This window comes from Sphingomonas kaistensis, assembly GCF_036884275.1.
Classification (GTDB): domain Bacteria; phylum Pseudomonadota; class Alphaproteobacteria; order Sphingomonadales; family Sphingomonadaceae; genus Sphingomicrobium; species Sphingomicrobium kaistense_A.
The window spans coordinates 2,103,105-2,156,459 of the sequence record NZ_CP145607.1 but is presented as its reverse complement, the minus strand read 5'-3'; the positions used below and the strand labels follow the sequence as shown (position 1 = coordinate 2,156,459).

Sequence of the window (53,355 nt, the reverse complement as noted above, 5' to 3'; positions counted from 1 at the left end):
CCGGAAACTCCGATCAGCGCCATTCAATTCGATCCCTTCGCCTCGCCCTGGTCGCTAGGCGCCGCGCCGGGCAGTCCCACGCCGGCCGCTGCCGCTTTACCGGCCGCCGAGACGACTGAAACGAGCGACGCACCGGCACCGGCCGCGGCACCAACGCACGAAACGAACGACTTCCGCGCGGCGGTGCATGCTTACGAGCGCTCGATCCTCGAGGGCGCGCTCAGGGCCAATCGTTTCAATCAGCGCGCCACCGCCGCCGCGCTCAACCTCAGCTACGATCAGCTTCGCCACGCGCTGAAACGCCATAAGCTGATGGACAGCGAACCCGCCTAGGCTCCCCTGCGTTGACACTCCACTGGCCGCTGACCACATGGCCGGTATTGTCTTACCATCCCTAGGAGCTTGATCATGGCCTTTTCCGTCGCCCCCCTGCCGTACGATTATGCGGCGCTCGAGCCGACCATCGACGCGGCCACGATGAAGCTTCACCACGACAAGCATCACCAGACCTATGTCGACAATCTGAACAAGGCGATCGAAGGCGATTCGTCGCTCGGGGGCAAGAGCTTGGAAGAGCTGGTCGCCAATGCCGGCGCCGGTTCGAAGGTCGTCCGCAACAATGGCGGCGGTCACTGGAACCACAGCTTTTTCTGGGAAATCATGGCCCCGGCCAGCGGCAAGGGCCCTGAAGGCGAATTGGCCCAGGCGATCGACAGCGCCTTCGGATCGCTCGATGGCCTCAAGGAAAAGTTCAACGCCGCCGGCGCCGGCCAGTTCGGTTCGGGCTGGGCCTGGCTGGTCGCGGTGCCGGGGCAGGGGCTGGTCGTCACCTCGACCCCCAACCAAGACAATCCGCTGATGGACGTCGCTGAGGTCAAGGGCACGCCGATCCTCGGCAACGACGTGTGGGAGCACGCCTACTACCTCACCTACAACAACCGCCGCGCCGATTATCTCAAGGCGTGGTGGGACGTGGTGAACTGGGACAAGGCGGCCGAGCATTTCTCTTCGGCCAAGTAAGCTACTCTCTCAGAGGGCCTCGGCGATGAGCCGGGGCCCTCAAGCCTTCAGCCGGTAGCCAGTCCGGAAGATCCAGAAGATGCCGGCAAGGCAGATGCCCGCGAACGCCAGCGTCGCCCCAAGCGCCAGGCCGAAGCTCACGTCCGCGGTGCCGAAGAAGCACCAGCGGAAGCCGTTGATCAGATAGACGACCGGATTGAATAGCGTGATCGTGCGCCACGGCTCGGGCAGCATGTCGATCGAATAGAACGCGCCGCCGAGGAAGGTCAGCGGCGTGACAACCAGCAGCGGGATGACCTGTAGCTGCTCGAACCCCTTGGCCCACACGCCGATGATGAAGCCGAACAGGCAAAACGTCACCGCGACCAAAACCAGGAAGGCCAGCGCCGCGATCGGATGTTCGACCCGCACCGGCACGAATAAGTGGGCGGTGGCGAAGATCACCAGCGCAACCAACGACGCCTTGGTCGCCGCCGCGCCGACATAGCCGATTACCGTCTCCACCGCCGACAGCGGCGCCGACAGGATCTCGTAGATCGTGCCCGTAAATCTCGGCATATGGATGCCGAAGCTCGCATTGAAGATGCTCTCGGTGAACAGGCTCAGCATCATCAGCCCGGGCACGATGAAGGCGCCATAGGGGATGCCGTTGATCTCGGTCATCCGACTTCCGATCGCCGATCCGAACACGACGAAATACAGGCAGGTCGTGATCACCGGCACCGCCATTCCCGTCCACAGGGTGCGGCGGAAGCGGTGCATCTCGAACTTGTAGATGGCGAGGACGCCGCGAACGTTCATTTGGCGTCTCCGTGGATCAGCCCGACAAAGATGTCCTCGAGGCTCGATTGCTTGGTATCGAGGTCCTTGAAGGCGATGCCTTCGTCGCGCATAGCTGCCAGCAGCGAAGGGATTCCGGTCCGCTCGGCATGACGGTCGAAGTCGTAGGTCAGCGTCAGGCCACCATCGGACAGTTGCGGTTTCCAATCGGCAAGCGCCGCGGGCACTTGCGCCAGCGGCTCGGCAAGCTGCAGGTGCAACGTCTTGCGGCCGAGCTTCTTCATCAGCTCGGCTTTGTCCTCGACCAGGATCAATTCGCCCTTGTTGATGACCCCGACCCGGTCGGCCATCTCCTCGGCTTCCTCGATGTAATGGGTCGTCAGGATGATGGTGACGCCGCGCTCGCGCAGCTGCCGGACCATCGCCCACATCTCCTTGCGCAACTCGACATCGACGCCGGCGGTCGGCTCGTCGAGGAACAGGATGTCGGGCTCGTGGGCCAGCGCCTTGGCGATCATCACCCGGCGCTTCATGCCGCCCGACAGATCCTTGAGGATATTCTTGCGCTTGTCCCACAAAGTAAGATCGCGCAGCACTTGCTCGATATGCGCGTCGTTGCGCGGCAGGCCGAACAGTTCGCGGCTGAAGGCGACAGTGTTCCAGACCGGCTCGAACACATCGATGTTCATTTCCTGCGGGACCAACCCGATCCGCCGCCGCGCTGACTTATAGTCGCGGCGCCAGTGCGCGCCTTCGACCAGCACCTCGCCGTCGGTCGCGCGGACGAGGCCGCAGACGATCGAGATCAGCGTCGTCTTGCCGGCGCCGTTGGGGCCGAGGAGCGCAAAAATCTCGCCCGACATGATGTCGAGATCGACGCTCTTCAGTGCTTCGGTGCCGCTGGCATAGGCCTTGCGCAGGCCGCGGATGGAAAGGGCGGGGGTGCTCATTCGACGGGTCCGGGCTCCTGGGGCTTGGCTTCCTCGGCGGCGAGGCCGTGCTTGAGGAGCATAGGCACGTTGGCGGCGGCGAACAGGAAGGTCAGGGGAATAGCGCCCCACAGCTTGAACCCGACCCAGAAATCGGTGCTGCTGTTGCGCCACACCGCTTCGTTGACAGCGGCCATGACCACGAAAAACAGCGCCCAATTGCGGGTCAGCTTGCGCCACCCCTCCTCGTCGAGCCCGGGATAGGCGCTGCCCAGAACCATCTTCAGCAGCGGCTTGTCCTTCCACAGGCCGAAGCCGAGCAGGGCGGCGACGAACAGATAATAGATGGTGGGCTTCAGCTTGATGAAGGTCTCGTCGTGCAGCCACAAGGTCAGCCCGCCGAGGAGCACCACCATCACGCCGCTGAACCACAGGAGGGGTGACACGCTGCGATAGCGGATGGCGGAATAAATGACCGCCGCCACCATCGCGATCATGAAGGCGCCGGTGGCGACGAAGATCTTGGCCAGCGCCGGGACCGGCGCCAGCGCGTTGACCGCGAAGAAGACGAGCAACGGCCCGAAATCGATCAGCAGCTTGGAAGCGCCTGCAGGCTCCTGCACGCGGGTGGTCATGGCGTCAGCCCGGCGATGGCGCGGGCGACGGCGCGCGGGTCGAACGGGCGCAGGTCGTTGACGCCTTCGCCGACGCCGATGGCATGGATCGGCAGCTTGAACCGTTCCGCCGCCGCAACCAGCACGCCGCCGCGCGCCGTGCCGTCGAGCTTGGTCATGACGAGACCCGTGACGCCGGCGAGATCGCGGAACACCTCGATCTGGTTGAGGGCATTCTGGCCCGTCGTCGCGTCGAGCACGAGGATGACGTCATGCGGGCTTTCGGGATTCAATCGCCCGAGCACCCGACGTACCTTGGACAATTCTTCCATCAGATGCGTCTTGTTCTGAAGCCGCCCGGCGGTGTCGACGATCAGGCAGTCGATGCCTGTCTCGGTCGCCCGGCGGACGCCGTCGAACACGATGCCCGCTGCGTCGCCGCCTTCCTTGCCGCTGATCACCGGCGCGTCGATGCGATCACCCCAGATGCGCAACTGCTCGATCGCCGCCGCCCGGAAAGTGTCGCCGGCCGCCAGCATGACGCCATAATCCTGCTCCTTCAGCCAGGAGCCGAGCTTGCCGATGGTGGTGGTCTTGCCCGAGCCGTTGACGCCAATCACCAGGATGACGTGCGGGCGGGGGAAGCCCCAGATGTCGAGCGGCTTGGCGACCGGGGCTAGGATCGCTTCCATCTCTTCGGCGAGAATGGTGCGCAGGCCGCGCTCGTCCAATTGCTCGAACCGTTTGGCGGCAATGGCATTGCGAATGCGCTTGGAGGCTTCCGGACCGATGTCCGAGGCGATCAGCGCTTCCTCGATGTCGTCCAGCGTTGCGGTGTCGAGCGCGGCCTTCGCGCCGGTTCCGAGCCCGCCGATATTATCGCCGAGACGGTCCGCGGTTTTGCGGAAGCCGCCGGTAAGTTTGTCGAGCCAACTCATTGGAGGTCGATCGTACCCTTGAAAACGTGGGTGGCGGAGCCGCGCATGCGCACCGGCTCGCCGGGGGCCCAGGCGATGGTGAGGTCGCCGCCCGCCATGTGGACTGTGACCGGCGAGGTGACAAGGCGGGCGCGGATCGCGGCAACGGCGGTGGCGCACGCCCCGGTGCCGCAGGCGCGGGTCAGGCCGGCGCCGCGCTCGAAGGTGCGAAGGCGGATTGCGCCTCCCTCCACGCTCGCGACATTGACGTTGACCCGCTCGGGGAACACCGGGTCAGATTCGATCCCAGGCCCGATCCCCTCGAGGTCGGCATCCTCGAGGTCGTCGACGAAGAACACCACATGCGGATTGCCGACGTTGATCGCCTGGGGCCGGTCGAAATTTTCCCAACCCATCGGCATCGGATCGGTCGGCATCGGATAGGCGAGGGGGATGGCGTCCCACTCGAAGCGCGGCTCGACCAGCGTGACCTCGACCTCGGCGCCTTCGGCCGACCCGGTGAGGAGGCCACCAGCGGTCTCGACCGTCGCCGCCCCGGTCAGCTTGACCACGCAGCGGGTGGCGTTGCCGCAGCTTTCGACTTCGCTGCCGTCGGCGTTGAAGATCCGCATCTTGAGGTCGGCGCTGGCGCTCGGTTCGAGCAGGATAAGCTGGTCGCAGCCGACACCCTCGCGCCGGTCGGCGATGTGCCGGGCAAGCGCTTCGGTCATCGCCAGCGGCTCATCGCGCGCGTCGAGAATGACGAAGTCGTTTCCGAGCCCATGCATCTTGTGGAATTGCCGAAGCATCACGGGCGACTTAAGCGGGCGCGGAACCATAGTCCACTTCTCCGGAGTTTCCCGGCCATGCCGCGCGCCGCCCAAGACGTCATGCAATCGCTGATTTTCTCAGCCGTCCTCGATGCGATCGCCGCGCTGAAAAACGCGAGCGGCAATCTGCCCAACAATCTGCTTCGGCAGGTGCAGGCGATCCATGGCAATGTGACGATGGCCGACCTTCCCAAGGAATTGCAGGACGCGATCGCGGCCAGCACCCGCGCGGCCTTCGCCGAACTGCTCAAGGAAGGCTATGCGGTCGCGCCGCGCGACGCAGGCCCGGCGCGACCGACGCCGCGTCAGGGCGAAGTGGTCGGCCGCGGGGTCGATCGGCCGTCCCGCCCGCCAGCCCGCGGACCGCGCGGCGATGGCCCGCGTGGCCCGCGCGGCGACGGTCCCCGGGGGCCGCGCGGCGACCGTCCCTCGGGCGGCCCCGCGCGCGGTCCTCGCGGTCCGCGCTCACCCCGGTAAGGCCGAGTGGACAACCTTCCCGCCGAGCGGCGCCCGAAGGCTCTCACCTTTCTGCCGCGCGCCCTGTTCGAACCGCATCGCCCGATCCGTTATGTGGCGATCGCATGGGCCTGCGCCTTCTTTCCGTCGCTGCTGCTGTCGGCACTTGCCAGTCATCTCGTTCCCGACTCGGGTCCTTCCTTTCCCGAAGTGGACCCGACCCTGCTGCTGTTCCTGCTGGTGGTCTTCGCGCCCGTTCTCGAGACCCTTATTATGGGCACGGTGCTACAGGTGCTGGAACGCTTCTTCGGTTTTCTGCCCGCGGTGCTGTTAAGCTCAGCGGGTTGGGGCATCGCCCACTCGCTCGAAGCACCGGCATGGGGCCTGGTGATCTGGTGGCCGTTCCTGATCTTCTCGATCGTCTTCCTGACCTGGCGCAAGCGCAGCCTCGGCGCGGCCTTCGCCCTGCCGATGCTGATTCACGGCCTGCAAAATCTGGGGCCAGCTCTCTTGATGGTAAGCGGCCTCAACCTGTGAGACCCGCGCCCTCAGCTGGGTACGGGCGCTCCCAGCTTTTCGGCGATCCGGCGAACTTCCTCGTCGCTCGGTGCTTCGGGCATCTCCCGTCCAGCCGTCACGGCCTCATCCGGGATCCCCGGTCCGGTGCCCGCGATGGTCTCGTTCTTGGGCGATTCGTTGGGTCCGGTGCTGATCTTCTGGCTGTCGTGCATAGTCTGCGCCTTTCCTTGCCCTCAGGTGAGTGCGCAAAGGCCGGGATGGCCGCAGGGTTCCAGCTTTGATTGATTAGCCCGGCAGCCCGTCCCATATGTGCGGGGAAGCGAGCCGCGATCGTTCGGCGGCCGCAAGGAGCTTTTCGACGTTGACCCTTTCCCTTCCCATCCTCCCTCTTCGTGACATTGTCGTCTTTCCGAAGCGGATCGTGCCCTTGTTCGTCGGGCGCGAAAAATCGGTTGCCGCGCTCGAAGCGGCAATGGGGCAGGACAAGCAGATTTTTCTCGTCGCGCAGCTCGATCCGTCGGAAGACGATCCCAATCGCGACGCGCTCTACGATCTCGGGGTCATCGCCACCGCGATGCAGTTGCTGAAGCTGCCCGACGGCACGGTCCGCGTGCTGGTCGAGGGCGTCAAGCGCGCCCGGCTGATCGGCCTGTCGAACGAAGATGGCCATCTCACTGCCGAAATCGAGGAAGTGGACGAGGAGGCCGCCGAAGGGCCCGAAGCGCAGGCGCTGATGCGCTCTGTGCTCGAGCAGTTCGAGAATTACGCCAAATTGAACAAGCGCCTGCCCGCCGAGACGGGCGTGCAGCTGGCCGAAATCGAGGAGCCGTCGGTCCTGGCCGACGCGGTCGCGTCCAACCTGTCGGTAAAGGTCGCCGACAAGCAGGCGCTGCTGGGTGAACTCAACCCCGCGCGCCGGCTGGAGATGGTGTTCGCCTTCATGGAGGGCGAACTCGGCGTGCTTCAGGTCGAGAAAAAGATCCGCAGCCGCGTAAAGCGGCAGATGGAAAAGACCCAGCGCGAATATTATTTGAACGAGCAGTTGAAGGCGATCCAGCGCGAGCTTGGCAACGAGAGCGAAGATGGCGGCGATGAGCTGGCCGAACTGGCCGCCAAGATCCGCAAGACGCGCCTCAGCAAGGAGGCCCGTAACAAAGCGACCGCCGAGCTGAAGAAGCTGAAAGCAATGGCGCCGATGAGCGCCGAGGCGACCGTTGCGCGCAATTATCTCGACGTCCTGCTCGGCCTGCCGTGGGGCAAGAAATCGAAGCTCAACAAGGACATCGTGGTCGCTGAAAAGGTGCTCGACGACGACCATTATGGGCTGGAAAAGGTCAAGGACCGGATCGTCGAATATCTCGCGGTCCAGGCCCGCACCAACAAGCTTAAAGGCCCGATCCTCTGCCTCGTCGGCCCGCCCGGCGTCGGCAAGACCTCGCTCGGACGCTCGATCGCCAAGGCCTGCGGGCGCGAGTTCGTTCGCCAGAGTCTCGGCGGTGTGCGTGACGAGGCCGAGATCCGTGGCCACCGCCGGACCTACATCGGCTCGCTGCCCGGCAAGATCGTGTCCAATCTCAAGAAGGCCGGGACTAGCAATCCGCTGTTCCTGCTCGACGAGATCGACAAGCTCGGCCAGGATTTCCGTGGCGACCCCGCTTCAGCGCTGCTGGAGGTGCTCGACCCCGAGCAGAACAGCAAGTTCCAGGATCATTATCTGGAGCTCGACTACGACCTTTCCGACATCATGTTCGTCACCACCGCGAACAGTCTCGACATGCCGCAGCCTTTGCTCGACCGGATGGAGATCATCCGGCTCGAGGGCTACACCGAGGACGAAAAGGTCGAGATCGCCAATCGCCATCTCATTCCCAAGCAGCTCGAAGCGCATGGGCTTAAGGACGGCGAGCTCACCATCGCCGACGACGGCCTGCGCGACGTGCTGCGTTTCTACACCCGCGAAGCCGGCGTCCGTACGCTCGAACGCGAGCTGGCGAAGATCGCCCGCAAGGCGCTCCGCCGCATTCTCGAGGGCAAGGACCAGCAGGTCGTTGTCACCGCCGACAACCTCAACGATTTCCTCGGTGTGAAGCGGTACCGTTTCGGCGTCAGCGAAGAAGAAGATCAGATCGGCGCGGTAACCGGGCTCGCCTGGACCGAGGTCGGCGGCGAACTGCTGACCATCGAAGCCGTCACCGTGCCCGGCAAGGGCCAGATCAAGACCACCGGCAAAGTCGGCGAAGTGATGAGCGAAAGCGTTCAGGCCGCCTGGAGCTTCGTCAAGGCGCGCAGCCCGGCCTATGGCGTCAAGCCGAGCGTGTTCGCGAAGAAGGACGTCCATGTCCACTTGCCCGAAGGCGCGGTGCCTAAGGACGGTCCGTCGGCGGGAATCGGCATGGTGACGGCACTGATCTCGACCCTCACCGGGGTTCCGGTCCGCCGTGACGTCGCGATGACCGGCGAGGTCACCTTGCGCGGCCGCGTACTGCCGATCGGTGGCCTCAAGGAGAAGCTGCTTGCGGCCCTGCGCGGCGGGATCACCACCGTGCTCATTCCGCAGGAGAATGAAAAGGACTTGGCCGAGCTTCCGGCGAACCTGCGCGAAGGACTGACCATCGTGCCGGTCGCGCATGTCGACGAAGTGCTGGCGCGCGCGCTCAGCGCCAAGCTCGAACCGATCGAGTGGACCGAGGCGGACGAACATGCCGCCGAACCGGTCGCGCCAACGCAGGGACAGCCCTCTTCGCCGCTTCGGCACTAGAGAAATCGTCGCAATACCGGCACTGAGCCGGGCTTAAGTCGTTGTTCCCGCAAGCCCTGTGTGTGCGGGCGAGGGGAAGGATTGAATGAACAAGCAGGATCTTATCGGGCAGATCGCCGACCGCGCCGGGTTGAACCGGATGGACGCGGCGCGGGCGGTAGAAACCATGCTCGAGGTGATCACCGACGCGCTGCGCCGCGGTGATGAGGTGCGGCTGGTCGGCTTCGGCAATTTCGTGGTGACCCGGCGCAAGGCGTCGGTCGGGCGCAATCCGCGGACCGGCGAACCGCTTCAGATCGACAGCACCGCGCAGCCCAAGTTTCGCGCCGGCAAGCTTCTCAAGGAAGCGGTGCAGTAATCGCGCTGGACAGGGGTGGGGCGGTTCGCTAACCGCCCCTCACCCAAGGCGTGGGCGCGTAGCTCAGTGGTAGAGCACACCCTTCACACGGGTGGGGTCGCAGGTTCAATCCCTGCCGCGCCCACCACGCCTTTTTCTCAGTTTCGGTACGTTGCGCGGCCTAACCCAGGTAAGCCGCGCTGAAGCTCGCCACCCGGCGAAGCTCGTCCCAGTCCTCGAACAGAATGTCGCGGCCTTCGCGCTTGATGAGGCCCTGCCGCTCGAGATCCGCGAACACGCGGTTCACGTTGACGCTTGTCTGACCGGTGATGTCGGCGATCTGCTGCTGCGTAAATGGATTCATCATCCGGCGCTTGTCGGGATCGAGCCCGCTGCGCTCCGCCAGTTCACATAGCAGATGCACGACGCGCGCGGTCGAATCGCGGCGACCGCAGTTGAGCAGCCACTCGTAACCAATGTCCGCATGACGCTGTGTCAGCTTCCAGAAGAAGCGGGCAAGCTCGGGATGAGCGTCGACGATGGGGTCGAAATCGCGCTGTTGCCCGACGAGAACCCGGCTGCGGACGATCGCGTGGATGCCGTAATCGGCGACCCCCTCACCCGGCAGAATGCCATCGCCGGCAAAGCGCAAGGCGATGATCTGACGCCGACCGGCCCCGTCGCCCTTGTACTTGGCGAGGATCCCGCTTTCGACAAAGAACACTTCGTTTCGTTCGACCCCAGCCTCGCGGAACGGGCGACGCGGATCGACCTCGACCGACTTTCTCGGCATGTCGTCCAGAAGGGTCGCAAGACGAGGTTCGAGCCCGGCTCTCACCAAAGCATCGTATAATCCGATCCGGTCGCCGGCGGCCGCCTTGGAGCGTTTGCTCATCGTCGTCACCTCTCGCTCCCTGTCGCAGGGAATATCTGCCCGCCAGCGAGCTTGTGCAAGTCAATTAACACAGATTATAAACTTTCTATTTCAGTGCTGGACGAAAGCCAGATAGCGCGGAGCGCTTCAACGAGCGCGTCCGTTGCAGGTTGCGCGGAGGACAAATCGGGCAGGGCAGGCCACCCCTTATCCTCGTAACTAATTGCCTCCAAACGCCTTTCCCCGGCATAGCGAGGGATGATGTGAAAGTGGACGTGGGGATCCACCATCATCAGCATAAGGTGATTGATCCGCTCGTATCGGCTGAAGCGGCGAAGCGTGCGCTCGATGCGGGCAACCATCGCGCCCTGCTCGGCGAAGGCGGCGGGGGAGAGGTCGCCGTAGCTCGTCTCCTCGCCAAGCGTGCAGAGCACCAGCGAGCCGAGTGTCGGTTGCGCGGGTCGTACCAGGACCGCCCAGTGACGGCCTTCCTCCACCAGCGTTTGAGGATAACCGAACTTCACTAACGTCGCGTTCGGTGATTGGTTACGCATCAAACTCGCTGGACTTGGCTTGCATCGGGGCTGCACCCCCCTTAAGGGGCTGACGCGCTGTGCCAAGCCGTTTTCGACACGGTCTGTGCAGTTGTGGCGATCGTAGCTCAGTTGGTTAGAGCATCGGTTTGTGGTACCGAGGGTCGCGGGTTCAAGTCCCGTCGATCGCCCCATTCTTCTTTCTTTCAGCGATCCGGATTGAACCCCCGCACATGACCGATTTGTGGAGCTTGCCCGATTTCGACGGGCATGAGGCCGTGACCCATGTTTCCGATCCCGCGAGCGGGCTTCGTGCAATCATTGCGATGCATAGCACCCATCTCGGGCCCGCGGCGGGTGGGACCCGCTTCTGGCATTATGCCAAGGGCGAGGACGCATTGAACGACGCGCTCCGCCTGTCGCGGGGCATGAGCTACAAGAACGCCATGGCCGGCCTGCCGTTGGGCGGCGGCAAGGCGGTGATCCTGGCCGACGACAACCGCACCAAGACCCCCGAGATGCTGGCCGCGTTCGGCCGCGCGGTGAATATGCTGGGCGGCAACTACGTGACTGCCGAAGACGTCGGCATCGGAGTCGCCGACATGCAGGCCGTGCGCCGCGAAACCCGCCATGTCGCGGGCTTGCCGGTGGCGGAAGGCGCGGTCGGCGGCGATCCTGGGCCGCACACCTCGCTCGGCGTGTTTCTGGGTATCAAGGCCGCGGTGCGCCGCGCGCTCGGCAAGGACAGTCTCGAAGGCCTCCACATCGCGTTGCAGGGCGCGGGCAGCGTCGCCGGCGGCGTCGCCCGCCGCGCCGCGCAGGAAGGCGCACGCCTGACCATCGCCGACGTCGACGCAGTCAAGGCGGCAGCGCTGGCGAAGGAAGTCGGCGGGTCAATCGGCGATCCCGCGACCATCCTTGCGACCGAAGCCGATGTCATCAGCCCCAACGCGCTCGGCGCGATCCTCGACGACGCCAGCATCGCCACGCTGCGGGCGCCGATCGTCGCGGGCGGCGCCAACAATCAGCTGGCTCGCCCCGAACATGGCGCGGCGCTGATGGCGCGCGGCATCCTCTACGCGCCCGATTACGTGATCAATGCGGGCGGGATCATCAACGTCTCGACCGAATATCTCCAGGACGGCGACGCCGACGTGGTGCGCTCGCGGATCGAAGGCATTCCCGGCCGTCTCGAAGCGATCTGGAGCGAAAGCGTGGCGAGCGGGCGCGATCCGGCCACCGTCGCCGACGCCATGGCGCGCAAGCTGATCGGTCGCGGCTAAGAGGGGCAGCGAGGACCGGGGCGTCTTTTCGCCCTAGTGCAAAGCGAACCGAAGCTCATTAAAGGGCTGCACAAGCCATGCACCGCTTCGCCAATCCTGCCCGTTTCCTGAAGATTGCCAAACCCGCCACGGCGTGGCTGCTGGGGATCGGCCTCGTGCTGAGCGCGATCGGGATCGTCGGAGCCCTGTTCCTGATGCCGCCCGATTACCTGCAAGGCGAAACGGCGCGGATCCTTCACATCCATGTGCCGGCCGCGTGGCTCGGTATGGGCGGGTGGACGGGAATTGCGATCGCGTCGGCGATGCAGATCGTCTGGCGCCATCCGCTCGCCGGCGTCGCCGCCCGCGCGATTGCTCCCGCGGGCGCGATGTTCGCCTTTCTCTGCCTCGCCACCGGTTCGATCTGGGGCCGCCCGACCTGGGGGACGTGGTGGGAATGGGACGGGCGCCTGACCTCGATGCTGGTGCTGTTTTTCCTTTACTGCGGCTACATGGCGCTGGCCGCGGCCGAAAAGGAGCGGGGGCCCGACGGCCGCGCCGCGCCCGTGTTCGGGCTGGTCGGAGCGGTCAACATTCCGATCATCCATTTCTCCGTCCAATGGTGGAACACGCTGCACCAGGGCGAAAGCATCCAGCTCACCGGCACCACCATCGCCCCGGAAATCCTCTGGCCCTTGTTCTTCACCCTGTTCGGCTTTTCGGCCCTGTTCGGCGCGATCGTGCTGCTCAGGATGCGGACCGAGCTTGCCGCGACCAAGATCGAAGCGCGTCTGCGCCGGACGGCATCGGCATGAACCAGTGGGCCTTCGTGATCGCTGCCTACGCGGTGTTTCTGATCGGCGTCGGCGGGCTGCTGGCCTGGTCGTTGCTCACCTGCCGGTCGGCCGAGGACCAAGCCGAGAAGCTGAGCCGCCGGAAATGACCCTCGCCCCCAAGCACCAGAGGCTGGTGCTGGTCCTGCTGGCCGTCGCGGCCCTGATCGGCGCCGTGATGCTGGCGATGTGGGGCCTGTCCGACCGCGCCGCTTATTTCCGCACCCCGCAGGACGTCGCCGCGGGCCGGGCCGAGGTCGGCGTGCCGCTGCGCCTTGGCGGCATGGTCGAGAAAGGCTCGATCCAGCGCATGCCCGACGGCGTCAGCGTCGCCTTCGTGCTGACCGACGGCGTCGGCCGGGTGCCGGTCACCTTCACCGGTATCGTCCCCGACCTGTTCAAGGAGAACAGCGGCGCCATCGCCGAGGGACAACTCGGCCGTGACGGCACCTTTGCCGCGACCAACATCCTCGCCAAGCATGACGAGCGCTACATGCCGCCACAGATGGGCAATCAGGCGGCGGAGATGATGACGCGGGAAACGGTGAAGTGATCGCCGAAGCGGGCCTGGCCGCGCTGTGGCTCGCCTTCTCGCTCGCCTTGCTGCAATTCGGGCTGGCGGTCGCGGGCAATCGGCTGGGCGACTTGAAGACGCTGGTCGCACCCGTAGCGGTGGCGCAAGGCATCCTGACCCTGCTCGCCTTTGCGATGCTGATCTGGCTGTTTATCCGCACCGACCTCAGCGTCCAATTGGTCGCCGCCAACAGCCACAGCGCCAAGCCCTTCATCTACCGCTTCTCGGGCGCGTGGGGGAATCACGAAGGCTCGATGCTGCTGTGGGTCACCGTGCTGTCGGCCGCGGGCGCGTTGCTGGCCCTGGTCGAGCGCCGCCTGCCCGAACGCAGCCTTCGCGCGACGCTCGGCGCGCAGGCGCTGCTCGCGCTCGGCTTCTTCGGCTTTCTGCTGATCGCCTCAAATCCCTTCACCCGTCTCAACCCCGCGCCGGCGCAGGGGCAGGGCCTCAACCCCTTGCTGCAGGACCCCGGCCTCGCCTTCCATCCGCCGACGCTCTATCTCGGCTATGTGGGCTTAAGCGTCGCGTTCAGCCTAGCGGTCGGCGCGCTGATCACCCGTGAAGTGGGCCCGGCGATGGCCCGCGCGATGCGGCCGTGGGTGCTGGGCGCCTGGGTGCTGCTCACCATCGGCATCGTCGCGGGCAGCTACTGGGCTTATTATGAGCTCGGGTGGGGCGGCTGGTGGTTCTGGGACCCGGTCGAGAATGCCTCGCTGATGCCGTGGCTCGCCGCCACCGCCTTGCTTCATTCGATCAACGTGCTGGCCGCGCGCGGCTCGCTGCGGGCCTGGACCGTGATGCTGGCGGTGGTCGCTTTCTCGATGTCGATGATCGGCACGTTCCTGGTCCGTTCGGGCATCCTCACCAGCGTCCACAGCTTCGCGGTCGATCCGACCCGCGGCAGCTTCATCCTCGGCTTGCTGATCTTCTACACCGGCGGCGCGCTGTTGCTGTTCGCGCTGCGCATCGCCTCGGTCCGCGAAGGTGCGCGATTCGATCCGGTCAGCCGCGAGGGCGCGCTGGTCGCGAACAACCTCATCCTCTCGGTCATCCTGGGCACCGTGTTCGTTGGCACGCTCTATCCGGTCGCGGTGGAAGCGTTTTCGGGCGAGAAGATTTCGGTCGGCCCGCCCTATTTCAACGCGGTGACCGGCCCCCTGGTGCTGATCCTCGCCGCACTGCTGTTCATCGGGCCGCTGCTTCGCTGGCGGCGAGACACGCGGCCGAACCTCCGCCGCATCGCGGTGCCGGCGATCGTCACCGCCATCGCTTTTGCGCTGACCTTTGTCGCTCCGGCGATGAACCTGCTCCCGCGCCTCGGCCTCGCCTTCGCCGCCGGGCTGGCGACCGCGAGTTTCCTCCCGCTCGTCGGGCGCGATCTCCGCCGCACGCCGCTCACCATCTGGGGCATGGTCGTCAGCCACCTCGGGATCGCAGTCGCGATGATCGGCGCAGCGTCCGACGCGTCGCTGACCCGCGAAACACTTGCCGCCGCGCGGATTGGCGACGTGCTGACCGTCGGCCCTTGGCAAGTCCGATTCAACGGGGTCGACCCGGTCGCCGGCCCCAACTGGACCGCCATCGAAGGCCATCTGGTCGCGACCCGCGGCAACACCGCGATCCGTATGGACCCGCAAAGCCGCTTCTTCAGCTCGCCCCCGACCGAAACCAACGAAGCGGCAATCGCGACCCGTCTGGACGGCCAGCTCTACACCGTGATCGGCAAGCGCGAAGGCGACCGCTGGCAGCTCCGCTTATGGTGGAAGCCGATGGTGACCTTCATCTGGCTCGGCGGCGCGCTGATCGCGCTCGGCGGCCTGCTCGCCCTGATTGGCCGCCTTCGCCGTGAACGCGGGCGTCCGCTGCCGCTTGCCGAGGCGCGGTCATGAGCCGTCGCGCCTGGCTGCTCCTGCCGCTGCTGCTGTTCGTCGGCTTCGTTGCCGCCGCAGCCTGGCGTCTGAGCGCACCGCCCGACACCTCGATCCGCTCGCGCATGGTCGGACGCGAAGTCCCGACCTTTGCGGCGGCGCCCTTACTGCCGGGCCGCCCCGGTCTCGCCAGCAGCGATCTCGGCCAAGGCAAGCCGCGGCTGGTCAATTTCTTCGCCAGCTGGTGCGTGCCCTGCATCGCCGAAGCGCCCGTGCTGCTCGACCTTCAAAAGCGCGGGGTCGTCATCGACGCCATCGCGCTGCGCGACGATCCCGCCGACGTGCGCAAATTCCTTGCCGACAATGGTGATCCTTTCGTCGCGCTCGGCAGCGATCCGGTCGGCGAAGCCCAGATCGCCTTCGGCTCGTCGGGCGTGCCCGAAAGCTTCATCGTCGATGCCAAAGGCGTCATCCGTTACCAGCATATCGGCCCGATCACGCCCGAGCAGATCGGCGAAGTGATGGCCGAATGGGAAAAGGCGCAATGAGTTGGCGTCTCGCCCTCGCGGCGCTCGCCTTGCTCGGCGCCACGGCGGCCAGCGCCGATTCAAACCGCCCACCCGCGCCCTATGCCTACAAGCAGCTCGCCGACCCCGCGAAGGAAGCCGAAGCGACCGAGCTCATGACCGAGCTTCGCTGCCTCGTCTGCCAGGGGCAGTCCATCCACGACAGCGATGCCGAAATGGCTGGCGACATGCGCCATCTCGTCCGCACCCGCATCGAAGCCGGCGAAAGCCCCGACCAGGTGAGAACCTTCCTGATCGACCGTTACGGTAGCTGGGTGAGCTATCAGCCACGGCTCGACCGCCAGACCTTTGTCTTGTGGCTTGCGCCACTGGTGCTGCTGCTCGCCGGCGGGTTCCTGGTGCTGCGCCGAATGAAGAGGCGTCGCTAATGGGCTGGTTGTGGTTGTTCCTCCTGCTCGCCGCCACCGCCGCTGGTCTGTGGGTCGCAGGCAGACTGCGTGGCGCGGCGTTGCAGGTCACTCTCGCGGCACTGATGCTGGGCGCGGCAGGCTATGCGCTGCAAGGGGAGCCCGATCTCCCCGGCGCACCGCGCGAAGGCGTGCTCAGCCGCCCGGCGCTGCCGCTGACCGAAGCGCGTCAAGCGATGCTCGGACGCTTTACAGCAGGCGAACGCTACCTGCTGATCGCCGACAGCTTCGCTCGCCGCGGGAACACGACCGAGGAACTCGGCGCGATCCGCGCGGGGCTCAAAGCCTATCCCGACAATCTGGCGCTGAAGATCGGCCTTGCTAACGCGCTGGTCGATCATGCGCAGATGATGACCCCCGCCGCCGAACTCGCGTTCGAGCGGGCACGCCAAGCAGCGCCGAAACATCCGGCGCCCTTGTTCTTCGAAGGATTGGCCCGCGCCCGGTCGGGCGATCTCGAGCGCGGACTACAGTTGTTCCGTTCCGCGCTCACGCTGACGCCCGAAGGCACCAGCTACCGCCCGATGATCGAGCAGGGCGTCACGCTGGTCAGCAACACGCTGGCCGAGCAACAGGCGGGGCCGAGCCCGCCTGCGGGGCAGGGGACACCGCCGCCCGCCCCGCAAGATCCGCTGCCTTAATCGCCGCGGCCGGTTTCTTCCTGAAGCGCGTCGATCTTCTTCGACGCTTCGGCCTTGCTCAGTTCGGGATCAAATTCCTCGCCGGCTTCCTCGCTCAGTGTCTGGAGATAGGAGGCCTGCGCCCCGGTCATCGGCTCGCCGCCGGTGGTCCAGTGATCGGGATCTTTGACCGCGTTTCCGGTCGGATGGGCCTTGGGATCGGTATCGGGGGTCGTCGCCATTCTTCTCGCCTTCTCAAGCAATTGAGTTAGCTGAAGAACGACGACGTTCCGTTTATGTTCCGCCCAGATTAAACCGGCACGAATTCAAGATCGAGCGCTTCGGCCACCGCCTGATGGCGGATCTTGCCGCCACTGACGTTGAGGCCGTTGGCAAGGTGCGGGTCGTCCGCCATCGCCGCCTCGGCGCCTAGGTTCGCAAGCTTCAGCGCGAAGGGCAGGGTCGCGTTGTTGAGTGCGAACGCGCTGGTTCGCGCGACTGCGCCTGGCATGTTGGCGACGCAATAATGGATCACGCCGTCGATCTCGTAGACCGGATCGGCATGGGTGGTCGCGTGGCTGGTTTCGAAGCAGCCGCCCTGGTCGATCGCGATGTCGACCAGCACCGACCCGCGCTTCATCGTCTTCAGCATCTCGCGGCTGACGAGCTTGGGCGCCGCGGCCCCCGGGACCAGCACCGCGCCGATCACCAGCTCGGCCTCTTCGACCGCATGGGCGATCGCGGCGCGGCTGGCGTAAGCGGTCTTGATTTGGCTGCCGAAGAACATGTCGAGTTCGGCCAGGCGCTCGTTCGAAATGTCGTAGATAGTGACGTCGGCGCGCATGCCGACCGCCATCTGCGCCGCGTTGACGCCGCTGACACCGCCGCCGAGAATCGCGACCTTGGCCGGCGCCACGCCCGGAACGCCGCCGAGCAGCACGCCGCGGCCGCCCTGCGCCTTTTCGAGATAATGCGCACCGACCTGGATGCTGAGTCGTCCGGCGACTTCGCTCATCGGCTTCAACAGCGGCAGCGCGCCCGAGCGCGAGGTCACCGTCTCATACGCGATACAGGTCGCGCCCGACTTCATCAGCCCTTCGGCCTGCGGCTTGTCGGCGGCGAGGTGGAGGTAGGTGAACAGCAGGTGATGCGGCTTGATCATCGCGATCTCGCCCGGCTGCGGCTCCTTCACCTTGACGATCATCTCGGCCGTGTCGAACACCGACGCGGCGTCGGGCAGGATGGTCGCGCCGGCCCGCACATAAGCGGCGTCCGGGCAGTCGATACCCATGCCGGCACCGGTTTCGACGAACAGCTCGTGACCCGCCGCGACCAGCTCCTTGACCGAAGCGGGGGTAAGGCCGACACGATATTCGTGGTTCTTGATTTCCTTGGGCACGCCGACGCGCATGAAACGATCGCCTTCTCGAGAGTTGAGCTAAGGTGGTTTCGCGCGCCTATAGCCTTGAAATGAGCCGATGCACCAGCCGATTGCGAGCGACCCCGCGCGCTGCTAGGGCCCGCGCCCGATGAACGTCACCGCTGAAGGCGCTGCCCAGCCCGCCGACCCGGCGGTGACCGAGGACAGCCATGGCCACCACGTACAAGGATCGCTCGCCAAGCTGATGCTCGGCGCGGCCGGAGTCGTGTTCGGCGACATCGGCACGTCGCCCATCTACGCCTTCCGCGAAACCTTTGCCGGGCATCACACGCTCGAACCCGACCAGCTGCACATCTTCGGCGTGCTCAGCCTGATATTTTGGTCGATGATGATCATCGTGACGCTGAAATACGTCACCATCATCATGCGCGCCGATAATAAGGGTGAGGGCGGCAGCCTCGCCCTGCTGGCGCTGATCAATCGCTCTACCAGCACCACCCGCCGCTGGACCGGCGGGATCGTCATGCTGGGCGTGTTCGCGACCGCCCTGTTCTACGGCGACAGCATGATCACCCCGGCGATTTCCGTCCTGTCGGCGGTCGAGGGGCTGACTACGGTCAACAGCGCGTTCGAGCCCTACGTCATCCCGATCTGTATCGGCATTCTGGTTGGGCTATTCATGATCCAGAGCCGGGGAACGGCCAAGGTCGGCAACCTGTTCGGTCCGGTGATGATCGTTTATTTCGTGACCCTCGCGGTGCTGGGCTCGATCCATCTCGTCAGCGCGCCGGGCCTGCTGCTGCAGATGCTCAACCCGCTGAACGCGCTTTACTTCTACTATCAGGAGCCGCTGCCCGCCTTCATTGCCATGGGCTCGGTCGTGCTGGCGGTGACTGGGGCGGAAGCGCTGTATGCCGACATGGGACATTTCGGGCGCCGCCCAATTCGCTACGCCTGGATTTTCGTCATCGTCGCTCTGCTGCTGAATTACCTCGGCCAAGGCGCGATGCTGCTTCAGCAGACGCCGGAGCAGGCTCGCGAATTGGTCAAGAACCCGTTCTTCTTCCTCGCGCCGGAAAGCCTCCGCCTGCCGCTGGTCCTGCTCGCCACCTGCGCCACGGTGATCGCTAGTCAGGCGGTCATTACCGGCGCCTTTTCGGTGACACAGCAAGCGATCCAGCTCGGCTTCATCCCGCGCCTGCGCATCCTGCAGACCAGCGAAACCGCTAAGGGCCAGATCTACATCCCGGTGGTGAACTGGGCGCTGATGGTGGCGGTGGTGCTGCTGGTGGTGAGCTTCGGCAGCTCGTCCAACCTCGCGGCGGCCTATGGCATCGCGGTGACCGGGGCGATGTTCATCGACACCGTGCTGCTGGCGGTGGTGTTCTTCTACCTGTGGAAGTGGCCGGCGTGGAAAGCAGTCCCGCTGCTCGCTATCTTCTTCCTCGTTGATGTCCTCTATTTCGGTGCCAACCTCCTCAAGGTTCCTGACGGCGGCTGGGTGCCGCTGGTGGTCGGCGTGATCGGCTTTACCCTGCTCACCACCTGGGCCAAGGGGCGCAAGCTGATGATGGACCGGATGGCCGAGGCGAGCCTGCCGATGGAAGTGTTCGTCAAATCCGCCGCCGGAAGCGCCACGCGAGTCCCCGGCACCGCGGTCTTTATGACCTCCAGTGCCAAGGGCGTGCCCCATGCGCTGCTCCATAACCTCAAGCACAACAAGGTGCTGCACGAGCGGGTGATGCTGCTGACGGTGCGGATCGAGGACGTGCCCAACGTCCCCGAAGAACGCCGGCTGGAAACGCAGGATTATAGCGAGGGCTTTTTCCGGGTCATCCTGCGCTACGGCTTCATGGACGAAATGAACGTCCCCGACGATCTCGGCAAATTGCGCGATTGCGGGCCGATCTGCCGGATGATGGACACCAGCTTCTTCCTCGCGCGCCAGACCCTGATCTCCACCGCTCGGCCGGGCATGGCGGGTTGGCGCGAGCGGCTGTTCGCCTGGATGCTGCGCAATTCGGAAAGCGCGATGGAATTCTTCAAGCTGCCGCCCAACCGCGTGGTGGAGCTGGGCAGCCAGGTCGAGATCTAGCTTGGGGGTGGGCTGAAGGGCAGGGGGCGCAACTTTGCTTGGCCCTCCGGCATTGGCGGCACATGGATCAAACCGCCTCATGGATCGCGACCGCCGCGACCATCATCGCCGCCTGTTTCACCGCCTCCAATCTTGGCAGCCGGATCACCGGGATCGGCTTTATCATCTTCACGATCGGCTCGATCGCCTGGTTCACCACCGGTATTCTGACGGGACAGCCGGCCTTGATCTGGACCAATGCCGTCATGACGCTACTCAACCTGTTCGGCGTCTATCGCTGGCTGGGGCGGCAGGCGAAGCTTGAAACCGGCGCCGAAAAGGCGGCGGAAGAAAGCGCCGCGGCGCCGGGAGAGAACCTGTTTCCCGCCTCCAGCCTCACCGCTTCGCGCCTGCTCGGGCGCGGCGGCGAGCCGCTCGGCAACACGGTGGACGCGATGCTGAGCTGCCAGGGCGGCACGCTGCGCTACCTGGTCGTCGCGCAAGGCGGCGTCGCGGGCGTGGGCGAGACTTTCCGCCGGGTCGACTGGCATTATGCCGGGGTGCAGGACGGCGCGGTGAAAACCGACATGTCTCCGGCCGATTTCGAGGCCTTGCCGCAAATCGAGAAAGACAGGTGGACCGGTCGATGAGCGGCGCACTGATCGTCACCGCGGCGCTGGGGCCCGAAGACTTCGCCTGGCTCGACGGCCAGCGCCGCGCTTATTTCCCGCCCGAGCGCAATCAGCTCGCCGCGCATCTCACCATGTTCCACGCGCTTCCGCCGAGCGCCGAGACCGAGGCGGCGAGGGTGCTTGCCCGCGAAGCGGCAGCGTCGCCCCCTGTGGCAAAGGTCGCCGGCCTGATGAACCTCGGCCGCGGAGTCGCGTACCGGATCGTGTCGGACGACCTCGAAGCAATTCGCCGTGCGGTCGCCGAGCATTTTCACGGTTTTCTCACCGCGCAGGATTCGCAGGGCTGGCGGCCGCATGTCACCGTGATGAACAAGGCCGAGCCGGCCGCCGCCAAGGCGGTCCTGCGCGAACTGGAAGCCAGGTTCACCCCGCGCCCTCTCAGGATCGCGGGCCTCGAACTCCACCGCTATTTGGGCGGCCCGTGGGAGCGTATCGGCCGATGGAGCTTCCGCGGCTAAGCCGCCGCAGACTTGAAGTGTAGGGTTTGCGAGCGTAACGAACCAGATCGGTTTGCAAGAGCCGAAGGTTCCGGAATGTTGCAGAACTTGCGCAAACCGGAACCTTCGGAACTTTCGCGAGGCCCCTCAGCTGAGGTCGCCGACCCCGTCGCAGCTTAGCTCGAACGCGGCCATGCCCGATTCCAGCACGCTCGCCAGCATCGGCATTTCGAGGAACTGGTCGACCACGTCGCCGCTCCGAATTTCGTCGGTGGCTTCGGAGATGGCCTCATCCCAGTCGGACGCGTCGTAGGTGCCCTGGCCGACCCAGCAGAAGGCGAGCAGTTCGGCCTGCTGGTCCTCGGCCAGATCATCGATCGCGGCGCGAAGTTCTTCCTCGACCCCGTCGTTGACGTCGTCGTCCAGCACCGACAGCGCTTCGCCGTCCTCGCCGTCGATATTTTCTGCATCCTCGCCCTCGTCGTAGTCCGACGGGACCTGGGCTTCATATTCCTTGGCGCGCAGGATGATCCGGCACAGGGTATCGAGCGGCGTCAGCGGGTCCATCTTGATTGATCTCCTTTGCGCGCTCAACCCTGTGCCACACCGGCGGTTCCTTGGCGTTGACCAGGAACAAACCCCGACGTATAGGCCCGCCCGCCATCACGGCACCCCGAGAGGGGCGGAGTAGCTCAGCTGGTTAGAGCAGCGGAATCATAATCCGCGTGTCGGGGGTTCAAGTCCCTCCTCCGCTACCATTCGAAGTGCTGGCGACGGCGAACACAAACCCCGCATGGGAAGCATCATAACCCGGTGCGTGCTGCCGTAAGGCCGCATGTTCCCGCTTCCCAGAGGATCAACCGGAAGGAATTATCCCTATGGCGAGCACGCTCGTCTCGATGCAGCAGCTGCTTGAAGCTGGCGCTCACTTCGGTCACCAGACCCACCGCTGGAACCCGCGCATGAAGCCGTACATCTTCGGCGATCGCAACGGCGTTCACATCATCGATCTCTCGCAGAGCGTTCCGCTGTTTGCTCGCGCCCTCGACTTCGTGCAGCAGACCGTCGCCCGCGGCGGCAAGGTCCTGTTCGTCGGCACCAAGCGCCAGGCGCAGGACGCCGTCGCCGAAGCCGCCGGCCGTTCGGGCCAGCACTTCGTCAACCATCGCTGGCTCGGCGGCATGCTGACCAACTGGAAGACCATCTCGAACTCGATCAAGCGCCTGAAGAGCCTCGAAGAGCAGCTCTCCGGCGACACTGCGGGCCTGACCAAGAAGGAAGTCCTTCAACTGACCCGCGAGCGCGACAAGCTCGAAAAGAGCCTTGGCGGCATTCGTGACATGGGCGGCCTGCCCGACGTCATGTTCGTGATCGACACCAACAAGGAAGAGCTGGCGATCAAGGAAGCCAACGTCCTTGGCATCCCCGTTGTCGCGATCCTCGATTCGAACTCGAACCCCGAAGGCATCGCCTTCCCGGTTCCGGGCAACGACGACGCCAGCCGCGCGATCCGGCTTTATGCCGACGCCGTGGCCGAGGCCTCGACCTCGGGCAAGACCGGCAATCAGCAGCGCCAGGGCGTCGACATCGGCGCGATGGCCGAGCCGCCGGCGGAAGCCGCGCTGGAGGCGTAAGCTTCTTTCTCGCCCAGCGAGAACCTGCGGTGGAGGGTTGTCACACCAGTGACGCTCTCCGCCGCTTTCACATTTCTCCCCCAGCCTCTCCCGTCAGCGGGAGGGGAGTAAAAGGAATTCGCACATGGCTGACATCACGGCCGCAATGGTCAAGGAACTGCGCGAGCGCTCGGGCGCCGGCATGATGGACTGCAAGAAGGCGCTTGCCGAGAACAACGGCGATATCGAACAGTCGATCGATTGGCTGCGCGCCAAGGGCCTCGCTTCGGCAGGCAAGAAGGCCGGCCGCACTGCCGCCGAAGGTCTCGTCGGCGTTGCCGTCGAAGGCACCAAGGGCGTGGTCGTCGAGGTCAACTCGGAAACCGACTTCGTCGCCAAGAACGAGCAGTTCCAGAACTTCGTCCGTGACGTCACCAAGCTCGCGCTGGACGGCAATGGCGACGTCGAGGCGCTCAAGGGCCAGACCATGCCGTCGGGCAAGTCGGTCGACGAAGCGCTGACCGAGAACATCGCCACCATCGGCGAGAACCAGAACCTGCGCCGCGCCAAGATGCTCAGCGTCGATGACGGTGCGGTCGTGGCCTATGTCCACAATGCCGCCGCGCCTGGCATGGGCAAGATCGGCGTGCTCGTCGCGCTTGCCGGCGATGCCCCGGCCGACAAGCTCGAAAGCCTCGGCAAGCAGATCGCCATGCACATCGCCGCGGCTAACCCGCTGGCGCTGACCGGCGACGATATCGACCCGGCCGTGATCGAGCGTGAAGCCGCGATCGCGCGTGAAAAGAATGCCGACAAGATTGCCGGCAAGCCCGCCGACATCGCCGAAAAGATCCTCAAGGGCCCGGTCGACAAGTTCCGCAAGGAAAGCGCCCTCCTGACCCAGGCAGTGGTGTTCGACGGCAAGACCCCGGTGCAGGATTATGTCTCGGCGGAAGCCAAGGCGGCTGGCGGTTCGGCGACCATCGTCGACTTCGTCCGCTTCCAGCTCGGCGAAGGCATCGAGAAGCAGCAGAGCGATTTCGCTGCCGAAGTTGCCGCCGCGTCGGGCGTCAAGCAGGGTTAACTCCAAGCGCCGGCCCGGTATGACGGGTTGGCAAGCGGGCGGCGGCGCTTATAGAAGCGCTGCCGCCCGTTTCACATCCGAAAGACACCCAACGCCCATGGCCCGCCGCTTCAACCGCATTCTCCTGAAGCTGTCGGGCGAGGCGTTGATGGGGCCCGGCCAGTTCGGCATCGACCAGGAAACGGTCGCCGCCATGGCGTCGGAGGTAAAGGCCGCCAAGGATGCCGGCTTTGAACTGTGCCTGGTGATCGGCGGCGGCAACATCTTCCGCGGCATGGCCGGCGCCGCCAAGGGCATGGACCGGGCGCAGGCCGATTACATGGGCATGCTGGCGACCGTGATGAACGCGCTCGCGGTGCAGAATGCGCTGGAGCAGATCGGCGTCGACACCCGCGTGCAAAGCGCGATCAAGATGGACCAAGTGTGCGAACCCGTCATCCGTCGCCGTGCCGAGCGTCATCTCGCCAAGGGGCGGGTGGTGATCTTCGCCGCCGGCGTCGGCTCGCCTTATTTCACCACCGACACCGGCGCCGCGCTGCGCGCCGCCGAGATGAAGTGCAACGCCCTGTTCAAGGGCACCAGCGTCGACGGCGTGTATTCGGCCGATCCGAAGAAGGTGAAGGACGCCAAGCGCTTCGACACCATCGGCTTCGACCGGGTGCTTGCCGAGGACCTCAAGATCATGGACGCGGCCGCGGTCGCGCTGTGCCGTGACAACGATATTCCAATTGTCGTCTTCAACGTCCGCCAGCCCGGCAACCTTGCCAAGGTGCTTGCGGGCGAGGGCGTGGCGACGATCGTTCAGGACCAGGAGGAACGTTAAGATGCCAGCCTATGATAAGGCCGATGTGAAGCGCCGCATGGCGGGGTCGGTGGACGCGCTCAAGAGCGATCTGGGTGGACTTCGCACCGGGCGCGCGTCAACCGCGCTGCTCGATCCGATCCAGGTCGAGGTTTACGGCGCCAAGATGCCGCTGAACCAAGTCGCGACCGTCTCGGTCCCCGAGCCGCGGATGATCTCGGTGCAGGTGTGGGACAAGTCCAACCTCAACGCGGTGGAAAAGGCGATCCGTTCGGGCGGGCTCGGCATCAACCCGATCACCGATGGACAGATGATCCGGCTGCCGATCCCCGACATGACCGAGGAGCGCCGCAAGGAGCTTGCCAAGCTGGTCAGCCAATATGCCGAAAAGGCCCGTATCGCCGCGCGTAACGTGCGCCGGGACGCGATGGACGCGCTGAAGACCGACGAGAAGAAAAAGGAAATCAGCGAGGACGAGCACAAGAAGCTCGACACCGAGGTCCAGAAGATCACCGACGACACGATCAAGGAAATCGATGCCGCGGCGCAGGCCAAGGAAAAGGAAATCCTCGGCAAGTGAGTTCGACCACCCCGCCGGTGCCGAGCGATGTCGAGGCACGCGCTCCCTCGGCCACGCTCGGGACCGGCGAGGGCGCGGTTCCTCGCCACGTCGCCATCATCATGGACGGCAATGGCCGCTGGGCCACCCGGCGTTCGCTGCCCCGTGTCGCCGGCCACCGCGCCGGCGCGGAAGCGGTGCGCCGGACCATGCAGGCGGCGGTCGATAGCGGCGTCGAGGTTCTGACGCTCTACGCCTTCTCGAGCGAGAACTGGCGGCGCTCGGAAGATGAGGTCAGCGACCTCAAGGGCCTGATGCGCTTTTATCTCGAGCGCGAGCTTGGCACGCTGCAGAAGGAAAAGGTTCGGCTCAAGCTGATCGGTGAGCCGGCGGCGTTCGGGAACGAGCTCTACGACCGGCTTCAACAAGCGGTCGAGGAAACCCGCGACAACGACCGGCTAACGCTGGTCGTGGCGCTCAACTACGGCAGCCAAGCCGAGTTGGTCGGGGCGGCAAAGGCGCTGGCCCGCGGCGTGCGCGACGGGTCGGTCGATCCCGAGAGCATCGACATCGCGGCGATCGAAGACCTTCTGCACACTCGCGATCTGCCGCCGCTCGATCTCCTGATTCGCACCAGCGGCGAAGTGCGGCTGTCGAATTTCCTCCTGTGGCAGGCAGCCTATGCCGAACTGCACTTCGTCGACACCTTGTGGCCGGACTTCGACGAAGCCGCTTTCAATGCGGCGCTGGGTGAATTTGCGCGCAGGCAGCGGCGGTTCGGCGGTCGATGAGCGAGATCGCGCTTCGCTCGATTACCGGCGTGCTGCTGGTCCTGACGGCGCTGACCGCCGAATGGGTGGGGGGCACTGCCTTCGCCGTTCTCGTGGCGGCCGCTGCGACCGCCATCTATTACGAATGGGCCAAGATGGTCCGCGGCTGGGGGCTGGCCTGGCACCTTGGCGGCTTTGCCTTTGCCCTCCTGCCGGCCCTTTCGCTGTTGTGGGTACGCGAACGGGCAGGGGTGCCCGCGGGGAGCCAGGGGTTCGAGCTGGTGCTGTGGGCGTTTATTGTCACCTGGAGCGCCGACATCGGGGCCTTCTTCACGGGTCGAACCTTTGGCGGGCCCAAGCTTGCGCCGACGATCAGCCCCAACAAGACCATTTCGGGCCTAATCGGCGGTCTCATTACCGCGACCCTGCTTGGCGGCATCTGGGCCCAGAGCCAGGGGCTGCACTGGGTCTGGCTGCTGCTGGCACCGATCTTTGCTTTTGCCGCCGCGCTGGGTGACCTGTTCGAAAGCTGCATGAAGCGCCGGGCCGGGGTCAAGGACAGCGGCCGTATCCTGCCCGGACACGGCGGCGTGTTCGACCGTCTCGACGGTTTGGTCCCGGTGGCGGTGCTGACCGCGTTCGGCGTGATGGCGGGCCTCGGCTGATGAAGCGGGTCGCCATTCTCGGCGCGACCGGCTCGATCGGAACTTCGACGCTGGACCTTGTCGAAGCGGCGCATGACCGCTTCGATGTTACCGCAGTCACCGCTGCCAGCAATGTCGCTGAGCTTGCCGCCATTGCCCGCCGCACGCACGCTTCGCTGGCGGTCATTGCGGACGAAAGCCGGCTGGGCGACCTCCAGACGGCTCTGTCCGGAACCAATATCCAGGCGGCGGCGGGCGGGAGCGCGCTGGCCGAGGCGGCGGTGTCGGCTGACCTGATCGTCGCCGCGATCGTCGGCACAGCGGGGCTTGCGCCGGTGATGGCCGCCGTTCGTGCCGGTCTGAGGATCGGCCTTGCCAATAAGGAAGCGTTGGTTTCCGCCGGCGCGCTGATGATCGATGAAGCCAGCCGCTCCGGCGCGATTCTGCTACCGATCGACAGCGAACACAATGCGATCTTTCAATGCCTTGCGGGCCAGGATTGCGATCATGTCGCACGCCTTATCTTGACCGCCAGTGGCGGCCCGTTCCGGACCTGGTCGGCCGATGACATGGCCCGCGCCACGCCGGCGCAGGCGGTCGCGCACCCCAATTGGTCGATGGGCGCCAAGATCAGCGTCGACAGCGCGACGATGATGAACAAGGGGCTCGAGCTGATCGAGGCGCACCACCTGTTCGCCTTGCCCGAAGAGCGGATCGACATCGTCGTCCACCCGCAATCGGTCATTCACAGCCTGGTCGAATATGCCGACGGCTCGATGCTGGCGCAGCTTGGCAGCCCCGACATGCGGGTGCCGATCGGGCATGTTCTCGCCTGGCCCGAGCGAATGGCGACCAGGGCCCGCCGCCTCAACCTGCTCGAGATTGCCCGGCTTGATTTCGAGGCGCCCGATACGGTTCGCTTCCCCGCGCTTCGGCTTGCCCGCGAGGCCCTTCGCCGCGGCGGCGCGGCGCCGCTGACGCTCAATGCCGCCAACGAAGTGGCAGTCGAAGCCTTCCTGGCCGGCGCCATTCATTTCGGCGACATCGCGGCGACGGTAGAGGATCAACTGGCACGGCTGGACCAGCCGCTACCCGGTTCGATCGACGAGGTGCTTGCGCTCGATGCAGAGGTTCGGCGAACGACGCGGGAACGCCTTAAGGTGGAGGCGCACTGATGCTTGAAACGCCGCCGATGTGGTTTCTCGCGCTGGCGTTTCTGGGCGCGATCGGTCCGCTCGTCTTTATCCACGAGTACGGCCACTACATCGTCGGCCGCTGGTTCGGCATCGGTGCGGAAACCTTTTCGATCGGGTTCGGCCGCGAAGTCGCCGGCTGGACCGACAAGCGGGGCACGCGGTGGAAGATCGGCTGGTTGCCGCTCGGCGGCTACGTCCGCTTCACCGGCGACATGAACCCGGCGAGCATGGGCCAGAACCTCGACCGACTTAGCCCCGAGCTTCGCGCCCGCAGCTTTCATGCCAAGCCGGTGTGGCAGCGCGCCTTGGTCGTCTTCGCAGGCCCGGCGGCCAATTTTCTTCTCGCCATCTTGATCTTCGCCGCCTTTATCGCCGCCAACGGCGCACCACGCACACCGGCGATCGTCGCCTCGGTGCTTCCCGGGTCGCCTGCCGCCCAGATCGGGCTGCAGCGCGGCGATCGCATCGTCGGGATCGACGATAAGGAAGTTCGCCGCTTCGACGACCTTGCCGATTATAGCCGCCTGCGCCCGAACGAGGACGTGCTGCTGACGATCGAGCGGCAGGGCCGGACCTTCACCGCGTCTACCCGCCTCGCCGAAGTGCGGGAGGCCGACCGGTTCGGTCAGACCTACCGCGTCGGCCGCTTGGGTGTCGCCACCGGGCAGCGGGTGTTCGAGCCCGTGCCGGCCTGGCTGCTGGTGCCCGAAGCGGTCGGAATCACCGCCTCGACTATCGAGAATACGGCGGTGGGCCTGTGGCAGATCATCACCGGTCGAAGGCCGCTTGAAGAGCTGGGCGGCCCGATCAAGATGGCGCAGGTCGCCGGCCAGGTCGCGAGCATCGGCTGGTTCGAATTCGTCCAGCTGATCGCCTTTTTCTCGATAAACCTCGGGTTCATCAACCTGCTGCCAGTTCCCATGCTCGACGGGGGTCATCTGGCGCTCTACGCGGTTGAGGCGACACGTCGCCGACCGCTTGGGGCCCGGGCGCAGGAGTGGCTGTTTCGCGGCGGGTTCGCCGCCCTCATGACCTTGATGCTGGTGGCGACCCTCAACGACCTGGCGTCGGTGGGCCTGTGGCAGACATTGGGGCGATTGTTGGGCTAAGCCCGTGTTGAACAATGTGGGTTGGCGCGGCAGGGGCCCGCGTCTAGTAGCGTCGCGGGCAATTTCAGGTGCCGATAGGCGTCACCCATGTCACCTAAACGCAGGTGGGGACAAGATTACGTGAGTTCGAAAGGCGACAAGGCTTTGATCAATCGCATGAGGGCGACGCTCCTGCTTGGCACCATTGTTGGTGGCTGGGCTTCACCCGTGCTCGCCCAGCAGGCCGCGGCGCCGGCTCCGGTGGCAGCGACCACCGCGCAGCCCGCTCCGGCAACGACGGCTCCGGCCGCGCCTGCGGCGCAGCAACGCACCATCCGTTCCATCTCGGTCCAGGGCGCCCAGCGTCTTGAGGCCGACACGGTGCGGTCCTACGCCGGGCTTAACCCGGGCGACACCTACGACGCCGAAAAGCTCGATACCGCGATCAAGGCGCTGTACGAGACCGAACTGTTCGCCGACGCTCAGATCCAGGGTGCCGACACCGGCAACATCGTGCTGGTGGTGCGCGAGAACCCGGTCATCAATCGCATCGTGCTTGAAGGCAACAAGCGGATCAAGGACGACAAGATCCTGCCCGAGATCCGGCTTGCGCCGCGGCAGATCTTCACCCGCACCAAGGCGCGCAGCGACGTCGAGCGGATCATCGAGCTCTACAAGCGCCAGGGCCGCTTCGCAGCGCGGGTCGAGCCCAAGGTCGTCACGCTCGACCAGAACCGCGTCGACCTCGTGTTCGAGATCACCGAGGGCGACAAGTCCAAGGTCCGCGCGATTAACATCATCGGCAACGAGCAGTTCGACGATGGGCGTCTGCGCAAAGAGATGTTCACTCGCGAGAGCGGCGGCTTTCTGGGCTTTCTCAAGTCCAACGACAGCTACGATCCGGACCGGCTCGCGGCGGACCAGCAGAAGCTGCGCGCTTTCTACCTGACGCAGGGGTATGCCGATTTCCGCGTGGTCTCGGCGCTGGCCGAACTGACGCCCGACCGCCGCGACTTCGTGATCACTTACGTGGTCGAGGAAGGGAAGCGCTACAAGTTCGGCGACATTACCGCCGAATCCGAACTGCGCGATTTCAAGCCCGAGCTGATCGTCGCACTTGCGGGCGTAAAGAAAGGCGATTGGTTCAACGCCAAGGCGGTCGAAGACGCGGTCACCCGCATGAACGAGGCGGCGGGTCTGCTCGGCTATGCTTTCACCGAGATCGATCCCAATTACGAGCGTAACGCCGAGACCCAGACCATGGGGATCGCGTTCCGGGTCGGCGAGACCCCGCGCACCTATGTCGATCGCATCAACGTCAGCGGCAACACCGGCACGCGCGACAAGGTCGTCCGCCGCGAATTCCGCGTCAACGAGGGCGACGCCTTCAACACCGTCAAGGTGAAGCGCAGCCAGGACCGCATCCAGAGCCTCGGCTATTTCCAGGAAAAGCTGGAAATCAAGCAGGAGCAGGTTGCGCCCGACCGGGTGGCGCTGAACGTCGAGGTCGAGGAAAAGCCGACCGGGCAGCTCCAGCTGTCGGCGGGCTATTCGAGCCTCGAGCGCTTCATTCTCGCCGCGAGCATCGAACAGAACAACTTCCGCGGCATGGGCCAGTCTCTGTCCGCGGGCATCAACTATTCGCGTTATTCGAAGTCGGTCCAGTTGGGCTTCACCGAGCCCTATCTGTTCGACAAGCAGATCCTGCTTGGCGGCCAGATCTATCGCCGCGATTTCAACAGCTTCAACTTCATCGGCAACGAGCGCAACCGGACCTACAGCCAGATCCAGACCGGCGCCGGCCTGTCGCTGGGTTTCCCGGTCAACGAGTTTATCAACTTCGGCACTCGCTACACGCTGAACTTCGATAACATCACGCTCGCCAACCGGCCCGAATTCTTCACCAACGGGCAGTGCGATCCGCTCAAGGCGGGGCAATATCTGTGCGATGAAATCGGCAAGCGGACGACCTCGTCGATCGGCTACAGCGCGGTGTTCGACAACACCAACGGCATCCGCGCAACGCAGGGCCAGCGGCTGTCGTTCAGTCAGGATTTCGCCGGCTTGGGCGGCGACGTGCGCTACATCCGCTCGCGCGCGGAGGGCACCAAATATTGGGGCCTCGGGCGCGGCTTCGTCCTCTCGGCGCGTGCCGAGGGCGGCTACATCCACCCGCTTCAGAACGCCAAACGTGAAGGGCTCGATCCGATCCGGATCTCCGACCGCTTCTTCACGCCGCAGCTGCGCGGGTTCGACATTCGTGGCATCGGCCCGCGGATCCGCCGCACCAGCTATTCGGAAGATGCCAGCGCGCTGCTGGGCGAAGAAGGCCAGATTACCGACGCGCTCGGCGGGCGGGCCTATTACATGGGCCGCCTCGAACTCGAAATTCCGCTCGGCGCGGGCGCGCGCAATCTCGGCTTGCGGCCGTCAGCGTTCGTGGACGTCGGCTCCTTGTTCAAGTTGCGGACGCCCAATCTTCTCAACCTGCCGGGCACCTGTTTCTACGTCGCCAGCGCAGAGAACGTGACCGCGCCTGCTGCGCAGGTGCTGGCCGTCGGCCAGACCAGGGCGAACTGCGCCGCCGCGCCGACCGGAACGGTGCTGAATTTCCAGCCCGGCTACCGCGAGGAGTTCCTCGGCAACAGCGCCAAACCGCGCCTGGCGGTCGGTATCGGCGTCAATTGGACTTCGCCGTTCGGTCCGCTCCGCATCGATCTCGCCAAGGCCCTGCTGACGCAGGACGGCGACGATCCCAAGCTCTTTTCATTCAACGTAGGGACTGCATTCTGATGACCAACAAGCTTCTTCTTGGCCTCCTGACGGCAGCTGCCGTTACGTCGCCGGCTGCCGCCCAGAACCGTCTTCCGGCGGCGGTGGTCGCGGTGGTCGATTCGGGCCGCATCTATGCGGAATGCACCGCCTGCCGCGCGGCGCTGACCCAGCTGCAGAGCCAGGCCACCGCGCTTCAGACCCGCCAGCAGGCCTTGGCAGCTCCGATCCAGACCGAAGGTCAGGCGATCGAAGCCGCGATCAACGCCCTTCCGGCCGCTCAGAAGCAGAACCCGCCCGCCGCCCTGCAGCAGCGCGTCCAGCGCTGGCAGCAGTCGCAGCAGACGGCGCAGACCGAGCTGCAGGGGCTTCAGACCCGTCTGCAGTCGACCCAGGCGCACGTTCGCCAGCAGATCGACGCGCGCCTCGGCCCGATCATCAATCAGGCGATGACCGCGCGCGGCGCCAACATCGCCGTCGACACCGACGCGACGCTGGCTCGTTCGAATTCGGTCGACATCACCAACGACGTCCTGGCCGCGCTCAATACGCAGGTGCCGTCGGTCAGCGTGACCCCGCTGCCGCAGCAGGCCCAGCCGGCACAGCAGCGCCCGGCGGGCCGCTAAGCCATGAGCGAGGGGGTGGGCGCCGCCGAGGCCGTCACGCGGGATATCCGCCAGGTCATGGCGGCGCTGCCCCATCGCTATCCAATGCTGCTCGTCGACCGGGTTTCCGAACTCGTGATCGACGAGCGCATCACCGCCATCAAGGCGGTGACGATCAACGAGAGCTTTTTCCAGGGGCATTTCCCCGGCCGTCCGATCATGCCGGGCGTGCTGATCGTCGAAGCGCTGGCGCAGGCCGCCGGCGTACTGGCGGTGGAAAGCCTTGGCCTCGCGGGGTCGGGCAAGCTCGTCTATTTCATGGCCATCGACGGGGCGAAATTCCGCACCCCGGTCGAGCCGGGCTGCCTGCTCGAACTGAAGGTCAGCTTTGTTCAGAAGCGGTCCAGCGTTTGCAAATTCGCGGGGCAGGCCTTTGTCGACGGCAAGCTTGCCGCCGAAGCCAATTTCACGGCGATGATCGCCGATCCGCCGAAGGCCTGAGCGCCCAGCCGGTCGACGCCGGCTCTACTTCGAACACCGATGCGAACTCCGGCGAGGCGAGCAGCTTTGCCGGCGGCAGATCCGCGACCAGTCGGCCGTGGTCGAGCATCCACACGCGGTCGAAGCGGCCGATCAGCGACAGGTCGTGCAGCGCCAGTGCGATGCCGCACCCCTCGCTTGCGATTCCGTCGAGCAGGTCGAGGGTGCGAAGCGCCCACGCAGGATCGAGGTTGGAAAGCGGCTCGTCGAGCAGGAGTAGGCGGGGGCGATCGGCCAGTGCCCGCGCCAGCAGCGCCCTGGCCCGCTCGCCGGTCGACAGGCGATCGATCGGCCGCTCGGCGAGGTCGGTGAGCCGCAGCCGCTTCAGTAGTTGATCGACACGCGCGGGATCGGGCTTGGCCAGCCCAAGGGCAACGACGTCGCGCACGGGGATCGGCCAGCGAACGTCGCGGCTGGCCGGGAGAAAAGCGAGGAGCTTGGCGCGCCGAGCGGGTGGGACGAGCGTCAGCGATTCGCCCTGAATGTAAACCGACGAGGCATCGTCATCGATTCCCGCCAGCGCCCGCAACAGGGTGGTTTTGCCGCTGCCATTGGGACCGATCAGCGCGATCTTTTCACCCGCAAGAATCTCAAGTCTCATCGCCTGCAGGCGGGGCGGGGCGGCGACTTCGGCGCTGAGGAGCGGCGTCATGATGTCATTCTCCCGCGCAGGCCGAGCAGCACCCAGAGAAAGATTGGCGTGCCGATGCTGGCGGTGACGACCCCCAAGGGAATGGTCCGACCGAGCGGGGCGAGCCGAGTCAACAGGTCCGCGGCAACCAGGATCAGGGCACCGATTAGCGCTGCGGGAAGTAGCGCGCGTCCGGGATGCCCCCGGGTCAGGCGCCGCGCGATCACCGGGGCAATCAGGCCGACGAAGCCGACAGCACCGCAGACAGCGACGCACGCGCCGACGGCGACCGCTGAGAGCAGGACCACTTCCTGCCGTAGCCGTTCGGGCTTTATCCCCATCGACGCGGCCACATCCTCGCCAAGCGCCAGCCGGTCGAGCGCAGCCGCGCGGCGAGCAAGCAGGGCGGATGCCAAGAGGGCAGGGATTAAGGCGGCTGCCGCCTGACCGAGGCTCCGGTCGACGAGGCTTCCCATCAGCCAATCGAACGCTTCGTAGAAAGCGAAGGGCGAGGGCGCGAGCGCGAGCGCGAGGCTGGTCAGCGCTCCGGTGGCGAGGCTGATGGCAAGCCCGGCAAGGAGCAGGGTAGCGGCATCCGGCCGCCGTCCCGCCACCGTGAAGAGCAAGACAAGCGCAAGCGCAGCGCCGGTGGCTCCGCTGGCACCCATGGCTAACGGAGAGGCGAAACCAAGGAACGTCGACCCGATCACCGCGCCAAGCGCCGCACCGCTACTTGCGCCGGTGATGTCGGGCGAAGCGAGGGGATTGGCGAACAGGGCCTGCAACGCGGCGCCGGTGAGGCCGAGCACTGCGCCATAGCCAAGTCCGAGCAGCAGGCGCGGAAGACGCAATTCGAGGAGAATCAGTTGCGCGAGGTCCGGCGGTCCTTCGAGCGGGGCGAGCGGCAGGAGCAGGGCAGCAGCGCACAGGGCCACGGGCAGCGGTAGAAGGAGCGGGGCAAAGCGCTTCACCGCGCCGCCCTCTTGGCTCTCAGTCTGGTGACTTCGGCGAACATGGGTAGTCCGCCGCAGGTCCAGGCGCGGCCATCGGTGGTCAGCGTGCGCGGCGCGAGGCGGGTCACCAACGGATGCTTGAGCCACGCCGTCCCCCGACTCACCTGCTCAGCGCGATAGTCGCTGCGGATCAACCATTTGGGCGGCTTTGTTGCCAGCGCCTCCAAGTTGAAACGGCCGTTCGGCAGCGCTGGTTGACGAAAGCCGGCGAGGGCGAGCCAAGAGGCGCCAAGCCCTTGCGGCGACAGGCTGACCCCGCCGCCGCCGAGGAAAGCGCCCTCTTCGAGACGAGGCCTTGTGGCCTCCAGTTGCGCCAACTGCCGCCGGTAGGGGAGCGCGGCTGAGGAGCGCCTCAAAAGAGCGGCAACCTGCGAGGCTTGCGCGACGACTTCCGCCGGGGTCGTGGGATAGGCGAGTTCGATCAGGCGCGCTCCGAAATGCCGCGCCAATGTCTGTCGCGCTCCGCCCGCGCCGCCCATCGTCAAGATGAGCTGCGGGCGTAGCGCGATCACGCTTTCGAGCTTGCCGTCGTTCGCCGGGTGCCTCCGCGCCACCCGCCACAGCGCCGTTTCGTACGGCGAATGGCTAAGGTGGCTGACCGAGACGATCTGCTGCGGCTGGCCAAGCAGCAGCAGCAGCTCGTCGGTGCAGAGGTTGAGCGAGGCGACCCGAAGCGCCGCGTCAGCGGCCTGCGCCAAGGCGGATGCCGGCAAAGACGCTTCTCCCTTCTGCGCGATAGCCGACGACATCGACGACGCGGGTGTCGAAGGCGTTGGCGACCCGGCCGAACAGCTCGACCGTGGGCGCGACCCGGTAAGCGACCCGCGCGCTGCCGAGCCAGTAGGACCCAAGCCGCACCAGCGGGGCTGGAAACAGGTCGAAGTCGCGATCGAGCCGGGCGCCGGTGTAGCTCAGGGCCGCGCCGTAACTGAAGCGTCCGAGCGCGCCGTCGGCGGCGACCGATCCGCTGTGACGCGGGCGGCGAAGCTCGCGCCCGGCGGGTTCCGAGGCGTCGAGATAGGCGTAGGTGGCCGACAGGTTGAACCGCTCGCCGCCGCTCCAGCCGGCTTCCAGCTCCACGCCCTCACGCTTGCTGCGGCCGCGGGCGTTGACAGCCGAGAGGAAGTCGGCGCTGGCGACGATCTCGTCGCGCAGATGCTGGCGATAAACGGTGACCGCGCCGCGCCACGGCCCGGTAACGGCGCGCAGCGATAGTTCACCGCCCCGGCTGCGCTCGGGCTTTAGCTCGGGATTGCCGACATAGCTGCCGGGGAAAAAGCCGTAGAGATCGAAAAAGGTCGGCTGTGCGATGCCTTCGCCCCAGCTACCCGCCAGCTGCACGCCGCCGCCGAGCGTGACGAAAGCGCCGGCACGAAAGGTCGTGGCGTCTCGAAACTCGCTAAAGGCGTCGTGGCGGAGGGCGAGTGTCGCGATCAGCGGGCCCGTTTCGCCGCGATATTCGGCCGTCACCGCCGACTGATCGCGCTTGCGGCGCTGGTTGCTGAAGCCGCCATAGACGGTGTCGGACGCGGTGAAGCGCTCACCGGTCCATTCGCCGGCGACCGTGACGCGGTGCGCGGTACCGATCTGACGAGCGACGTCGGCGCTTAGCGTGTCGCGGCGGCCGCTTGTCCGGTTCTGCTCGACGTCGGCAAGGAGGTTGCGGTTGCGCGAGCCGAGCCGCGAGGCGCTGAGCGACAGGGTCCAGCCATTCTCCTCGTACCGTCCGCCGAGACGTCCGGCCGCAAGCCGGTTGCGGCTGCTGTCGGCGGTGTCCGCTCGCTGAAAGGTCGCCGGGTCCGATCCATCGAATTCGCTTCGGGCAGCGATGCCGAAGCCGGAGGCGGTCAGGGTCAACGGTCCGGTCACCCTGTCCAGCCGGCCGCGCAGCACTGCGTTGCGATAACCGTCGCGGTCACCAAGACCGCCGGCAAAGGCGTTGATCCCGCGCGCGCCCTGCACGCCAGCACCGATGCCAACGGTAAGGTCGCCGGCGCGATAGCCTGCCGATCCGCCGACCCGGGCGAACCGGTGGCTGCCTGCTTCGGCAGTGGCGGAGGCGCCGTCACGCGGCTGCGCGCTCAAGGCAATCACCCCGCCGATCGCCTCGCTTCCCCAAAGCGCCGATTGCGGCCCGCGAACTATCTCGATGCGGTCGGCGAGGTCGGCCGAGAGCAGCTCGAAGCGCGGCTCGTTGCCCGCGGCGGGATCGTTGGCGCGGATGCCATCGATGAACAGCAGGGTGTGATTAGCCTCTGCGCCGCGCAAACGCACCTGGCTTTGCGAGCCGGCAGGACCGGCGACCGCCAGGCTGGCGGACGGGGTCAGGCGGAGCAGGCTGGCAAGCAGCGGTTCGCCCTGACGCTCAACCGTCACCGGCGCGATCAGGCTGATGCTGGCAGGCGATTTGTCACGTTTTTCGCCGCCACGAGCGGCAGTGACGACGATGGTTTCCGCCGCCACGGGCGGAGGAGGAAGGTCAGATAAAAACAATGAGATACTCCCGACAACTTGATACGTTTCGCAAGTCGTCGCGGAGGCTTGGGCCACGTCTTCCGCCTGGCCCCGGACGGTTGAACGGACGACGGTTCAGGCCGAGTATCGGACTTGCCAGCGTTTGTGTCGCTGGCACACCGTTCCGGGCAGAGCGCCGGGATCGCACCGGCTTCCTCGGGTCTGAACCCGCGGCGCTTCTCGGTCGGGGCGGGCCTTCTTGTCAAGCAGGCGGTGCTCGGCTAGGGGGCGGCCACCTTTTCAAGGCTGGTCGGAACCAGCCACATCCACAAGGACCTACGACCCATGAAGAGCGGTACCCACCCCGACTATCACTTCATCACCGTTGAAATGACCGACGGCACGAAGTTCCAGACCCGTTCGACCTGGGGCAAGGAAGGCGACACCCTCCACCTCGATATCGATCCCACCGCTCACCCGGCGTGGACCGGCGGCACCGGCAAGATGCTGGACGCGGGCGGTCAGGTCGCGCGCTTCAACAAGCGCTTCGGCGGTCTGACGCTCGGCAAGAAGTAAGTTCAGCCTCAACCGATGACGCAAGGACGCCCGGCTCCGACCCTGGAGACCGGGCGTCTTCGTTTACGCGGCTGGCGACGCGAGGATTTTCGCCCGTATCACACGATTATGTCGGAGCCGGCGGTGCACCGCTTCTTCGGGGCCGAACCGATGGGCGAGGAAGAATGCTGGCGCCGAATTTGCGCGGCGACGGGCAATTGGTTGTTGAACGGCTTCGGCGGCATGGCGGTCGAACGTCTCAGTGACGGCAAGCTGGTCGGCAACGTCGGCCTATTTACCGCTCGCCGCGCGGTCGAGCCGGCGTTCGGCGACGAGCCCGAGATGGGCTGGATCTTCGCGACCGAGACACACGGCACCGGCATGGCGCACGAGGCGGCTTCGGCGCTCCTAGGCTGGGCCGAAGCAACGCTTCCGTCGCAGCCGATCTGGGCGATCATCAGCGAAGGCAACGAACCGAGCTTTAAACTGGCCGCAAAGCTCGGCTTCAAGGCGTTGGGAACGGTCGATTATCACGGACCGACGAAGGTCCTCCAGCGGCCTAGCTGGTAGCGGCCGCGCGCCGCTCGTCTTCCATTCGGGTCAGCGCCTTGCGGTCCGGCTTGCCGATCATGGTCCGGGGCAGATCGTCAAGGATCTCGATGGCGACTGGGCGTTCGTGCTTGCCGACACGCTGGCAGAGCCCGTTCATCAATGCCTCGGAAGTCGCCTCGGCATCCTCGTGAAGAACGACGAAAGCCTTGGGACGTTCGCCGACACGGTCGTCGGGCACGGCGATGACCAGCGCTTCCTTGACCGCCTCCTCCTTGAGCAAGGCCGCTTCGACCTGGCTTGGAAAAACCTTGAAGCCGCCGACATTGATCATGTCCTTGGAGCGATCGACCAGACGCCGAAAGCCGTCGGGTTCCTCCACGCCGAGGTCGCCGGTAGCGAGCCAGCCGCCAGGCAGGGGATCGGGCGCGCCGCGCTCGGCGTTCCAATAGCCCGCCATGACCTGCGGTCCTCGGATGCGAAATTCGCCAACCTGGCCTGGGACACACTGGACGTTTGGCTGATCCGCGACTGCCCGGATTTCGGTTCCAGGAAGCGGTATTCCCACCGTTCCGGCATGAGTCTCGCCAACAAACGGATTGACCGCCGCTACCCCGCTCGTTTCGGTCAGGCCATAACCCTCAAGCACGCGGGCACCGGTAACGTTCTCGAACCGGTCCTTCAGCACCGATGTCATTGCTGCTCCGCCCGAAAAGCATTGCCGGACGCTGTCGAACGGGGTCCGGGCGACGTCGGGATGATCGATCATCGCCTGATACATGGCCGGCACCCCGAACAGATCAGTCAACCGCCCACGCCGCACGGCAGCCAAAGCCTCCGCCGGGTCGAATCGTGCTATAAGGTAGATCGCGCCACCCGAGGCGATGGTGGAATTAAGCACCGCACTGTTGGCAAAAATGTGAAACAACGGCAGCGCGCCGAGGGCGCGGGCTTCGCGCATGCCACCACTGGGGTCGATCGCGAGCAGCTGCTGGGCGTTGGCGGTGAGGTTGGCATGGGTCAGCGCCGCGCCTTTGGGCACGCCCGTGGTGCCGCCGGTATATTGTAGGAGGGCGATGGCCGTGGGGTCGATCGCAGGCAGCTCGTTCTGAGTGCCCGGCTTGAGGAGATTTCGCCATGCCGTGACGCGTTGATCGTTGGGGAGGCGTTGGCGCTCCTTGCGCTTCAGCAAGCGAAAGCCAAGCGCCTTGGCCGTCGGCAAGACCTCGGGGAGGTTGCCGACGACGAGGTGCTTGAGCAACCCATCGTCGAGCAGCCGCTGCATTGGCGCCCACAGCTTGGCAAGGTCGAGGCAGACCATGATCTCGGTGCCCGAATCGCGCGCCTGGAAGGCGACTTCATCGGGCGAATAGAGCGGCGAGAAGTTGACCACCGTCGCGCCGGCCAGCAACGCGCCATAATAAGCGATCGGATAATGCGGTGTGTTGGGCAGGAACAGGCCAATCCGAGTGCCGGGCGTGACACCAATATCGAGAAAACCCTGCGCCGCCTTGACCGCGTCGCCGAGCAAGGCGGCATAACTCCAGCGACGCCCCATGAAGTCGAGCGCGATGCGATCGCCGTGACGTGACGCACTGCGCACCAGCAGCTCCCCGACAGGGATCGGTTCCGGGGCCCAGCCGGCTGGGACCGGATGTCCTGCGCTGCTCGCTTCGGCGTTCAACAATTTCTCTCCCGCTCGCTTGACTTACAACAATGTAAGTACGCGAGGGTTGCAAAGGGTCAACGGCAAATCAGATCGAGCGCGCAATCAATTCCTTCATGATCTCGCTCGTGCCCCCGTAGATGCGGGTCACGCGGGCATCCCGCCACAGCCGGGCGATCGAATATTCATTCATATAGCCCGCCCCGCCATGTAGTTGCAGCGAGGTGTCGCAGGCGGCGAACTGCAGCTCGGAGTGAAACAACTTCGCCGCGCTCGCTTCTGCGGGTGTCAGCTTGCCATCGAGGTGGCGAGCGATCGCCCAGTCGAGGTGCGCCCACCCGACCTGCAGCCGGGTCTTGAGGTCGGCCAATGTGAAGCGGGTATTCTGGAAGTCGAACACGCTCTTGCCGAACGCCTTGCGGTCCTTGGTGAACTCCACCGCCAAGTCGAAGGCGCGCTGCGCCGCAGCCTGGCATTGCACGGCAATCGACAAACGCTCCTGCGGTAACTGGTTCATCAGCATCGCGAACCCGCCATTCTCGGCACCGAGCAGGCGGTCAGCCGGGAGCGGGACCTCGTCGAAGAACAACTCTGAGGTGTCGTTGCCGTGAAGTCCGATCTTGTCGAGGTTGCGGCCGCGGGTGAAGCCTTCGTCGCCCGTCTCGACCAGGAACAGCGAGATACCGCGCGCTCCGCCTTCTTCGGTGGTGCGGGCGCACACGATGACGAGGTCTGCGGCTTGGCCGTTGGTGATATAGGTCTTGGAGCCGGACAGCCGCCAGCCGTTACCCGACTTGCGCGCGATGGTCTTCATGCCCTGCAAATCGCTTCCGGCACCGGGCTCGGTCATGGCGATGGCGGTGATCGCTTCACCCGAGACCATTTTGGGGAGCCACTGCTGCTTCTGTTCTTCGGACCCGTAGGCGAGGATGTAATCGGCGACGATGTCGCTTTGCAGCGACCAGCCGACCGCGCTTCCGGCGTAGCTCGCCTCTTCCGAAACGATGGCGTTGAAGCGGAAGTCGAGGCCGAGGCCGCCATAGTCTTCCGGCACGGTCGGGCACAGCATCCCGGCCTCGCCCGCAAGCAGCCACGCTTCGCGCTCGACGATGCCCTCGCGCTCGTGGCGATCGGTGTCGAGGCTGGCGACCACCCGACGCACCGTGTCGCGGAAAGCGTCGAGATCGGCGTCGAACAATGTCCGCGACGAGGTATCCAGCATGCACGTCCTCCTTGGCCTTTGCCGCAGCCTAGGCGACAAGGCCGCAAAGGAAAGGACCTTATGGCCGGCGCGCTTCACGGATTGACGATCATCGAGATGGCGGGGCTGGGGCCGGGACCGTTTGCAGGGATGATGCTGGCCGACCACGGGGCGCGGGTGATCCGGGTCGAGCGGCCGGGCAACCTCGCCGTACCCAATGATCCCCTAACCCGCAGCCGCGAAAGCATCGCACTCGATCTTCGGCAGGAAGAGGCGCGTGACATCGTCCGCCGGCTGGCCGCGACGGCCGACGGGCTGATCGAGGGTTATCGACCGGGGGTGATGGAGCGGCTCGGGCTGGGGCCGGAACGTCTGCTCGCGGACAATTCGCGGTTGGTCTACGGCCGCGTGACAGGGTGGGGGCAGACCGGGCCGCTTGCCGCGGACGCCGGACACGACATCAACTATCTCGCGCTGACCGGCCTCCTGTCCTGCATCGGGGAAAAGGATCGTCCCGCATCGGCCCCGCTTAATCTGGTCGCCGATTATGGCGGCGGCGGGTTGATGCTCGCCTTCGGGATGGTGGCGGGGCTGCTCGCCGCGCAGCGATCGGGGGAGGGGCAGGTCATCGATGCCGCGATGACCGATGGCGCGGCGCTGACCGGCGCCTTGATCTACGGCCTGCGCGCGGCGGGAATGTGGCGCGACGAGCGGCAGGCGAATTTGCTCGACGGCGGCGATCCGATCTACGGCTGCTATGCCTGCGCCGACGGCCGCGAGGTCGCGGTGGGCGCGATCGAGCCGCAATTTCGCGCCGCGCTGTATGACGGGCTTGGGGTCGGGCAGGGGGCCTCCCGCGAAGCGATTGCGAAGGTCTTCGCCACAAGATCGCGCGACGAATGGATCGAACATTTCAAAGGCAGAAACGCCTGTGTCGCCCCGGTGCTCGACCTGAAGGAAGCGCCCGATCACCCTCACAATCGTGCCCGTGATACCTTCTTCGATCTCGATGGCGTGATTCAACCGCGACCCGCGCCTCGTCTGGAGGGCACGCCGCCGCCGCCGCCGCGAGCGCCCCGGCCGGAAGGCGCCGACGGCGACGCCATCCTTGCCGAACTCGGACTGGGGCAAGGAGAGGTCGCCGATCTCCGCGCGCGAAAGGTACTGTTGTGAACCCGCAATTCGAAGCCATGCCCGTCAGCATCTTCGAGGAGATGAGCCTCGCCGCCGCCCGCCACGGCGCGGTCAATCTCGGGCAGGGCTTCCCCGACTTCGGCTGGCCCGAACCGCTGCTCGACGAAGCGGCCCGGCTGCTTCGCGAAGGCAGCAACCAGTATCCGCCCTCGCGCGGTCTACCGGTCCTGCGGGAAGCACTTGCCGCCTTCTACGCCGACCGGCAGCAGCTGGCGCTGGCTCCCGAGCAGTTCGTGGTCACCAGCGGCGCGACCGAAGCGATCGCGGCGGTGCTGCTCGCAGCGCTGGAGCCGGGCGACGGCGCGATCGTCATTGCGCCGGCTTATGACGCTTATGCGCCGCTGATCCGCCGCGCCGGGGGCATGGTGCAGGAAGTCGTGCTTCGTCCGCCGTCGTGGCGCATCGATCGCGACCTTCTCGCGGCCGTCGTGACCTCGGCAACCAAAATGCTGGTCGTGAACAACCCGCACAATCCGACCGGACGGGTGCTCGATGCGGAGGAACTCGCCGCAGTCGTCGCGGTCGCGCGTGAGCATGACCTGCTAATCGTGTCGGACGAGGTCTGGGAAGAGGTACTGGCGCCCGGCGCCCGCTTCACCTCGCTGGCGTCGCTAGCGCCCGAACGGACGATCAAGATCGGGTCGGCGGGCAAGATCTTTTCGCTGACCGGCTGGAAAGTGGGTTGGGCTGCGGCCCCGCGCCAGCTGGCCGACGTCATCGCTCGCGCGCATCAATATCTGACCTTCGCCACGCCGCCGCATCTGCAGGCCGCGGTGGCGACTGGCCTGCGTCATATCGAATGGCTGGATGCGCCGCGCGAGGGCTTCGGGAGTGCGCGCCGGCGGCTGGCCGAGGGGTTGGAAGCGGCCGGCTTCGTGCTCCTGCCTTCGGAAGGCACCTACTTTCAGTGCGTCGACCTCGTCGCGTCCGGCATTGCCCTCGACGACCGCACCTTTGCCGATCTTGCCGTCGCGCATGCCGGAACTGCCGTCATTCCCTTATCGCCCTTTACCGAGGGCAAGCCCGAGCGCGGCCTCGTTCGCCTGTGTTTCGCCAAGCACGATGCGACGATCGATGCCGGGATCGCCGCCATGACCAAGGCGCGGGAACTAGCTCGGGCACTTTAGGCGCCGATTCGCTGCCGTCCCTGCTGCTCGTCCGACGGCCGGATCAGCAGCTTCCAGCGCCGTTTGTGCCGGATCGCCCAGGCGACCAGATCGCCGGCCTCGAGCGGATGGGCCAGAAGATAGCCCTGGATGAGGTCGCACCCCATTGCGCGCAGGATGCCGAGTTGCTCGGCGGTCTCGACGCCCTCGGCAGTGACCTTGAGATCGAGCCCATGCGCCAGCTCGATCACCGCGCGCACGATCACCTGATCGTCGCGGCTGGTGGTCAACTCGGTGATGAACTGCCGATCGATCTTGATTTCGCTGAAGGGCAGCCGCCGAAGCTGCATCAGCCCCGAATAGCCGGTTCCGAAATCGTCGAGGGCAAGGCCGAGCCCCTTGATCCGAAAGCGGGTCAGCGTGTCCATCATGTTGATGAGCGGCTGGGTCGCGCCTTCGGTCAGTTCGAGCACCAGCCGATCGGTCGGTACACTGAGCGCCCGGCACATCCGCTCGACGAGATCGGGAAAATCGAGCTGCTCGAGGCTGATCGCCGAGATGTTGACCGCGAGCGACGTGTCGAGCCCGGCCGCCTTCCATTCGCGCCATTGCCGCAGTGCGGTGCGAAGCGCCCACTGGGTAAGGTCGTCGATCAGGCCATGCTCTTCGGCCAGCGGGATGAAGCGGGCAGGGGGGATGGCGCCAAGCTCGCTGTGCGCCCAGCGGACCAGCGCTTCGACCCGCACGAGGCTGCCGTCGACCGCATCGACCTTGGGTTGATAGACCAGACGCAGGCCGCCCTGCCTGAGCGTCCGCTCAAGCTCATCCAGCAACCTCACATCCTTGTGTTTCACCTCGCTCTGGCCGGCCTGAGCGAAAGGAGCAGCGCTTCGAGGTCGTCCAGCAGGACCGGCTTTTCCAGCGGTCCTACCATCTGCAGGCCGAGCTCGGTCCCGAGCCGGAAAGCACTTTCGAGCACCCGCCGGTCGAAACCGGACACGATCAAGACCGGCCCGGCAAAATCATGCTCGGCCAGAAAGCGGAGGAATTCGACCCCGTCGGTCTTCGGCATACCAAGGTCCAGCACCACCACCTCGGGCTTGGCTTCGCCGAAAGCGTCGAGAAAGCTCTGGTGGTCGGCCGCGACGGTTGGGTCGAACCCAGTCATCCGGGCGGCGGTCGCCATATAGTCGGCAAGCGCGGGTTCGTCGTCGATGAGCAGCAGGCGGGGCAGATTGGGCATTAACCCACCCCTTCACGCCTTTGCCGGAGAGTTGCAACCGGTTCTTAACCGGGAAGGGTTTAGAAGCCGGTCGCTGCGCCATTGCGTGGCCCCTGTCGTGAGGGTTGTCGCGAAGGAGACGGGACGCGTGTTTCAGAGCCTGATCCGCCGCCAGACGCGGCGCCCGGCAGAGGTGGATGCGGCCGCCTTCGATTCGACCACGGTGTCATTGAGCCTGGCGGTTCCCCGGCCCCCCGAACGCCGCTCGGACGAACGGCTGCTACCGACCCTTCGCGTCGCCAAGCTTAACAGCGCGATCGGCGAGCAGCTGATCCGCATCCGCAACATGTCCGCAGGCGGCCTGATGGCCGATTGCGGGCGCTGTCCACCAATCGGCGCTGAAGTCCGAATCGAATTCAACAGCCAGGCCATTCCGGCCAGCGTGGTGTGGATCCGCGAAGGGCTGATCGGACTCAAGTTCGATCAAAGCCTCGATCTCGGCGAGCTGCTGGCCGGTCGAAAGCCGCGCCACGGCTTTCGCCCGCGTCCGCCCCGGCTTGAGGTCGGCTGCTCGGCCAGCGTCAAGATCAACAAGCTTTATTACAAGGTCGACGTCCACGACATGTCGCTGGGCGGCATGAAGGTCGGCCCGATCGACGAATATTGCATCGGCGCGAAGGTCGTCGTGGTGGTTGAGAGCCTGCGCCCGATCAAGGGCGAGGTGCGGTGGTATTCCGACCGCCGCGCCGGCATCGTCTTCGACCGCGAACTGAGCTTCGAGGAATTGGCCGAATGGGTCGGCAAGCGGCTTGAGCTCGCCAGTCTCAAGGCCAGCTACCGCCCCTGACGGCTCGCAAAAGCGGGCACCCGTTCCTACATCCGCTCCGAGAACAAACGGAGTGTATTGATGAGCGAACAACAAGCCATCCTCGCCGGCGGATGCTTTTGGTGCACCGAGGCGGTGTTCCTCGACGTCGCGGGCGTCAGCGGGGTCGAAAGCGGCTATATCGGCGGCGATACCGTCAATCCGACTTACAAGCAGGTGTGCGGCGGCAACACCGGCCATGCTGAGGCGATCCGCGTCACTTTCGATCCCGAGGTGGTCGGCTACGGCGACTTGCTCGACATCTTTTTCGCGACACACGATCCGACCCAGCTCAACCGGCAGGGCAACGACATCGGTACGCAATATCGCAGCGCCATCTTCCCCTTGTCCGACGAGCAGGAGCAGGAAGCCCGCGCCAAGATCGCGTCGCTGAACGAGGAGCAGGGTGGTCGGATCGTAACCACGATCGAACCGGCGTCGACCTGGTATCCGGCCGAGGATTATCACCAGAATTACTGGGAAACCGAAGGCCAGCGTAATCCTTATTGCATGGCGGTCATTCCGCCCAAGCTCAACAAGTTGCGCAAGAGCTTTCAGAATCGATTGAAAGCCGACGCCTGATCCTGCCGGCCCTCTTCGTCGCTTTGGCGGAGGGGGTCGGGCAGCCGGCTGAGGTGCTACTGGGCGGCGTGGGCCAGTGGTTGCCGATGCGGGCTTTCGTGCGGAAGCGCTGCCCGCTAAGTCCCTCAAATGGCTCGTCCCTGCTTCAAGCTCGAGAAGGATCATCCGCTTCCGCTCGCGGGTGTGGACGAGGCAGGCTGCGCGCCGCTCGCAGGGCCCGTCGTGGCTGCTGCGGTAGTGCTCGACCGCAACCGTTTTCCGCGCGGCATCGACGACAGCAAGAAGCTCAGTCTCGAAGCGCGCGAGGCGCTGCACGGCAAGCTGATGCGCCAGGCGCGTTGCGGTGTGGGTATCTGCAGCGTCGAGGAGATTGACGCGCTCAACATCTATTGGGCGCGGATGCTGGCGATGGCCCGCGCGGTGGAAGCGCTCGGCTTCGATCCTGCTTTCATCCTGGTAGACGGCAATCGTTCGCCGCGCTGGGAGCGGCCATCCAGGGCGATCGTGGCGGGGGACGCGCGCTGCCGTTCGATCGCGGCGGCGTCGATCATCGCCAAGGTCACCCGAGACCGAATCATGGCGGCCCATGCGGCGGAGTACCCCGGCTACGGATGGGAGCGGAACCGCGGTTATCCGACCGCCGATCATCGCCGCGCCCTGATCGAATTTGGCCCGACACCGCTGCATCGCCGAAGCTTCGGGCTGGTCCGCGATGTGCTTGCCGACGCGGCCCAGCCAAGGCTCGCTTTCGCCGCAGAATGAAAGAGCCGCGAGGCTGAGTCCTCGCCGCAACACCACATTGGCTTGAGTCCCCGTGCGCCGGCCGGACTCAACATCTTGTGGTCGTCTCGTTGCGGACTCGTTCCGTTCCGATCGGCCTCCGGCGGCCGTTAACCCTTTCCTCGTTGACCCAAACTCATGGCGGACTCACCATGACGGTCGAAAGCAGGGGGAAACGCATTTCATGAACCTCATGTCGCCCGTAAAGGACGCGTTGCCGCGTGTCCGTCGCAAGGCCGACGTCGATCCGAGCGGGCGAATCATCGCCGGCGATTGCATCGAAGCGATGCGTGCGCTTCCCGCCGGCAGCGTCGATCTGATCTTCGCCGATCCGCCCTATAATCTTCAGCTCGGCGGCGATCTGTTCCGGCCCGAAGGCGGGCGGGTCGATGCAGTGGACAATGACTGGGACCGCTTCGACAGCCTCGCCGCCTACGACAAATTCACCCGCGCCTGGCTGACCGAAGCGCGCCGCGTGCTGAAGGACGATGGCGCGATCTGGGTGATCGGCAGCTATCACAACATCTTCCGCGTCGGCGCCGCGCTGCAGGACCTCGATTTCTGGATCCTCAACGACATCGTGTGGCGCAAGTCGAACCCGATGCCCAACTTTCGCGGCACCCGTTTCACCAATGCGCATGAGACCTTGCTGTGGTGCTCAAAGTCGCAGGACAGCCGCTACACCTTCAACTATCGCGCGATGAAGGCGCTCAACGACGACTTGCAGATGCGCTCCGACTGGGTGCTTCCGATCTGCTCGGGCGGCGAGCGGCTGAAGGGCGGGGATGGGCACAAGGCGCATCCGACGCAGAAGCCCGAAAGCCTGCTTTATCGCGTGCTGCTGGCCTGCACGCAGCCGGGCGACACCGTGCTCGACCCGTTCTTTGGCACCGGCACCACCGGCGCGGTCGCCAAGCGGCTCGGCCGTCACTGGATCGGGATCGAGCGCGAGCCCGATTATATCGAGGTGGCCGAAGCGCGGATCGCAGCGACCCTGCCGCTCGATGAAAGCGCGATGGAAACCGTGCCCGACAAGCGCAGCCAGCCGCGGGTCGCCTTCGGTTTGCTGGTCGAAAGCGGCCTGGTCCCGCCGGGCACGGTGCTGATGGACACCAAGCGCCGCTGGAAAGCCGCGGTGCGCGCCGACGGATCGCTGAGCTGCGGACCGCATGCCGGATCGATCCACAAAGTCGGCGCCGGCCTCAACAAGGCGCCGAGCTGCAATGGCTGGACCTTCTGGCACGTTGAGCGAATGGGCCGGCTGGTACCGATCGACACGCTTCGCCAGGAGCATCTGGCGGGCCTGGCCTGAGCGACCCCATGACCTTTCGCACGATCCTTCGCCCGACCGGCTTCGTCGACGCGCCCTTCGGCTTCGACGGACAGGTCGCGCGGCTGGCCGGAACGATGTGCTGGTTTTCCGCGGTCGAGCTGCTCAAGGTCGGACACGACGGGAACGTTTCGCCCGAGCTGATTCCGGTCGAACGGCTGGAACAGCGGCTCGACACCGCCGCCATGGTGTCGGACTGGGCCGCCCTGACGGCGCCGCGCAAGCCGCTGCCCCTCGGGCAGCGAACCATTCGCCTCGATCAGCCGCAGGTCATGGCAATCCTCAACGCGACGCCCGACAGTTTTTCGGGTGGCGGCGAGGCAGCAAGCGCCGAAGACGGCTTTGCCGCAAGCGAGGCTGGCGCCGCGATCCTCGACGTGGGTGGCGAGAGCACGCGTCCCGGCGCCCGGGCAGTGTGGGAAGGCGACGAGATCGAGCGCGTGGTGCCGCTGGTCCAGCGTCTTGCCGCAGGCGGGGCGGCGGTGTCGATCGACACACGCAAAGCCAGCGTCATGGAAGCGGCGCTCGGCATCGGCGCGGCGCTGGTCAACGACGTGTCGGCGCTGACCTGGGACCCACGCTCGGCCGAGGTGGTCGCCAAGGCTGGCGTACCGGTCGTCCTGATGCATCATCAGGGCTCGCCCGAGACCATGCAGGACGCGCCCTCCTATCCGCGGGGCGCGCTGGTCGAAGTGTTCTTCTGGCTGGAAGACCGGATCGCCGCCGCCGTCGAGGCCGGTATCGCGCGCGACCGGATCATCGTCGATCCGGGCATCGGCTTCGGCAAGACCGTGGCGCATAATCTCGAGTTGATGAACGGGCTGTCGGCCTTTCACGCGCTCGGATGCCCACTTCTGGTCGGGGCCAGTCGCAAGCGGTTTATCGGCGCGCTTCACAACGAAGCGCCTGCCGACCGTCGGCTGGGTGGCAGCGTGGTACTGGCGATCAAGGCGGCGGAGCAGGGGGCTCATCTGGTGCGGGCCCACGACACGTTCGAAACGGTTCAAGCATTGCGCCTTTGGCGCGGCCTGCGTGATCAGGCACTTACGCCACGGTTCTAAGACGCTATTGCAACGATCATCGGTCCGATCGGCACGAGGCTGTCCATCCGCCCATTCGCCGGATCCCAAAGGCTCGACACCGATCCGTCGAGGTACAGCGCGTTGCGGCACCCTAACGGCCCCGCGAATAAACGCGCGAACTTGCCGAAGCTGACCGGCGCGTTGCTGATGGCGAAAACGGGCACGCCCTCGCCATCCACTCCGACCCCGTTGCGAACGTATCGCGAACGTCCGTCGGCATCGAAGCGGGGGTTCACTGTGCCATCGATGACGAGCATCGGTCCGCTCTGGGTCGCCATGCGAGGCGCCGTCTCAGGCGCATAATCCTGCGTTCGCACGATGGCCGCGCGTCCGTTGTTCCGGACCAGGAAGATTCCGTTGGGCTGAAGATGAAAATTGCCGCCGCCGTCGGTGCGCCGATTGATCGGCCGCGCTTCCTTACCGTCGGCATTGGCGAGGCCGATCGGGCGTCCTTCGTGGTCGAACATGCCGCCATTCAGCGCGAAGCGCACCTTGGTCGCGCGATCACCCAGCACCTGCTCCAGCGCCACGAAACTGCGCAAGGGGCGGCCGCGGAAATCGTTGAGGGCCAGCTCCAATCGTGCCGCCGGATCGCGGCAGATGGTGAAGCGCTGGCCTTCGAACATCAGCGAACGGCACGGCCCGCTCGCAGTCGTTTCCTGGATGTCAGGCGCCGGCTCGGGCCGCTTGCAGGCGGCGAGCAGGAGAACGAGGAGCAACACGATCTGCATCGGCTGCTCATGTGGGGGCGTCAGGCGCCGGTGTCGATCCCGAGCTCGGCAAGCTTGCGATACAGGGTCGAGCGCCCGATTCCGAGGCGGCGCGCTACCTCGGTCATCTTGCCGCGATAATGCCCGATGGCGAGACGGATGAGATCGCCTTCGATCTCTTCGAGCGATCGCAAATGCCCGTCGGCCTGCCACAAGGTGATGCCCTGACCGCCGGCAAGCGCCGCGGAGGCGGCGGTCGCGCCGATCTCGCGCGACGTATCGCCGACGCGGTTGGTGAACTTGGACTGCAGCGCGATGTGCGGAAAGTCGTCGGCGGTCAGAGCCGAGCCTTCGCATTGCAAGGCGGCGCGAAACAGGACGTTCGACAACTGGCGCACGTTGCCCGGCCAGCCGTAGCGCATCAGCACCTCGAGCGCGCCCTCGGCAATCGAAAGCGGACGAATGCCGGGCTGCCCGGTGTGCCGTGACAGGAGATGCCGGGCAAGCGCCGGAATGTCGCCGCTGCGATCGCGCAAGGGGGGCACCGCGACCACGGTTCCGGCGAGACGATCGGCAAGGCCCTGGTCGAAATTGTCGGGCAGCGGCTTACTCGAGGTCGCGATCAACCGCACGTCGACGCTGTTGGACCCGTTGCAGCCGACCGGCCGCACCTCGCCCGTCGCCAGCACGCGGTCGAGCGCTTCCTGGGTCGAAGCGGGAAGATCGCCGATCTCGTCGAGCAACAGGGTGCCGCCGTCCGCTTCGACGAGCTTGCCGATCCGTTCCGCGAAGGCACCCGGAAAAGCGCCCGCGACATGGCCGAACAATTCGCTGTCGACGATATTGGCGGGCACCGCCCGGCAGTCGAGCGCGACAAAAGAGGAACGGCTGCGCGGACTGGCTTCGTGGACGGCGCGGGCGACCGTCTCCTTGCCCGACCCCGCTTCGCCAATGATCAGCAGCGGCAGCCGGCTGCGAGCGGCTTTTGCGGCGACGGCCAGCGCGGCACGGAAATCGGGGGCCCCGCCGACCAATTCCTCGAGCGCGAGGCTCGGCGCCATTTTCTCCGACAGGGGAGCAAGCTCGCCCGATGCCCGGCGGCGATCGGCGTTGACGGCAAGTGCTTCGAGCAATCGTTCCGGCGCTACCGGACGAACCAGGAAATCGCTGGCACCGGCGCGCATTGCGTCGACCGCCTGGCCGACCGAACCACCTTCGGCGAGGACGATGATCGGCAGGCCCGGGCGATCGCCGCGAAGCGAGCGCACCAGCGCCGGACCGGCTTCGGGATCCCAGCGGCCGACCAGCACGGCCTTGACCTCATGTCCGTTGGGTCCGCCGAGCAATTCGTGCACCTGCTCGCCGGACGGACTGCCAAGGGTATTCCACCCAGCGCGCGCAGCGGTCGACGCAACCACCCGTCGCTCGGCGGGATCGGCATCGATCAGCAGCAGGAATCGGACGGTATCGGCGCGCACGGTCAAGGCTCCTCTGCGGCCAACCTAATTCGCATCAGTAAAGAAACGGTGACGGTGAGGGGGCTTGGGAGCAGGCCACCTTGCGGCTATGACAATCGTCAAAGAGCCAATCCAAGGGAGTAATCATGGCCGCCGAACCCACGTCCAATTCCGACAGCCCGGTCGATTTCAATCGCGCCAAGGAAGACTACAGCCTGCTCATCACCTTGCTGAAGTGGGGCGTGGTGATTGCGCTGCTGCTCGGCTTCCTCGTCATGATCCTGCTGGCGAGCTGACCGACTTGAAGGTCGCGGTCCTCGCCGAAACGGCGCCGGGCGAGACCCGCGTCGCCGCCATTCCCGAAACGGTGAAGAAACTGAGCGCCCTTGGCGCCTCGGTGTTCGTCGAGGAAGGCGCCGGCCGGCAGGCGGGGATCAGCGACCAGGATTTTTCTTCCGCGGGGGCCACGGTGGCGCCACGGGCCGAGGTGCTGGATGGTGCCGAACTGGTGCTCAGCGTCAGCGGTCCCGACGCCGATGCACTCGGCGGCGTCGCGCCCGGCGCGGTGCTGGTCGGGATCCTTGATCCGTTTCGGCGGCGCGAGGCTGTCTCCGCCTACGGCAGCGCCGGGCTCGAGGCGCTGGCGATGGAGTGGATGCCGCGCATCACCCGTGCGCAGTCAATGGACGTCCTGTCCTCGCAGTCCAATCTCGCGGGCTACAAGGCGGTGATCGACGCGGCGGCCGCCTATGGCCGCGCTTTTCCGATGATGATGACCGCCGCCGGCACCGTCAGCCCGGCGAGAGCCTTCATCATGGGCGTGGGCGTCGCCGGCCTCCAGGCGATCGCCACTGCCCGGCGGCTGGGCGCGCAGGTCAGCGCGACCGACGTCCGCTCCGCCACCCGCGAGCAGATCCAGAGCCTCGGCGCCAAACCGATCTTCGTCGAAGGCGTCGCGGGAATCGAAGGCGAAGGGCAGGGGGGCTATGCCGGCGAGACCAGCGAGGAATATCGCAAGGCGCAGGCCGAGCTCGTGTCCACGCACCTTGCCAAGCAGGACATCGTCATCACCACCGCGCTGATTCCGGGTAAGCCCGCGCCGCGCCTGATCAGCGACGCGCAGGTCGCGACCATGCGTCCAGGCAGCGTCATCGTCGATCTGGCGGCCGACGCCGGTGGTAACGTCGAGGGCTGTGTGGCCGGCGAGAATGTGGAGCGCCATGGCGTCACGATCATCGGCGCGACCAATCTCGCCCGTTCGCTTCCCGCTGATTCGAGCGCGCTCTACGCTCGCAACCTGTTCAACTTCCTATCCGCGTTCTGGGACAAGGAAGCGGGGCGACCGGTCTTCCCCGACGAGGACGAGATCGTGAAGGGCGTGCGGCTGACCAAAGGCGGCACGGTCGTCAGCGAGCGCTTCGCCTGATGGGATTGTTCTCGGCTACCGAGGTCGACACCGACGAGATTGCCCGCCGCTACGCCGCGCTGCTGCTCGACGGCGAGGAAGTGCTGATCGCGTTCAAGACGGTGCGCGACATCGCGTTCTTGACCGACCGCCGGCTATGCCTGGTCAACATTCAGGGCTGGGTCGGCAAGAAAGTCTCGATCCAGTCCATCCCCTATCGCTCGATCATCCGCTTCAGCCTCGAGACCGCCGGCACCTTCGACCTCGAAGCCGACATGGTGTTCTGGCTGGCGGGCGCTGCGCAGCCGTTGGAGATCAAGATCGGGCGGGGCAGCAATCTCACCATGATCCAGCAGGTGCTGGCCCACGGCATCCTGCGCCGCTGATCAGCCGGGCAGCGTGCAGCAGTCGACCCAGGTCGCGTGCGTGACCTCGGCCAGCCGCGCCAGCGTGATTTCCAGCGATGCGTTGCGACTTCCGGCGGCGGGATAAACGGTGTCGAAGGCGCGCATGCTGACGTCGGCGTAGACTGGCAGCGGCGTCGCGAGCCCGAACGGACAGACCCCGCCGACGACATG

At 65.7% G+C, this 53,355-nt stretch carries 62 protein-coding genes and 3 tRNA genes (2 of these 65 running past the window's edge); 43 read left to right on the top strand and 22 right to left on the bottom strand.

Going from position 1 to position 53,355, the window contains the following annotated elements:
- Both pspF and V6R86_RS10525 read left to right on the top strand, forming a co-directional pair.
- Positions 1-333, top strand: the 3' portion of a protein-coding gene (pspF, locus tag V6R86_RS10530; RefSeq protein ID WP_338504391.1) for a phage shock protein operon transcriptional activator. 723 nt of this gene lie to the left of the window's left edge; 333 of the gene's 1,056 nt are visible here — the last part of the coding sequence; its start codon lies beyond the left edge, outside the window; its stop codon occupies positions 331-333.
- Positions 334-408: 75 nt separating this feature from the next.
- Entirely contained in the window at positions 409-1,020 is a 612-nt protein-coding gene (locus tag V6R86_RS10525) for a superoxide dismutase (RefSeq protein ID WP_338504389.1), read from the top strand.
- A gap of 39 nt (positions 1,021-1,059) precedes the next feature.
- Here V6R86_RS10525 and V6R86_RS10520 read toward each other — a convergent pair whose 3' ends face one another.
- Genes V6R86_RS10520 through dapF form a run of 5 tightly spaced genes read right to left on the bottom strand, consistent with a single transcriptional unit; the run spans position 1,060 to position 5,069 of the window.
- On the bottom strand, positions 1,060-1,821 hold the full coding sequence (locus tag V6R86_RS10520; RefSeq protein ID WP_338504388.1) for an ABC transporter permease: 762 nt from the start codon (positions 1,819-1,821) through the stop codon (positions 1,060-1,062).
- Positions 1,818-2,750 carry an ABC transporter ATP-binding protein gene (locus tag V6R86_RS10515; RefSeq protein WP_338504387.1) on the bottom strand — a complete coding sequence of 311 codons (933 nt, stop codon included), beginning with the start codon at positions 2,748-2,750 and terminating at the stop codon, positions 1,818-1,820. The genes V6R86_RS10520 and V6R86_RS10515 overlap by 4 nt, the downstream gene beginning before the upstream one ends.
- Positions 2,747-3,364: a septation protein A gene (locus tag V6R86_RS10510; protein ID WP_338504386.1), complete on the bottom strand. Its 618-nt coding sequence runs from the start codon at positions 3,362-3,364 to the stop codon at positions 2,747-2,749. The genes V6R86_RS10515 and V6R86_RS10510 overlap by 4 nt, the downstream gene beginning before the upstream one ends.
- Positions 3,361-4,281, bottom strand: a complete 921-nt coding sequence (ftsY, locus tag V6R86_RS10505) for a signal recognition particle-docking protein FtsY (RefSeq protein WP_338504385.1) — start codon at positions 4,279-4,281, stop codon at positions 3,361-3,363. Before ftsY ends, V6R86_RS10510 begins: the two co-directional genes overlap by 4 nt.
- Complete coding sequence (gene dapF / locus V6R86_RS10500; protein ID WP_338504384.1) at positions 4,278-5,069, bottom strand: diaminopimelate epimerase; 792 nt, start codon at positions 5,067-5,069, stop codon at positions 4,278-4,280. The genes ftsY and dapF overlap by 4 nt, the downstream gene beginning before the upstream one ends.
- An 81-nt stretch (positions 5,070-5,150) precedes the next feature.
- Between dapF and V6R86_RS10495 the strand changes: the two genes are divergently transcribed.
- Entirely contained in the window at positions 5,151-5,567 is a 417-nt protein-coding gene (locus tag V6R86_RS10495; RefSeq protein ID WP_338504383.1) for a hypothetical protein, read from the top strand.
- 6 nt (positions 5,568-5,573) lie between these two features.
- Entirely contained in the window at positions 5,574-6,083 is a 510-nt protein-coding gene (locus V6R86_RS10490) for a CPBP family intramembrane glutamic endopeptidase (protein ID WP_338504381.1), read from the top strand.
- An 11-nt stretch (positions 6,084-6,094) separates the two neighbouring features.
- On the opposite strand, the gene V6R86_RS10485 is transcribed toward V6R86_RS10490, so the two are convergent.
- Positions 6,095-6,277, bottom strand: a complete 183-nt coding sequence (locus V6R86_RS10485) for a hypothetical protein (protein WP_338504380.1) — start codon at positions 6,275-6,277, stop codon at positions 6,095-6,097.
- A gap of 149 nt (positions 6,278-6,426) precedes the next feature.
- Here V6R86_RS10485 and lon point away from each other — a divergent pair, with 149 nt between their 5' ends.
- The 3 genes from lon (at position 6,427) to V6R86_RS10470 (ending at position 9,308) form a co-directional block, all read left to right on the top strand.
- Positions 6,427-8,823 carry an endopeptidase La gene (gene lon, locus V6R86_RS10480; RefSeq protein WP_338504379.1) on the top strand — a complete coding sequence of 799 codons (2,397 nt, stop codon included), beginning with the start codon at positions 6,427-6,429 and terminating at the stop codon, positions 8,821-8,823.
- A gap of 85 nt (positions 8,824-8,908) precedes the next feature.
- Positions 8,909-9,181, top strand: coding sequence for an HU family DNA-binding protein (locus V6R86_RS10475; protein WP_338504377.1), 273 nt, complete (start codon positions 8,909-8,911; stop codon positions 9,179-9,181).
- A gap of 52 nt (positions 9,182-9,233) precedes the next feature.
- Positions 9,234-9,308 (top strand) — tRNA-Val (locus V6R86_RS10470).
- Between the two features lie 33 nt (positions 9,309-9,341).
- Here V6R86_RS10470 and V6R86_RS10465 read toward each other — a convergent pair.
- Complete coding sequence (locus tag V6R86_RS10465; RefSeq protein WP_338504375.1) at positions 9,342-10,055, bottom strand: Crp/Fnr family transcriptional regulator; 714 nt, start codon at positions 10,053-10,055, stop codon at positions 9,342-9,344.
- Between the two features lie 74 nt (positions 10,056-10,129).
- Positions 10,130-10,558 carry an HIT family protein gene (locus V6R86_RS10460; RefSeq protein ID WP_338504373.1) on the bottom strand — a complete coding sequence of 143 codons (429 nt, stop codon included), beginning with the start codon at positions 10,556-10,558 and terminating at the stop codon, positions 10,130-10,132.
- Positions 10,559-10,684: 126 nt separating this feature from the next.
- On the opposite strand from V6R86_RS10460, the gene V6R86_RS10455 reads away from it, so the two are divergent.
- The 9 genes from V6R86_RS10455 to V6R86_RS10415 all read left to right on the top strand — a co-directional run bounded on the left by V6R86_RS10455 (position 10,685) and on the right by V6R86_RS10415 (position 16,739).
- Positions 10,685-10,761 (top strand) — tRNA-His (locus tag V6R86_RS10455).
- Positions 10,762-10,800: 39 nt separating this feature from the next.
- On the top strand, positions 10,801-11,850 hold the full coding sequence (locus tag V6R86_RS10450) for a Glu/Leu/Phe/Val family dehydrogenase (protein WP_338504371.1): 1,050 nt from the start codon (positions 10,801-10,803) through the stop codon (positions 11,848-11,850).
- Between the two features lie 77 nt (positions 11,851-11,927).
- A complete protein-coding gene (ccmC, locus tag V6R86_RS10445; RefSeq protein WP_338504370.1) occupies positions 11,928-12,644 on the top strand; it encodes a heme ABC transporter permease CcmC in 717 nt (238 codons plus the stop codon).
- Positions 12,641-12,772 (top strand): heme exporter protein CcmD, encoded by a 132-nt coding sequence (ccmD, locus tag V6R86_RS10440; RefSeq protein ID WP_338504368.1) that lies wholly within the window; start codon positions 12,641-12,643, stop codon positions 12,770-12,772. Before ccmC ends, ccmD begins: the two co-directional genes overlap by 4 nt.
- Positions 12,769-13,215 carry a cytochrome c maturation protein CcmE gene (gene ccmE, locus V6R86_RS10435; RefSeq protein ID WP_338504367.1) on the top strand — a complete coding sequence of 149 codons (447 nt, stop codon included), beginning with the start codon at positions 12,769-12,771 and terminating at the stop codon, positions 13,213-13,215. Before ccmD ends, ccmE begins: the two co-directional genes overlap by 4 nt.
- Positions 13,212-15,125, top strand: a complete 1,914-nt coding sequence (locus V6R86_RS10430) for a heme lyase CcmF/NrfE family subunit (protein WP_338504366.1) — start codon at positions 13,212-13,214, stop codon at positions 15,123-15,125. The genes ccmE and V6R86_RS10430 overlap by 4 nt, the downstream gene beginning before the upstream one ends.
- The gene (locus V6R86_RS10425; RefSeq protein WP_338504365.1) at positions 15,122-15,652 is read left to right on the top strand and encodes a DsbE family thiol:disulfide interchange protein; all 531 of its coding nucleotides are present in this window, start codon (positions 15,122-15,124) and stop codon (positions 15,650-15,652) included. Before V6R86_RS10430 ends, V6R86_RS10425 begins: the two co-directional genes overlap by 4 nt.
- Positions 15,649-16,059, top strand: a complete 411-nt coding sequence (locus V6R86_RS10420; RefSeq protein ID WP_338504364.1) for a cytochrome c-type biogenesis protein — start codon at positions 15,649-15,651, stop codon at positions 16,057-16,059. The genes V6R86_RS10425 and V6R86_RS10420 overlap by 4 nt, the downstream gene beginning before the upstream one ends.
- A complete protein-coding gene (locus V6R86_RS10415) occupies positions 16,059-16,739 on the top strand; it encodes a cytochrome c biogenesis factor (protein ID WP_338504363.1) in 681 nt (226 codons plus the stop codon). Before V6R86_RS10420 ends, V6R86_RS10415 begins: the two co-directional genes overlap by 1 nt.
- Here the strand turns inward: V6R86_RS10415 and V6R86_RS10410 are convergent.
- Both V6R86_RS10410 and ald read right to left on the bottom strand, forming a co-directional pair.
- The gene (locus tag V6R86_RS10410; RefSeq protein WP_338504362.1) at positions 16,736-16,960 is read right to left on the bottom strand and encodes a DUF3072 domain-containing protein; all 225 of its coding nucleotides are present in this window, start codon (positions 16,958-16,960) and stop codon (positions 16,736-16,738) included. The two genes, V6R86_RS10415 and V6R86_RS10410, sit on opposite strands and share 4 nt — an antisense overlap.
- Before the next feature lie 68 nt (positions 16,961-17,028).
- Positions 17,029-18,129 carry an alanine dehydrogenase gene (ald, locus tag V6R86_RS10405; RefSeq protein WP_338504361.1) on the bottom strand — a complete coding sequence of 367 codons (1,101 nt, stop codon included), beginning with the start codon at positions 18,127-18,129 and terminating at the stop codon, positions 17,029-17,031.
- A gap of 118 nt (positions 18,130-18,247) precedes the next feature.
- Between ald and V6R86_RS10400 the strand changes: the two genes are divergently transcribed.
- From V6R86_RS10400 to V6R86_RS10390, 3 genes are all read left to right on the top strand, one after another.
- On the top strand, positions 18,248-20,194 hold the full coding sequence (locus V6R86_RS10400; protein WP_338504360.1) for a potassium transporter Kup: 1,947 nt from the start codon (positions 18,248-18,250) through the stop codon (positions 20,192-20,194).
- Positions 20,195-20,256: 62 nt separating this feature from the next.
- Positions 20,257-20,823 carry a PRC-barrel domain containing protein gene (locus tag V6R86_RS10395; protein ID WP_338504359.1) on the top strand — a complete coding sequence of 189 codons (567 nt, stop codon included), beginning with the start codon at positions 20,257-20,259 and terminating at the stop codon, positions 20,821-20,823.
- Positions 20,820-21,323: a 2'-5' RNA ligase family protein gene (locus tag V6R86_RS10390; protein WP_338504358.1), complete on the top strand. Its 504-nt coding sequence runs from the start codon at positions 20,820-20,822 to the stop codon at positions 21,321-21,323. Before V6R86_RS10395 ends, V6R86_RS10390 begins: the two co-directional genes overlap by 4 nt.
- A 126-nt stretch (positions 21,324-21,449) precedes the next feature.
- Here V6R86_RS10390 and V6R86_RS10385 read toward each other — a convergent pair whose 3' ends face one another.
- Positions 21,450-21,869: a DUF3775 domain-containing protein gene (locus V6R86_RS10385; protein ID WP_338504357.1), complete on the bottom strand. Its 420-nt coding sequence runs from the start codon at positions 21,867-21,869 to the stop codon at positions 21,450-21,452.
- Positions 21,870-21,983: 114 nt separating this feature from the next.
- Here V6R86_RS10385 and V6R86_RS10380 point away from each other — a divergent pair.
- From V6R86_RS10380 to fabZ, 12 genes are all read left to right on the top strand, one after another.
- Positions 21,984-22,060 (top strand) — tRNA-Met (locus V6R86_RS10380).
- Between the two features lie 120 nt (positions 22,061-22,180).
- Positions 22,181-22,936, top strand: a complete 756-nt coding sequence (rpsB, locus tag V6R86_RS10375) for a 30S ribosomal protein S2 (protein ID WP_338504356.1) — start codon at positions 22,181-22,183, stop codon at positions 22,934-22,936.
- Between the two features lie 124 nt (positions 22,937-23,060).
- The gene (tsf, locus tag V6R86_RS10370) at positions 23,061-23,999 is read left to right on the top strand and encodes a translation elongation factor Ts (RefSeq protein WP_338504355.1); all 939 of its coding nucleotides are present in this window, start codon (positions 23,061-23,063) and stop codon (positions 23,997-23,999) included.
- A 97-nt stretch (positions 24,000-24,096) separates the two neighbouring features.
- The gene (gene pyrH / locus V6R86_RS10365; RefSeq protein ID WP_338504354.1) at positions 24,097-24,822 is read left to right on the top strand and encodes a UMP kinase; all 726 of its coding nucleotides are present in this window, start codon (positions 24,097-24,099) and stop codon (positions 24,820-24,822) included.
- 1 nt (position 24,823) lies between these two features.
- On the top strand, positions 24,824-25,381 hold the full coding sequence (frr, locus tag V6R86_RS10360; RefSeq protein ID WP_338504352.1) for a ribosome recycling factor: 558 nt from the start codon (positions 24,824-24,826) through the stop codon (positions 25,379-25,381).
- A 101-nt stretch (positions 25,382-25,482) separates the two neighbouring features.
- On the top strand, positions 25,483-26,151 hold the full coding sequence (gene uppS, locus V6R86_RS10355) for a polyprenyl diphosphate synthase (RefSeq protein WP_338505470.1): 669 nt from the start codon (positions 25,483-25,485) through the stop codon (positions 26,149-26,151).
- On the top strand, positions 26,148-26,795 hold the full coding sequence (locus V6R86_RS10350; protein ID WP_338504350.1) for a phosphatidate cytidylyltransferase: 648 nt from the start codon (positions 26,148-26,150) through the stop codon (positions 26,793-26,795). The genes uppS and V6R86_RS10350 overlap by 4 nt, the downstream gene beginning before the upstream one ends.
- The gene (locus V6R86_RS10345; protein WP_338504349.1) at positions 26,795-27,949 is read left to right on the top strand and encodes a 1-deoxy-D-xylulose-5-phosphate reductoisomerase; all 1,155 of its coding nucleotides are present in this window, start codon (positions 26,795-26,797) and stop codon (positions 27,947-27,949) included. The genes V6R86_RS10350 and V6R86_RS10345 overlap by 1 nt, the downstream gene beginning before the upstream one ends.
- A complete protein-coding gene (locus V6R86_RS10340) occupies positions 27,949-29,079 on the top strand; it encodes a M50 family metallopeptidase (protein ID WP_338504348.1) in 1,131 nt (376 codons plus the stop codon). Before V6R86_RS10345 ends, V6R86_RS10340 begins: the two co-directional genes overlap by 1 nt.
- 156 nt (positions 29,080-29,235) lie before the next feature.
- The gene (gene bamA, locus V6R86_RS10335; RefSeq protein ID WP_338504347.1) at positions 29,236-31,851 is read left to right on the top strand and encodes an outer membrane protein assembly factor BamA; all 2,616 of its coding nucleotides are present in this window, start codon (positions 29,236-29,238) and stop codon (positions 31,849-31,851) included.
- Complete coding sequence (locus V6R86_RS10330) at positions 31,851-32,456, top strand: OmpH family outer membrane protein (protein WP_338504346.1); 606 nt, start codon at positions 31,851-31,853, stop codon at positions 32,454-32,456. The genes bamA and V6R86_RS10330 overlap by 1 nt, the downstream gene beginning before the upstream one ends.
- A gap of 3 nt (positions 32,457-32,459) precedes the next feature.
- A complete protein-coding gene (gene fabZ / locus V6R86_RS10325) occupies positions 32,460-32,936 on the top strand; it encodes a 3-hydroxyacyl-ACP dehydratase FabZ (protein ID WP_338504344.1) in 477 nt (158 codons plus the stop codon).
- On the opposite strand, the gene V6R86_RS10320 is transcribed toward fabZ, so the two are convergent.
- The 4 genes from V6R86_RS10320 to V6R86_RS10305 are packed head-to-tail and all read right to left on the bottom strand — an operon-like array spanning position 32,902 to position 37,112.
- Positions 32,902-33,627: an ABC transporter ATP-binding protein gene (locus V6R86_RS10320; RefSeq protein WP_338504343.1), complete on the bottom strand. Its 726-nt coding sequence runs from the start codon at positions 33,625-33,627 to the stop codon at positions 32,902-32,904. The genes fabZ and V6R86_RS10320 overlap by 35 nt on opposite strands.
- A complete protein-coding gene (locus V6R86_RS10315) occupies positions 33,624-34,577 on the bottom strand; it encodes a FecCD family ABC transporter permease (RefSeq protein ID WP_338504342.1) in 954 nt (317 codons plus the stop codon). Before V6R86_RS10315 ends, V6R86_RS10320 begins: the two co-directional genes overlap by 4 nt.
- Entirely contained in the window at positions 34,574-35,332 is a 759-nt protein-coding gene (locus V6R86_RS10310) for an ABC transporter substrate-binding protein (protein WP_338504340.1), read from the bottom strand. The genes V6R86_RS10315 and V6R86_RS10310 overlap by 4 nt, the downstream gene beginning before the upstream one ends.
- Positions 35,301-37,112, bottom strand: a complete 1,812-nt coding sequence (locus V6R86_RS10305) for a TonB-dependent receptor domain-containing protein (protein ID WP_338504339.1) — start codon at positions 37,110-37,112, stop codon at positions 35,301-35,303. The genes V6R86_RS10310 and V6R86_RS10305 overlap by 32 nt, the downstream gene beginning before the upstream one ends.
- A 306-nt stretch (positions 37,113-37,418) precedes the next feature.
- On the opposite strand from V6R86_RS10305, the gene rpmE reads away from it, so the two are divergent.
- A complete protein-coding gene (gene rpmE, locus V6R86_RS10300; RefSeq protein ID WP_314444872.1) occupies positions 37,419-37,649 on the top strand; it encodes a 50S ribosomal protein L31 in 231 nt (76 codons plus the stop codon).
- A 15-nt stretch (positions 37,650-37,664) separates the two neighbouring features.
- Positions 37,665-38,198 carry a GNAT family N-acetyltransferase gene (locus V6R86_RS10295; protein ID WP_338504337.1) on the top strand — a complete coding sequence of 178 codons (534 nt, stop codon included), beginning with the start codon at positions 37,665-37,667 and terminating at the stop codon, positions 38,196-38,198.
- Here V6R86_RS10295 and V6R86_RS10290 read toward each other — a convergent pair.
- Positions 38,188-39,780, bottom strand: coding sequence for an AMP-binding protein (locus tag V6R86_RS10290; protein WP_338504335.1), 1,593 nt, complete (start codon positions 39,778-39,780; stop codon positions 38,188-38,190). The two genes, V6R86_RS10295 and V6R86_RS10290, sit on opposite strands and share 11 nt — an antisense overlap.
- A 151-nt stretch (positions 39,781-39,931) precedes the next feature.
- On the bottom strand, positions 39,932-41,065 hold the full coding sequence (locus V6R86_RS10285) for an acyl-CoA dehydrogenase family protein (protein ID WP_338504334.1): 1,134 nt from the start codon (positions 41,063-41,065) through the stop codon (positions 39,932-39,934).
- A 60-nt stretch (positions 41,066-41,125) separates the two neighbouring features.
- Here V6R86_RS10285 and V6R86_RS10280 point away from each other — a divergent pair, with 60 nt between their 5' ends.
- On the top strand, positions 41,126-42,217 hold the full coding sequence (locus V6R86_RS10280) for a CaiB/BaiF CoA-transferase family protein (protein ID WP_338504332.1): 1,092 nt from the start codon (positions 41,126-41,128) through the stop codon (positions 42,215-42,217).
- Complete coding sequence (locus V6R86_RS10275) at positions 42,214-43,365, top strand: aminotransferase class I/II-fold pyridoxal phosphate-dependent enzyme (RefSeq protein WP_338504330.1); 1,152 nt, start codon at positions 42,214-42,216, stop codon at positions 43,363-43,365. Before V6R86_RS10280 ends, V6R86_RS10275 begins: the two co-directional genes overlap by 4 nt.
- Here the strand turns inward: V6R86_RS10275 and V6R86_RS10270 are convergent.
- Both V6R86_RS10270 and V6R86_RS10265 read right to left on the bottom strand, forming a co-directional pair.
- Positions 43,362-44,177: an EAL domain-containing protein gene (locus V6R86_RS10270; RefSeq protein ID WP_338504329.1), complete on the bottom strand. Its 816-nt coding sequence runs from the start codon at positions 44,175-44,177 to the stop codon at positions 43,362-43,364. The genes V6R86_RS10275 and V6R86_RS10270 overlap by 4 nt on opposite strands.
- 17 nt (positions 44,178-44,194) lie before the next feature.
- Entirely contained in the window at positions 44,195-44,587 is a 393-nt protein-coding gene (locus V6R86_RS10265; protein WP_338504328.1) for a response regulator, read from the bottom strand.
- 127 nt (positions 44,588-44,714) lie between these two features.
- Here V6R86_RS10265 and V6R86_RS10260 point away from each other — a divergent pair, with 127 nt between their 5' ends.
- The 5 genes from V6R86_RS10260 (at position 44,715) to folP (ending at position 49,184) form a co-directional block, all read left to right on the top strand.
- Positions 44,715-45,413 (top strand): PilZ domain-containing protein, encoded by a 699-nt coding sequence (locus tag V6R86_RS10260; RefSeq protein WP_338504327.1) that lies wholly within the window; start codon positions 44,715-44,717, stop codon positions 45,411-45,413.
- Between the two features lie 60 nt (positions 45,414-45,473).
- Positions 45,474-46,013, top strand: coding sequence for a peptide-methionine (S)-S-oxide reductase MsrA (gene msrA / locus V6R86_RS10255; protein ID WP_338504326.1), 540 nt, complete (start codon positions 45,474-45,476; stop codon positions 46,011-46,013).
- A 129-nt stretch (positions 46,014-46,142) separates the two neighbouring features.
- Entirely contained in the window at positions 46,143-46,775 is a 633-nt protein-coding gene (locus V6R86_RS10250) for a ribonuclease HII (protein ID WP_338504325.1), read from the top strand.
- A gap of 211 nt (positions 46,776-46,986) precedes the next feature.
- Positions 46,987-48,105, top strand: a complete 1,119-nt coding sequence (locus tag V6R86_RS10245) for a site-specific DNA-methyltransferase (RefSeq protein WP_338505468.1) — start codon at positions 46,987-46,989, stop codon at positions 48,103-48,105.
- Between the two features lie 8 nt (positions 48,106-48,113).
- Entirely contained in the window at positions 48,114-49,184 is a 1,071-nt protein-coding gene (folP, locus tag V6R86_RS10240; protein WP_338504324.1) for a dihydropteroate synthase, read from the top strand.
- On the opposite strand, the gene V6R86_RS10235 is transcribed toward folP, so the two are convergent.
- Positions 49,181-49,936: a phosphodiester glycosidase family protein gene (locus V6R86_RS10235; RefSeq protein WP_338504323.1), complete on the bottom strand. Its 756-nt coding sequence runs from the start codon at positions 49,934-49,936 to the stop codon at positions 49,181-49,183. The genes folP and V6R86_RS10235 overlap by 4 nt on opposite strands.
- A 20-nt stretch (positions 49,937-49,956) precedes the next feature.
- A complete protein-coding gene (locus V6R86_RS10230) occupies positions 49,957-51,393 on the bottom strand; it encodes a sigma-54 dependent transcriptional regulator (protein ID WP_338504322.1) in 1,437 nt (478 codons plus the stop codon).
- Positions 51,394-51,518: 125 nt separating this feature from the next.
- Here V6R86_RS10230 and V6R86_RS10225 point away from each other — a divergent pair, with 125 nt between their 5' ends.
- From V6R86_RS10225 to V6R86_RS10215, 3 genes are read left to right on the top strand one after another with little or no spacing between them, the layout of a single operon-like run.
- Complete coding sequence (locus tag V6R86_RS10225) at positions 51,519-51,668, top strand: hypothetical protein (RefSeq protein WP_338504320.1); 150 nt, start codon at positions 51,519-51,521, stop codon at positions 51,666-51,668.
- A gap of 5 nt (positions 51,669-51,673) precedes the next feature.
- On the top strand, positions 51,674-52,798 hold the full coding sequence (locus tag V6R86_RS10220) for a Re/Si-specific NAD(P)(+) transhydrogenase subunit alpha (RefSeq protein WP_338504319.1): 1,125 nt from the start codon (positions 51,674-51,676) through the stop codon (positions 52,796-52,798).
- Positions 52,798-53,163 (top strand): PH domain-containing protein, encoded by a 366-nt coding sequence (locus V6R86_RS10215; RefSeq protein ID WP_338504317.1) that lies wholly within the window; start codon positions 52,798-52,800, stop codon positions 53,161-53,163. Before V6R86_RS10220 ends, V6R86_RS10215 begins: the two co-directional genes overlap by 1 nt.
- Here the strand turns inward: V6R86_RS10215 and V6R86_RS10210 are convergent, their stop codons facing one another.
- Positions 53,164-53,355, bottom strand: the final stretch of a protein-coding gene (locus V6R86_RS10210) for a YbaK/EbsC family protein (protein ID WP_338504316.1). The gene runs 276 nt beyond the window's last position; only the last 192 of its 468 coding nucleotides appear in the window; the start codon falls outside the window, past its right edge; it ends in the stop codon at positions 53,164-53,166. It abuts the gene before it with no gap.

Coding starts and splice junctions, on each gene's coding strand:
- V6R86_RS10525 (WP_338504389.1), top strand. CDS start 409: ATGGCCTTTTCCGTCGCCCCCCTGCCGTACGATTATGCGGCGCTCGAG.
- V6R86_RS10520 (WP_338504388.1), bottom strand. CDS start 1,821: ATGAACGTTCGCGGCGTCCTCGCCATCTACAAGTTCGAGATGCACCGC.
- V6R86_RS10515 (WP_338504387.1), bottom strand. CDS start 2,750: ATGAGCACCCCCGCCCTTTCCATCCGCGGCCTGCGCAAGGCCTATGCC.
- V6R86_RS10510 (WP_338504386.1), bottom strand. CDS start 3,364: ATGACCACCCGCGTGCAGGAGCCTGCAGGCGCTTCCAAGCTGCTGATC.
- ftsY (WP_338504385.1), bottom strand. CDS start 4,281: ATGAGTTGGCTCGACAAACTTACCGGCGGCTTCCGCAAAACCGCGGAC.
- dapF (WP_338504384.1), bottom strand. CDS start 5,069: ATGCTTCGGCAATTCCACAAGATGCATGGGCTCGGAAACGACTTCGTC.
- V6R86_RS10495 (WP_338504383.1), top strand. CDS start 5,151: ATGCAATCGCTGATTTTCTCAGCCGTCCTCGATGCGATCGCCGCGCTG.
- V6R86_RS10485 (WP_338504380.1), bottom strand. CDS start 6,277: ATGCACGACAGCCAGAAGATCAGCACCGGACCCAACGAATCGCCCAAG.
- V6R86_RS10475 (WP_338504377.1), top strand. CDS start 8,909: ATGAACAAGCAGGATCTTATCGGGCAGATCGCCGACCGCGCCGGGTTG.
- V6R86_RS10465 (WP_338504375.1), bottom strand. CDS start 10,055: ATGAGCAAACGCTCCAAGGCGGCCGCCGGCGACCGGATCGGATTATAC.
- V6R86_RS10450 (WP_338504371.1), top strand. CDS start 10,801: ATGACCGATTTGTGGAGCTTGCCCGATTTCGACGGGCATGAGGCCGTG.
- ccmC (WP_338504370.1), top strand. CDS start 11,928: ATGCACCGCTTCGCCAATCCTGCCCGTTTCCTGAAGATTGCCAAACCC.
- ccmD (WP_338504368.1), top strand. CDS start 12,641: ATGAACCAGTGGGCCTTCGTGATCGCTGCCTACGCGGTGTTTCTGATC.
- ccmE (WP_338504367.1), top strand. CDS start 12,769: ATGACCCTCGCCCCCAAGCACCAGAGGCTGGTGCTGGTCCTGCTGGCC.
- V6R86_RS10425 (WP_338504365.1), top strand. CDS start 15,122: ATGAGCCGTCGCGCCTGGCTGCTCCTGCCGCTGCTGCTGTTCGTCGGC.
- V6R86_RS10420 (WP_338504364.1), top strand. CDS start 15,649: ATGAGTTGGCGTCTCGCCCTCGCGGCGCTCGCCTTGCTCGGCGCCACG.
- V6R86_RS10415 (WP_338504363.1), top strand. CDS start 16,059: ATGGGCTGGTTGTGGTTGTTCCTCCTGCTCGCCGCCACCGCCGCTGGT.
- V6R86_RS10410 (WP_338504362.1), bottom strand. CDS start 16,960: ATGGCGACGACCCCCGATACCGATCCCAAGGCCCATCCGACCGGAAAC.
- ald (WP_338504361.1), bottom strand. CDS start 18,129: ATGCGCGTCGGCGTGCCCAAGGAAATCAAGAACCACGAATATCGTGTC.
- V6R86_RS10400 (WP_338504360.1), top strand. CDS start 18,248: ATGAACGTCACCGCTGAAGGCGCTGCCCAGCCCGCCGACCCGGCGGTG.
- V6R86_RS10395 (WP_338504359.1), top strand. CDS start 20,257: ATGGATCAAACCGCCTCATGGATCGCGACCGCCGCGACCATCATCGCC.
- V6R86_RS10390 (WP_338504358.1), top strand. CDS start 20,820: ATGAGCGGCGCACTGATCGTCACCGCGGCGCTGGGGCCCGAAGACTTC.
- V6R86_RS10385 (WP_338504357.1), bottom strand. CDS start 21,869: ATGGACCCGCTGACGCCGCTCGATACCCTGTGCCGGATCATCCTGCGC.
- rpsB (WP_338504356.1), top strand. CDS start 22,181: ATGGCGAGCACGCTCGTCTCGATGCAGCAGCTGCTTGAAGCTGGCGCT.
- tsf (WP_338504355.1), top strand. CDS start 23,061: ATGGCTGACATCACGGCCGCAATGGTCAAGGAACTGCGCGAGCGCTCG.
- pyrH (WP_338504354.1), top strand. CDS start 24,097: ATGGCCCGCCGCTTCAACCGCATTCTCCTGAAGCTGTCGGGCGAGGCG.
- frr (WP_338504352.1), top strand. CDS start 24,824: ATGCCAGCCTATGATAAGGCCGATGTGAAGCGCCGCATGGCGGGGTCG.
- uppS (WP_338505470.1), top strand. CDS start 25,483: ATGGACGGCAATGGCCGCTGGGCCACCCGGCGTTCGCTGCCCCGTGTC.
- V6R86_RS10350 (WP_338504350.1), top strand. CDS start 26,148: ATGAGCGAGATCGCGCTTCGCTCGATTACCGGCGTGCTGCTGGTCCTG.
- V6R86_RS10345 (WP_338504349.1), top strand. CDS start 26,795: ATGAAGCGGGTCGCCATTCTCGGCGCGACCGGCTCGATCGGAACTTCG.
- V6R86_RS10340 (WP_338504348.1), top strand. CDS start 27,949: ATGCTTGAAACGCCGCCGATGTGGTTTCTCGCGCTGGCGTTTCTGGGC.
- bamA (WP_338504347.1), top strand. CDS start 29,236: ATGAGGGCGACGCTCCTGCTTGGCACCATTGTTGGTGGCTGGGCTTCA.
- V6R86_RS10330 (WP_338504346.1), top strand. CDS start 31,851: ATGACCAACAAGCTTCTTCTTGGCCTCCTGACGGCAGCTGCCGTTACG.
- fabZ (WP_338504344.1), top strand. CDS start 32,460: ATGAGCGAGGGGGTGGGCGCCGCCGAGGCCGTCACGCGGGATATCCGC.
- V6R86_RS10320 (WP_338504343.1), bottom strand. CDS start 33,627: ATGACGCCGCTCCTCAGCGCCGAAGTCGCCGCCCCGCCCCGCCTGCAG.
- rpmE (WP_314444872.1), top strand. CDS start 37,419: ATGAAGAGCGGTACCCACCCCGACTATCACTTCATCACCGTTGAAATG.
- V6R86_RS10295 (WP_338504337.1), top strand. CDS start 37,665: ATGACGCAAGGACGCCCGGCTCCGACCCTGGAGACCGGGCGTCTTCGT.
- V6R86_RS10285 (WP_338504334.1), bottom strand. CDS start 41,065: ATGCTGGATACCTCGTCGCGGACATTGTTCGACGCCGATCTCGACGCT.
- V6R86_RS10280 (WP_338504332.1), top strand. CDS start 41,126: ATGGCCGGCGCGCTTCACGGATTGACGATCATCGAGATGGCGGGGCTG.
- V6R86_RS10265 (WP_338504328.1), bottom strand. CDS start 44,587: ATGCCCAATCTGCCCCGCCTGCTGCTCATCGACGACGAACCCGCGCTT.
- msrA (WP_338504326.1), top strand. CDS start 45,474: ATGAGCGAACAACAAGCCATCCTCGCCGGCGGATGCTTTTGGTGCACC.
- V6R86_RS10250 (WP_338504325.1), top strand. CDS start 46,143: ATGGCTCGTCCCTGCTTCAAGCTCGAGAAGGATCATCCGCTTCCGCTC.
- V6R86_RS10245 (WP_338505468.1), top strand. CDS start 46,987: ATGTCGCCCGTAAAGGACGCGTTGCCGCGTGTCCGTCGCAAGGCCGAC.
- folP (WP_338504324.1), top strand. CDS start 48,114: ATGACCTTTCGCACGATCCTTCGCCCGACCGGCTTCGTCGACGCGCCC.
- V6R86_RS10235 (WP_338504323.1), bottom strand. CDS start 49,936: ATGCAGATCGTGTTGCTCCTCGTTCTCCTGCTCGCCGCCTGCAAGCGG.
- V6R86_RS10225 (WP_338504320.1), top strand. CDS start 51,519: ATGGCCGCCGAACCCACGTCCAATTCCGACAGCCCGGTCGATTTCAAT.
- V6R86_RS10215 (WP_338504317.1), top strand. CDS start 52,798: ATGGGATTGTTCTCGGCTACCGAGGTCGACACCGACGAGATTGCCCGC.